Origin of the sequence: Dietzia sp. 179-F 9C3 NHS, from assembly GCF_045369825.1 — a bacterium.
Classification (GTDB): Bacteria; Actinomycetota; Actinomycetes; order Mycobacteriales; family Mycobacteriaceae; genus Dietzia.
Genome location: NZ_JBIQES010000009.1, coordinates 1 through 56,088, shown reverse-complemented (window position 1 = coordinate 56,088; position 56,088 = coordinate 1). Strand labels below are relative to the sequence as shown.

51 protein-coding genes and 4 tRNA genes are annotated in these 56,088 nt (G+C 72.3%); 41 read left to right on the top strand and 14 right to left on the bottom strand.

Annotated elements, in window-relative coordinates:
- The first annotated feature begins 66 nt into the window (after positions 1–66).
- The 11 genes from ACH0BZ_RS12145 (at position 67) to ACH0BZ_RS12095 (ending at position 13,544) form a co-directional block, all read left to right on the top strand.
- On the top strand, positions 67–1,695 hold the full coding sequence (locus ACH0BZ_RS12145) for an AMP-binding protein (RefSeq protein ID WP_406898683.1): 1,629 nt from the start codon (positions 67–69) through the stop codon (positions 1,693–1,695).
- A 71-nt stretch (positions 1,696–1,766) separates the two neighbouring features.
- Positions 1,767–3,236 carry a family 43 glycosylhydrolase gene (locus ACH0BZ_RS12140; RefSeq protein ID WP_406898681.1) on the top strand — a complete coding sequence of 490 codons (1,470 nt, stop codon included), beginning with the start codon at positions 1,767–1,769 and terminating at the stop codon, positions 3,234–3,236.
- Between the two features lie 123 nt (positions 3,237–3,359).
- Positions 3,360–5,069 carry an SLC13 family permease gene (locus ACH0BZ_RS12135; protein WP_406898678.1) on the top strand — a complete coding sequence of 570 codons (1,710 nt, stop codon included), beginning with the start codon at positions 3,360–3,362 and terminating at the stop codon, positions 5,067–5,069.
- Between the two features lie 22 nt (positions 5,070–5,091).
- Positions 5,092–6,279, top strand: a complete 1,188-nt coding sequence (locus tag ACH0BZ_RS12130; protein ID WP_406898676.1) for a pyridoxal phosphate-dependent aminotransferase — start codon at positions 5,092–5,094, stop codon at positions 6,277–6,279.
- A 163-nt stretch (positions 6,280–6,442) separates the two neighbouring features.
- Positions 6,443–6,586 (top strand): hypothetical protein, encoded by a 144-nt coding sequence (locus ACH0BZ_RS12125; protein ID WP_406898674.1) that lies wholly within the window; start codon positions 6,443–6,445, stop codon positions 6,584–6,586.
- Positions 6,587–6,661: 75 nt separating this feature from the next.
- Positions 6,662–7,447, top strand: coding sequence for a hypothetical protein (locus ACH0BZ_RS12120; RefSeq protein WP_406898672.1), 786 nt, complete (start codon positions 6,662–6,664; stop codon positions 7,445–7,447).
- 20 nt (positions 7,448–7,467) lie between these two features.
- On the top strand, positions 7,468–8,898 hold the full coding sequence (gene purB, locus ACH0BZ_RS12115; protein WP_406898670.1) for an adenylosuccinate lyase: 1,431 nt from the start codon (positions 7,468–7,470) through the stop codon (positions 8,896–8,898).
- A 193-nt stretch (positions 8,899–9,091) separates the two neighbouring features.
- Complete coding sequence (locus ACH0BZ_RS12110; protein ID WP_406898668.1) at positions 9,092–9,955, top strand: alpha/beta hydrolase; 864 nt, start codon at positions 9,092–9,094, stop codon at positions 9,953–9,955.
- An 85-nt stretch (positions 9,956–10,040) separates the two neighbouring features.
- On the top strand, positions 10,041–10,952 hold the full coding sequence (locus tag ACH0BZ_RS12105; RefSeq protein WP_406898666.1) for a phosphoribosylaminoimidazolesuccinocarboxamide synthase: 912 nt from the start codon (positions 10,041–10,043) through the stop codon (positions 10,950–10,952).
- Positions 10,949–13,162 carry a S9 family peptidase gene (locus tag ACH0BZ_RS12100; RefSeq protein ID WP_406898664.1) on the top strand — a complete coding sequence of 738 codons (2,214 nt, stop codon included), beginning with the start codon at positions 10,949–10,951 and terminating at the stop codon, positions 13,160–13,162. The genes ACH0BZ_RS12105 and ACH0BZ_RS12100 overlap by 4 nt, the downstream gene beginning before the upstream one ends.
- Positions 13,163–13,211: 49 nt before the next feature.
- Entirely contained in the window at positions 13,212–13,544 is a 333-nt protein-coding gene (locus ACH0BZ_RS12095) for a hypothetical protein (protein WP_406898662.1), read from the top strand.
- A 212-nt stretch (positions 13,545–13,756) separates the two neighbouring features.
- Here ACH0BZ_RS12095 and ACH0BZ_RS12090 read toward each other — a convergent pair whose 3' ends face one another.
- Positions 13,757–14,344 (bottom strand): hypothetical protein, encoded by a 588-nt coding sequence (locus ACH0BZ_RS12090; protein WP_406898660.1) that lies wholly within the window; start codon positions 14,342–14,344, stop codon positions 13,757–13,759.
- Positions 14,341–14,619, bottom strand: a complete 279-nt coding sequence (locus ACH0BZ_RS12085) for a helix-turn-helix transcriptional regulator (RefSeq protein WP_406898658.1) — start codon at positions 14,617–14,619, stop codon at positions 14,341–14,343. Before ACH0BZ_RS12085 ends, ACH0BZ_RS12090 begins: the two co-directional genes overlap by 4 nt.
- 91 nt (positions 14,620–14,710) lie before the next feature.
- On the opposite strand from ACH0BZ_RS12085, the gene ACH0BZ_RS12080 reads away from it, so the two are divergent.
- The 4 genes from ACH0BZ_RS12080 (at position 14,711) to purQ (ending at position 17,049) form a co-directional block, all read left to right on the top strand.
- Positions 14,711–15,202 (top strand): glutathione peroxidase, encoded by a 492-nt coding sequence (locus ACH0BZ_RS12080; RefSeq protein WP_406898656.1) that lies wholly within the window; start codon positions 14,711–14,713, stop codon positions 15,200–15,202.
- A gap of 78 nt (positions 15,203–15,280) precedes the next feature.
- Positions 15,281–15,985, top strand: a complete 705-nt coding sequence (locus ACH0BZ_RS12075) for a DUF2334 domain-containing protein (protein WP_406898654.1) — start codon at positions 15,281–15,283, stop codon at positions 15,983–15,985.
- Positions 15,986–16,120: 135 nt separating this feature from the next.
- Positions 16,121–16,375 carry a phosphoribosylformylglycinamidine synthase subunit PurS gene (gene purS, locus ACH0BZ_RS12070; RefSeq protein WP_406898652.1) on the top strand — a complete coding sequence of 85 codons (255 nt, stop codon included), beginning with the start codon at positions 16,121–16,123 and terminating at the stop codon, positions 16,373–16,375.
- Entirely contained in the window at positions 16,372–17,049 is a 678-nt protein-coding gene (gene purQ / locus ACH0BZ_RS12065) for a phosphoribosylformylglycinamidine synthase subunit PurQ (protein ID WP_406898650.1), read from the top strand. The genes purS and purQ overlap by 4 nt, the downstream gene beginning before the upstream one ends.
- Positions 17,050–17,110: 61 nt before the next feature.
- Here purQ and ACH0BZ_RS12060 read toward each other — a convergent pair whose 3' ends face one another.
- Positions 17,111–17,302, bottom strand: a complete 192-nt coding sequence (locus ACH0BZ_RS12060) for a hypothetical protein (RefSeq protein ID WP_406898648.1) — start codon at positions 17,300–17,302, stop codon at positions 17,111–17,113.
- A 79-nt stretch (positions 17,303–17,381) separates the two neighbouring features.
- Positions 17,382–17,576, bottom strand: coding sequence for a hypothetical protein (locus tag ACH0BZ_RS12055; protein WP_406898646.1), 195 nt, complete (start codon positions 17,574–17,576; stop codon positions 17,382–17,384).
- A gap of 193 nt (positions 17,577–17,769) precedes the next feature.
- On the opposite strand from ACH0BZ_RS12055, the gene ACH0BZ_RS12050 reads away from it, so the two are divergent.
- The 6 genes from ACH0BZ_RS12050 (at position 17,770) to purM (ending at position 25,544) form a co-directional block, all read left to right on the top strand.
- Complete coding sequence (locus ACH0BZ_RS12050; protein WP_406898644.1) at positions 17,770–18,981, top strand: saccharopine dehydrogenase family protein; 1,212 nt, start codon at positions 17,770–17,772, stop codon at positions 18,979–18,981.
- Positions 18,982–19,001: 20 nt separating this feature from the next.
- Positions 19,002–21,302 (top strand): phosphoribosylformylglycinamidine synthase subunit PurL, encoded by a 2,301-nt coding sequence (purL, locus tag ACH0BZ_RS12045; protein ID WP_406898642.1) that lies wholly within the window; start codon positions 19,002–19,004, stop codon positions 21,300–21,302.
- Between the two features lie 11 nt (positions 21,303–21,313).
- Positions 21,314–21,982: a YoaK family protein gene (locus ACH0BZ_RS12040; protein ID WP_406898640.1), complete on the top strand. Its 669-nt coding sequence runs from the start codon at positions 21,314–21,316 to the stop codon at positions 21,980–21,982.
- Between the two features lie 390 nt (positions 21,983–22,372).
- Positions 22,373–22,780: a sterol carrier family protein gene (locus ACH0BZ_RS12035; protein WP_406898638.1), complete on the top strand. Its 408-nt coding sequence runs from the start codon at positions 22,373–22,375 to the stop codon at positions 22,778–22,780.
- A 101-nt stretch (positions 22,781–22,881) separates the two neighbouring features.
- Entirely contained in the window at positions 22,882–24,465 is a 1,584-nt protein-coding gene (purF, locus tag ACH0BZ_RS12030) for an amidophosphoribosyltransferase (RefSeq protein ID WP_406898636.1), read from the top strand.
- A complete protein-coding gene (purM, locus tag ACH0BZ_RS12025; RefSeq protein ID WP_406898634.1) occupies positions 24,462–25,544 on the top strand; it encodes a phosphoribosylformylglycinamidine cyclo-ligase in 1,083 nt (360 codons plus the stop codon). The genes purF and purM overlap by 4 nt, the downstream gene beginning before the upstream one ends.
- A gap of 69 nt (positions 25,545–25,613) precedes the next feature.
- Here purM and ACH0BZ_RS12020 read toward each other — a convergent pair whose 3' ends face one another.
- Together ACH0BZ_RS12020 and ACH0BZ_RS12015 are read right to left on the bottom strand one after the other, a co-directional pair.
- Positions 25,614–25,796: a DUF3073 domain-containing protein gene (locus tag ACH0BZ_RS12020; RefSeq protein WP_406898633.1), complete on the bottom strand. Its 183-nt coding sequence runs from the start codon at positions 25,794–25,796 to the stop codon at positions 25,614–25,616.
- 150 nt (positions 25,797–25,946) lie between these two features.
- Complete coding sequence (locus ACH0BZ_RS12015) at positions 25,947–27,083, bottom strand: YgfZ/GcvT domain-containing protein (protein ID WP_406898802.1); 1,137 nt, start codon at positions 27,081–27,083, stop codon at positions 25,947–25,949.
- Positions 27,084–27,130: 47 nt separating this feature from the next.
- On the opposite strand from ACH0BZ_RS12015, the gene ACH0BZ_RS12010 reads away from it, so the two are divergent.
- The 5 genes from ACH0BZ_RS12010 to cydC all read left to right on the top strand — a co-directional run bounded on the left by ACH0BZ_RS12010 (position 27,131) and on the right by cydC (position 34,310).
- A complete protein-coding gene (locus ACH0BZ_RS12010) occupies positions 27,131–28,012 on the top strand; it encodes an aminodeoxychorismate lyase (RefSeq protein ID WP_406898630.1) in 882 nt (293 codons plus the stop codon).
- A 204-nt stretch (positions 28,013–28,216) separates the two neighbouring features.
- Positions 28,217–29,743 (top strand): cytochrome ubiquinol oxidase subunit I, encoded by a 1,527-nt coding sequence (locus ACH0BZ_RS12005; RefSeq protein WP_406898628.1) that lies wholly within the window; start codon positions 28,217–28,219, stop codon positions 29,741–29,743.
- A 17-nt stretch (positions 29,744–29,760) separates the two neighbouring features.
- Positions 29,761–30,852 carry a cytochrome d ubiquinol oxidase subunit II gene (gene cydB, locus ACH0BZ_RS12000; protein ID WP_406898626.1) on the top strand — a complete coding sequence of 364 codons (1,092 nt, stop codon included), beginning with the start codon at positions 29,761–29,763 and terminating at the stop codon, positions 30,850–30,852.
- A 6-nt stretch (positions 30,853–30,858) separates the two neighbouring features.
- On the top strand, positions 30,859–32,598 hold the full coding sequence (gene cydD, locus ACH0BZ_RS11995; RefSeq protein WP_406898624.1) for a thiol reductant ABC exporter subunit CydD: 1,740 nt from the start codon (positions 30,859–30,861) through the stop codon (positions 32,596–32,598).
- Positions 32,595–34,310, top strand: a complete 1,716-nt coding sequence (gene cydC / locus ACH0BZ_RS11990) for a thiol reductant ABC exporter subunit CydC (RefSeq protein ID WP_406898623.1) — start codon at positions 32,595–32,597, stop codon at positions 34,308–34,310. Before cydD ends, cydC begins: the two co-directional genes overlap by 4 nt.
- Positions 34,311–34,343: 33 nt before the next feature.
- On the opposite strand, the gene ACH0BZ_RS11985 is transcribed toward cydC, so the two are convergent.
- The 4 genes from ACH0BZ_RS11985 to ACH0BZ_RS11970 all read right to left on the bottom strand — a co-directional run bounded on the left by ACH0BZ_RS11985 (position 34,344) and on the right by ACH0BZ_RS11970 (position 37,280).
- A complete protein-coding gene (locus ACH0BZ_RS11985; RefSeq protein WP_406898621.1) occupies positions 34,344–35,033 on the bottom strand; it encodes an FABP family protein in 690 nt (229 codons plus the stop codon).
- A gap of 138 nt (positions 35,034–35,171) precedes the next feature.
- Positions 35,172–35,672, bottom strand: a complete 501-nt coding sequence (locus ACH0BZ_RS11980; RefSeq protein WP_406898620.1) for a hypothetical protein — start codon at positions 35,670–35,672, stop codon at positions 35,172–35,174.
- A gap of 20 nt (positions 35,673–35,692) precedes the next feature.
- Positions 35,693–36,529, bottom strand: a complete 837-nt coding sequence (locus tag ACH0BZ_RS11975; protein ID WP_406898618.1) for a sulfurtransferase — start codon at positions 36,527–36,529, stop codon at positions 35,693–35,695.
- 10 nt (positions 36,530–36,539) lie between these two features.
- On the bottom strand, positions 36,540–37,280 hold the full coding sequence (locus ACH0BZ_RS11970; RefSeq protein ID WP_406898616.1) for a DUF2993 domain-containing protein: 741 nt from the start codon (positions 37,278–37,280) through the stop codon (positions 36,540–36,542).
- A 93-nt stretch (positions 37,281–37,373) separates the two neighbouring features.
- Between ACH0BZ_RS11970 and ACH0BZ_RS11965 the strand changes: the two genes are divergently transcribed.
- The 6 genes from ACH0BZ_RS11965 (at position 37,374) to pstB (ending at position 43,224) form a co-directional block, all read left to right on the top strand.
- Positions 37,374–38,063, top strand: coding sequence for a winged helix-turn-helix domain-containing protein (locus ACH0BZ_RS11965; protein WP_406898615.1), 690 nt, complete (start codon positions 37,374–37,376; stop codon positions 38,061–38,063).
- A complete protein-coding gene (gene mshD / locus ACH0BZ_RS11960; RefSeq protein ID WP_406898613.1) occupies positions 38,060–39,046 on the top strand; it encodes a mycothiol synthase in 987 nt (328 codons plus the stop codon). The genes ACH0BZ_RS11965 and mshD overlap by 4 nt, the downstream gene beginning before the upstream one ends.
- A 241-nt stretch (positions 39,047–39,287) precedes the next feature.
- Positions 39,288–40,397: a phosphate ABC transporter substrate-binding protein PstS gene (gene pstS / locus ACH0BZ_RS11955; protein ID WP_406898612.1), complete on the top strand. Its 1,110-nt coding sequence runs from the start codon at positions 39,288–39,290 to the stop codon at positions 40,395–40,397.
- A gap of 74 nt (positions 40,398–40,471) precedes the next feature.
- Positions 40,472–41,524, top strand: coding sequence for a phosphate ABC transporter permease subunit PstC (gene pstC / locus ACH0BZ_RS11950; RefSeq protein ID WP_406898611.1), 1,053 nt, complete (start codon positions 40,472–40,474; stop codon positions 41,522–41,524).
- Positions 41,524–42,438: a phosphate ABC transporter permease PstA gene (pstA, locus tag ACH0BZ_RS11945; protein WP_406898610.1), complete on the top strand. Its 915-nt coding sequence runs from the start codon at positions 41,524–41,526 to the stop codon at positions 42,436–42,438. The genes pstC and pstA overlap by 1 nt, the downstream gene beginning before the upstream one ends.
- Before the next feature lie 9 nt (positions 42,439–42,447).
- The gene (pstB, locus tag ACH0BZ_RS11940) at positions 42,448–43,224 is read left to right on the top strand and encodes a phosphate ABC transporter ATP-binding protein PstB (protein WP_406898609.1); all 777 of its coding nucleotides are present in this window, start codon (positions 42,448–42,450) and stop codon (positions 43,222–43,224) included.
- A 97-nt stretch (positions 43,225–43,321) separates the two neighbouring features.
- Here the strand turns inward: pstB and phoU are convergent, their stop codons facing one another.
- From phoU to ACH0BZ_RS11925, 3 genes are all read right to left on the bottom strand, one after another.
- Positions 43,322–44,089 carry a phosphate signaling complex protein PhoU gene (gene phoU / locus ACH0BZ_RS11935; protein ID WP_406898608.1) on the bottom strand — a complete coding sequence of 256 codons (768 nt, stop codon included), beginning with the start codon at positions 44,087–44,089 and terminating at the stop codon, positions 43,322–43,324.
- A gap of 102 nt (positions 44,090–44,191) precedes the next feature.
- Positions 44,192–45,379 (bottom strand): tRNA dihydrouridine synthase DusB, encoded by a 1,188-nt coding sequence (gene dusB, locus ACH0BZ_RS11930; RefSeq protein WP_406898607.1) that lies wholly within the window; start codon positions 45,377–45,379, stop codon positions 44,192–44,194.
- 99 nt (positions 45,380–45,478) lie between these two features.
- A tRNA-Lys gene (locus tag ACH0BZ_RS11925) sits at positions 45,479–45,550 on the bottom strand.
- A gap of 64 nt (positions 45,551–45,614) precedes the next feature.
- Between ACH0BZ_RS11925 and ACH0BZ_RS11920 the strand changes: the two genes are divergently transcribed.
- From ACH0BZ_RS11920 to ACH0BZ_RS11885, 8 genes are all read left to right on the top strand, one after another.
- A complete protein-coding gene (locus ACH0BZ_RS11920) occupies positions 45,615–46,712 on the top strand; it encodes a magnesium transporter CorA family protein (RefSeq protein WP_406898605.1) in 1,098 nt (365 codons plus the stop codon).
- 79 nt (positions 46,713–46,791) lie between these two features.
- Positions 46,792–46,864 (top strand) — tRNA-Glu (locus tag ACH0BZ_RS11915).
- Positions 46,865–46,959: 95 nt separating this feature from the next.
- Positions 46,960–47,036: transfer RNA gene (locus ACH0BZ_RS11910), tRNA-Asp, on the top strand.
- A gap of 47 nt (positions 47,037–47,083) precedes the next feature.
- Positions 47,084–47,157: transfer RNA gene (locus ACH0BZ_RS11905), tRNA-Phe, on the top strand.
- An 85-nt stretch (positions 47,158–47,242) separates the two neighbouring features.
- Positions 47,243–50,545 carry an arabinosyltransferase domain-containing protein gene (locus tag ACH0BZ_RS11900; protein WP_406898603.1) on the top strand — a complete coding sequence of 1,101 codons (3,303 nt, stop codon included), beginning with the start codon at positions 47,243–47,245 and terminating at the stop codon, positions 50,543–50,545.
- A gap of 83 nt (positions 50,546–50,628) precedes the next feature.
- Positions 50,629–51,414 (top strand): enoyl-CoA hydratase, encoded by a 786-nt coding sequence (locus ACH0BZ_RS11895; protein WP_406898602.1) that lies wholly within the window; start codon positions 50,629–50,631, stop codon positions 51,412–51,414.
- Positions 51,402–52,532 carry a CobW family GTP-binding protein gene (locus tag ACH0BZ_RS11890; protein ID WP_406898601.1) on the top strand — a complete coding sequence of 377 codons (1,131 nt, stop codon included), beginning with the start codon at positions 51,402–51,404 and terminating at the stop codon, positions 52,530–52,532. Before ACH0BZ_RS11895 ends, ACH0BZ_RS11890 begins: the two co-directional genes overlap by 13 nt.
- A gap of 174 nt (positions 52,533–52,706) precedes the next feature.
- Positions 52,707–53,582 carry a LuxR C-terminal-related transcriptional regulator gene (locus ACH0BZ_RS11885; RefSeq protein WP_406898599.1) on the top strand — a complete coding sequence of 292 codons (876 nt, stop codon included), beginning with the start codon at positions 52,707–52,709 and terminating at the stop codon, positions 53,580–53,582.
- 15 nt (positions 53,583–53,597) lie between these two features.
- Here the strand turns inward: ACH0BZ_RS11885 and ACH0BZ_RS11880 are convergent, their stop codons facing one another.
- Complete coding sequence (locus ACH0BZ_RS11880; RefSeq protein WP_406898598.1) at positions 53,598–54,176, bottom strand: cob(I)yrinic acid a,c-diamide adenosyltransferase; 579 nt, start codon at positions 54,174–54,176, stop codon at positions 53,598–53,600.
- Between the two features lie 71 nt (positions 54,177–54,247).
- Here ACH0BZ_RS11880 and murA point away from each other — a divergent pair, with 71 nt between their 5' ends.
- Positions 54,248–55,531 carry a UDP-N-acetylglucosamine 1-carboxyvinyltransferase gene (gene murA / locus ACH0BZ_RS11875; RefSeq protein ID WP_406898597.1) on the top strand — a complete coding sequence of 428 codons (1,284 nt, stop codon included), beginning with the start codon at positions 54,248–54,250 and terminating at the stop codon, positions 55,529–55,531.
- Positions 55,532–56,088: the final 557 nt, after the last annotated feature.

The window sequence follows — 56,088 nt, the reverse complement described above, 5'->3', positions numbered from 1 at the left end:
GGTGTGACGGCGGGGGTGTCCGTTCGTGGGTAGTGACCGGCGGTGTTGTGGGCCACAATCGGACGCATGACTGACACCCACGCGGCCCCCATGACCCCCGAGCAGCTCCTGGAGATGTACGACATCCCGGAGGCCAGCGCCGCGGAGTTCCTCTGCGATCGTCACGATCCGGAGGCCGTCGCCTTTACCGTGATCGACCCGGACCTGTCGAGCCGCGACATCACCTACGGCGAGCTCCGCACCGAGAGCGAGAAGGTCGCCGCCGCCCTCGCTGAGCTCGGCGTGGGGGAGGGCGACCGCGTGGCCACTCTCATGGGTAAATCCTCCGACCTGGTCTTTACGCTCATGGGCATCTGGCGCCTCGGCGCGGTCCACATGCCGCTGTTCACCGCGTTCGCGTGGCCGGCCATCGAGATGCGGGTCACCGGCGGCGACGCCACGGTGATCGTCTCGGACGCAGACCAGCGCGGGAAGATCGAGTCGTTCGACGGCCCCGTCGTCGTCGCCGGGCTCGCCGACGCCCTCGAGGCCGAGGAGGGCGACCTCGACCTCGCCACCATCGTCGCCGCGCAGGAGCCCGGCCGCGCCGCCGCAGTCACGGGCCCCGACGCCGGCATGGTCATGCTCTTCACCTCCGGCACCACCGGCACCCCCAAGGGCGTCGTGGTGCCCGTCCGGGCCCTCGCCGCGTTCCACCAGTACATCGAGACCGGCCTCGACGTGCGTGCCGACGACGTGTTCTGGAACGGCGCCGACCCGGGCTGGGCGTACGGCCTCTACTACGGCATCCTCGGCCCGCTGGCCGTGGGCCGCCGCAGCCTCCTGCTCCACGCCCGCTACACCCCCGAGCTGGCCTTCGCCGTCCTGCAGTACTACGGCGTCACCAACTTCGCCGCCGCGCCCACCGTGTACCGCACCATGCGTGCCAAGCGCGACATCGCGCCCGCCGGCGTCACGCTGCGCCGCGCTTCGGCCGCCGGCGAGCCGCTCACCCCCGAGGTGATCGAGTGGTCCAAGGAGCAGTTCGGCTGCGAGATCCGCGACCAGTACGGGCAGACCGAGCACGGCATGTTCATCATCAACCCCTGGCACGACTCGCTGCGCCAGGACGTCCGACCCGGCTCCATGGGCGTGCCCCTGCCCGGCTGGTCCTGCACCGTCCTGGCCGCCGACGACGACGTGCCCGCCCCCGCCGGCGAGCTCGGCCGCGTCGCGATCGACGTGCCCGCCAGCCCGCTCATGTGGTTCACCGGCTACCACGAGGCGCCCGAGAAGACCGCCGAGCGCTTCAGTCGCGACGGCCGCTGGTACTACACCGGCGACGCCGCCAAGCTCGACGACGACGGCCACTTCTACTTCTCCAGCCGCGACGACGACGTGATCATCATGTCCGGCTACCGCATCGGGCCCTTCGACGTGGAGTCCGTCCTCTCCAAGCACCCGGACGTCCTCGAGTCCGCGATCATCGGTGTTCCGGACGAGCTCTCCGGCGAGGTGCTGGAGGCCTACGTGGTGCTCCGCGACGGTGTCGAGGGCGACGAGATCAAGGAGAAGGAACTCCAGAACTGGGTCAAGCACGAGTTCGCCGCCCACGCGTTCCCGCGCAAGATCCACTTCGTCCCCGAACTGCCCAAGACCCCGTCCGGCAAGATCCAGCGGTTCCTCCTGCGCAAGGAGAGGGCCGCCAACGCGTAGCAGCGGTGTGCGCGTCGTCTGGTCCCGGCAGGACGACGCGGACACCGGGGCGCGGGGATAAGCTTCTCTTCATGCCCTTCCCCCGCCCCCCGCGCGCCACCGTGAGCGCGCTCCTGCGCGCGGCCGCCGCGGCCGCCCTCGCCGTCGTCCTCCCGCTGGCGGCCGCCGCTCCCGTAGCGGCCCAGACCGCCTCCAACCCCGCCATCTCCTCCGTCGCGCCGGACCCGTCCGCGCTGCGTGGAGCCGACGGCGCGTTCCACGTCTACGCCTCTTCCGATGACTGGTCGGACGGGGCCGGCCACCGCCTGATCCCGCACTTCCGGTCCTTCGACCTGGTGGAGTGGGAGTACATCGGCGACGCCTTCGCGGCGCGCCCCGCGTGGGCCCCGGCGCAGTCGTTCCTGTGGGCGCCCGACGTCCACGCCACGGCGGACGGCGCGGTGATGTACTACTCGACCGGCGGCAGGCTGCCGTGCATCGGCCGTGCCTCCGCGCCGGGCGTCGAGGGCCCGTGGGCACACGACGCTGCACCGATCGTCTGCTACGGCGCCGACGAGCCGTACCAGGACCTCGACCCGATGGACCCCGAGGTGGTGTGGACCGACGACGGCCCGGTGCTGATCATGGGCAACTACGAGGGCATCCACGCCGTCCCCATGAACGCCGGGGGCACGGCGCTCGACGGCGAGCCCGTCCTCCTGGCCGGGGCGGGTGTCGAGGCCCCGGCGGTGGTGGAGCGCGCGGGCCACACCCACCTGTTCACCAGCGCCGGACTGTGTTGTGACGGCGAGGCGTCGCAGTACCGGGTCCTGGGCGGACGCGCGGAGGGCCTCATGGGCCCCTATGTGGACCGGCAGGACCGGCCGCTCGTCGAGCGCGGGGCCGGCGACGTGATCCTGCGCGGGAACGACGACTGGGTGGGCCCCGGCCACGTGGACGTGGTGACCGACGACGCCGGCCAGGACTGGATGATCTACCACGCGGCGCCCCGCGGCTCCGCCGTGCTGCCCAACGGCATCCAGCGCCGCTACATGATGCTCGACCGCCTGGACTGGGTGGACGGCTGGCCGGTCGTGGGGGACGGCACGCCGTCGACCACGCGGCCCGCCGACCCGACCGTGACCCTGCCCGTGCGCCTCGCCGCCGCCGGGGACGCCACGCTGCGGCCGCCGCGCGACGTGCTCGACGCCCCGGTGCGCCTCGACTCGACCGGCGCCGCCTACGCGGGCGAGCTGCGCGCCGTCCTCACCGGCCCCGACAAGCGGCGCGTGCCGCTGCGGTTCGTCGCCGACGGCGCGGACGCCGGGTCGCTGCCGGTCTCGGTGGCCGCGGGCGGGTCGGCGGACCTCCTGCCGGCCCTGCGCGCCCCGGGCCCGCTGGCCCCGGGCCGGTACGAACTCGTGGTGTCCGTGGGCGAGGCCGGCGGCCCCGCCCGGGAGCTCGCGGTGTTCGGCCTCGACGTGGCGGCGGACGGCTCGCTCGAGCAGGGCGGAGGACCCCTCGGCTCGGTGGGGCCGGGCACCGGGTCGCTCGGCAGCTGACCCCGCCCTGGTCGGGGACGCGCCGCCGGGCGGGAAACGGTCGTGGGGCCGGGGCGCCGCCGTTACGGTGGGGCCACAGCACCCCGGCGGGAGGCTCGGGGTCGAGGACCCGAGGGGGCGGCGATGGCGACCGACGGCGACGGCGACAAGGGGGATCCCCGGGACGCCGATCCCCGGCACGCCGGTTCCCCGCGGGTGCTGTCCCCGCACCTGCGTGGGCTCGACGCGGACCCCGACCGGGGCGCCGAGATCGAGCAGCAGTCGCCGGGCGAGCGCGAGGAGGCCGTCCCGCGGAAGGAGTTCCTCCGCAGCGTCATCGGCACCGTCGCCGGGCTCGCGGCGGCACTCCTCGTCTACGCGGTCATGCCGGGGGACCTCGAGCACAACGCCCGCCTCACCGCGGCCGTCGCCGTGCTCCTGGGCGTCTGGTGGATGACCGAGTGCATCCCGATCCCCGCGACCGCCCTCGTGCCGCTCGTCGCCTTCCCGGTGTTCGGCGAGGACATCTCGGTCGACGACGTGGGCGCGCAGTACGGCAACAACATCATCTTCCTGTTCATGGGCGGGTTCCTCATCGCCATCGCGATGCAGCGCTGGAATCTCCACAGGCGTATAGCTCTGCTCACCGTCCGGGCGATGGGCACCAGGTCCACGCAGGTGGTGGCGGGGTTCATGATCGCCACCGGCTTCCTCAGCATGTGGGTGTCCAACACGGCGACCGCGGTGATGATGCTGCCCATCGGCGTCTCCGTGCTCATGTTGGCCTCCGAGCTCAGCGCCAAGGACGACACCGCCGCCGACCCCGACGCCGACGGTGACGGCGAGGGCGCCCTGCCGCAGGTCGACGCCGACGCCGACCCGCAGTCGGACGAGGTCAAGCAGGCCGTCATCCGCTCCAACTTCGGCACCGCGCTCATGCTCGGCATCGCCTACGCGGCGTCGGTCGGCTCCCTCGCGACGATCATCGGGACACCGCCCAACACGCTGCTCGCGGGCTACCTCAGCACGGAGCACGACGTGCAGTTGGGCTTCGGACAGTGGATGCTCGTCGGGCTCCCGCTGTCGCTGGTCATGCTCGTCATCACGTGGTTCCTGCTCACCAAGGTGCTGTTCAAGCCGGAGATCGAGCGGCTGCCGGGCGGGCGGGAGCTGTTCGACGACGAGTTGGCCAAACTCGGCCCGACCTCGTCCGGTGAGAAGCGCGTCCTTGCCGTCTTCGTGGCGGCCGCCGTCGCGTGGGTGTCGGTACCCCTGCTGTTCGAGGACCCGCCGATCTCCGACGCCGGCATCGCGCTCGCCGCGGGCCTGCTGCTGTTCCTGCTGCCCGCGGGGACCCGGCGCGGGGTCCGGCTGCTCACGTGGGACGCGGCGCTCGACCTGCCGTGGGGCGTGCTGCTGCTCTTCGGCGGCGGCCTCGCGTTGTCGTCGCAGTTCTCGGGGTCCGGCCTCACCGACTGGATCGGCGACCAGGCGGGAGCCATCGGCGGCCTGCCGATCGTCCTGCTCGTCGTGATCGCGGCCGCCGGCATCATCTTCCTCACCGAGCTGACCAGCAACACGGCCACGGCGGCGACGTTCCTGCCGGTGGCCGGCGGCGTGGCCCTCGGCCTCGGGGTGGACCCGATGCTGCTGGCCGTCCCGGTGGCGCTGGCCGCGACGTGCGCCTTCATGCTCCCGGTGGCCACGCCGCCCAATGCGATCGCCTACGGCTCGGGCTACGTCACGATCGGCCAGATGATCCGCGGCGGGCTGTGGCTCAACCTCATCGGGATCGTCCTCATCACGCTCGTCACGATGACGCTTCTCGTGTGGGTCTTCGGTCTCACCCTCTGAGGCGGCGGCTAGCGTCTGGGGTATGGCCGTCCCCCGCACCCCGTCCCGCCGCTCGGCCGTGGAGCCGTTCCACGTCATGACCGTCCTGGCCGCGGCCGCGCGCCGGCAGGAGACTCACGGCGACGTGATCATGCTCTGCGCCGGCCAGCCCTCGACGCCCGCGCCGGGCCCGGTCCTGGCGGCGGCGCACCACGCGTTGGACACGGAGATCCTCGGCTACACGGAGGCGCTGGGCATCCGGCCGCTGCGAGAGGCGATCGCCGGGTATCACCGGCGGCGGGACGGGATCGCGGTGACCGGTGACGACGTCGTCGTCACCACCGGGTCCTCCGGCGGCTTCACGGTCCTCTTCCTGGCGGCCTTCGACGCCGGCGACACGGTGGTCATGGCCCGCCCCGGCTATCCCGCCTACCGCAACACGCTCCAGGCGCTGGGGTGCCGCGTGCACGAGATCGACTGCGGCGCGGACACCCGCTACCAGCCCACCGTGGCGCAGCTCGAGGAGGTGACGGCGACGCTCGGGCACGCCCCGGCCGGGCTCATCGTGGCGAGTCCCGCCAACCCCACGGGCACGATCATCGACGGCGACGAGCTCGCGGCCCTGGCCCGCTGGTGCGAGGAGCACGGCACTCTGCTCGTCAGCGACGAGATCTACCACGGGGTCACCTACGGCCGGCAGTGCGTGAGCGCGTGGCAGACGAGCCGCGAGGCCGTGGTCATGGGCTCGGTGTCCAAGTACTTCTCCATGACCGGCTGGCGGATCGGCTGGATGCTGCTGCCGGAGTATCTGCGCGACCCCGTGGACCGGCTGTCCGGCAACCTCACCATCTGCCCACCGGCCGACGCGCAGTTCGCCGCCGTCGCCGCCTTCACCGACGAGTCGGCGGCCGAGCTCGACGCCCACGTGGAGCGCTACGCCCGCAACCGCGAGCTCATGGTGCGCCGGCTCGCCGAGATGGGCGTGGCCGACATCGCCCCGCCGGACGGCGCGTTCTACGTCTACGCCGACGTCGGACGCTGGACCGACGACTCCGTGGCCTGGTGCGCCGAGGTGCTCGACCGGACCGGGGTGGCGCTCACTCCCGGCGTCGACTTCGACACCGTGAACGGCCGACACACTGTTCGGCTGAGCTTCGCGGGGGATACCGCGCAGATCGCCGAGGCGCTCGACCGGCTGGAGACGGTGTTGGCGGACGGGGTGGCCGGCTGACGATGCGGCGCTCCGCGCCGGGTTGCGCACCCGTTCTGCCCCGCGCCAGGGCGGTTGCGCATCCCCCGCGTCCCGAAAAGGGTGCACACCCCGGCAGTCGCGGCGTCTAGTGCGGTGGCCGGGCAGCAGCGGGCCGACGGCGCGGCGGGATAGTCTCACCGGCATGAACTCCTCCGAGATCATCACCGCCGGTGTCCTGTTGTTCCGCCCGTGGCTGATCTTCACGCCGCCGCTGACGACCGAGCAGGTCTACCACCACGCCCGGGAGATCCTCGCCGGGTCGACCGGCGGCTCGATGATCTCCTGACCTGCGCCCGGGCGGACCGGGTGTCGGCCGTACGGGGGACAGACCGGGGCGGCGCGCGCGTCCTAGTGTGAGGCGGTGCACCCCGATCACGAGCCACAGCAGCCGCCCATGAAGGGTGCCGTGTCGCCCACCCGTGAGCTGATCGCCCTGGCGGTCCTCATGGTGATCGAGCTGGGGATCGCGGCCGCCCTCACCGGACTGCGGACGTCCGGTGGGCCGGTCGAGAACGTCGGCATGTACGTCGACGCCGGGATGTTCGCGCTCCTCGCCGTCCTCATGGTGGCGCTCGGAGCCCCGGGACGCCGATGGATCGCGGTTCTGCCCGCCGTGCTCGTCCCGGTCCAGGTCACGCAGGCGGCGGTGAGCAACGACACGGGCGAGGACCTCCTCTTCGGCTGGCTGATACCCACCTCGCTCACGTCCACCGCGGACCTTCTGCCGTACATCGCAGGGACGGCGCTCTTCATGGTCATCACGATGATGGCCTGGGCCTTTGCGTTCGGCCGGAAGGCAGCGGGCGTCGTCGTTGCCGGGGTGCTGGGGATGCTGTTCCTGGTGCTGCGCGGCTGGTACATGGTGGTTAACGTCTTCACCGTGATGGACTCCGGGGTCCAGGAGTTCCTCCTCGTCCACGCCTCGGCGCCCGTGATCTTCCTGGTGGCGATCCTCGCCTCCCTCGTGGCCGGGAACCGGCCTCTCGCGACACCGCGGGGCCGGCCGCCGGTGCCCCCGGCGCCCGCCTTCCACCCGGCGCCCGCCTTCCACACGATGCCTGCCACGTACCCGGCGCCCACACCGTCCCCGGTGGCGCAGCCGCCGTGGCCGGAGCCGACGGTCCGCGCGCCGTGGTCGCCGCGGTGACGGATGCGATACTGGGACGCGTGACCTCCAAGCCGCGCATCTTCAACGTCCTCGCCTCGCGCTACGCCAGCGCCGACCTGGCCACCCTGTGGTCCGCCGAACACAAGATCGTGCTCGAGCGGCAGTTGTGGATCGCGGTCCTGCGTGCGCAGCGTGACCTCGGCATCGTGGTGCCGGACGGCGTGATCGAGGCGTACGAGGCCGTGGTGGACCGCGTGGACCTGGAGTCGATCGCCGAGCGTGAGCGGGTGACGCGGCACGACGTCAAGGCGCGCATCGAGGAGTTCAACGACCTCGCCGGACACGAACACATCCATAAGGGGATGACGAGCCGCGACCTCACAGAGAATGTCGAGCAGCTGCAGATCGTGCAGTCGCTGCGCCTGGTCCGGGACCGGTCCGTGGCCGCCGCCCGCCGGCTCGCCGAGCACGCCGTGGCCCAGCGTGACCAGGTGATGGCCGGCCGCAGCCACAACGTGGCCGCGCAGGCCACGACGCTGGGCAAGCGTTTCGCCTCGGCGGCCGACGAGCTGCTCGTGGCGATCGAGCGCGTCGAATCGCTGCTCGAGCGCTACCCGCTGCGCGGCATCAAGGGCCCCATGGGCACGGCGCAGGACATGCTCGACCTGCTCGGTGGCGACGAGGCCACGCTCGCCGAGCTCGAGCGGCGCATCGCCGAGCACCTGGGCTTCACGCGCACCTTCGACTCGGTGGGCCAGGTGTACCCGCGCTCGCTGGACCACGAGGTGGTCTCCGCGCTCGTGCAGCTGGGCGCCGGGCCGTCGTCGCTCGCCCAAACCATCCGGCTCATGGCGGGCCACGAGCTCGTCACCGAGGGCTTCCAGCCCGGCCAGGTGGGTTCGTCGGCGATGCCACACAAGATGAACACCCGCTCCTGCGAGCGGGTGGGCGGCCTCCAGGTGGTGCTTCGCGGATACGGCTCGATGGCCGCCGAGCTCGCCGGCGCGCAGTGGAACGAGGGCGACGTCTTCTGTTCCGTGGTGCGTCGCGTGGCGCTGCCCGACGCGTTCTTCGCCCTGGACGGCATGTTCGAGACCTTCCTCACCGTGCTCGACGAGTTCGGCGCCTACCCGGCGGTGATCGACAAGGAACTACAGCGCTACCTGCCCTTCCTGGCGACGACGAAGGTGCTGATGGCCGCGGTCCGCGCGGGCGTCGGCCGCGAGGTGGCCCACGAGGCGATCAAGGAGAACGCGGTCGCGGTGGCTCTGGCCATGCGCGAGGAGGGCCGCGAACCCGACCTCATCGACCGGCTGGCCGCCGACGACCGGCTCCCGCTGGACCGGGGCGCCCTCGAGGACGCGTTGGCGGACCGCGCCGCGTTCGTCGGCGCCGCCGCGGACCAGGTCGACGCCGTCGTCACCCGCGTCTCCGAGCTCGTCGCCCGCCACCCGGACGCGGCCGCGTACACCCCCGGCGCGATCCTCTAGGAGCGCGCGTCCCGCGCGCACCTGCGGTATCGCCACTGCCGGCGTCTTCTCCACCATCGGGCACTGAGCCCGGCTCCCCCGGGGCCTGCGCTTCACCATGGTCGCCGGACCCGGGGGTTGTGCACCCGTCGTGTGCCCACGATGATGCACAACCCGCGGACCGGGGGGCCGTGCGGCCACTAGTGTCGGGGCCATGCGCGAGATCACGATCCCGGTCCCCGGCTCCTCCGGCCTCCAGGCGCGGCTGCGCGCCCCGGAGAACCCGCGAGCGCTGCTGCTGCTGGTCCACGGCTTCGGCGAGCACTCCGGCCGCTACGACCGGATGATCGACTTCCTCACCGACCGCGGCATCGCGGTGGTGAGCTACGACCTGCGCGGGCACGGCTCGGCGCCCGGGCCGCGCGCTCGCGTGCGGGTCGAGCGCCACGTCCGCGACAACCTCGCGGTGCGCGACGCGGTGCTCGAGTGGTGCCGCTCGCCGCAGGCCAACGGCTACGAGAGCCTGCCGCGCCTGCTCATGGGCCACTCGATGGGCGGGCTCATCGTGGCCGAGTCCGCGCTGCGCCGGCCGTGGGACCTGGCGGGCCTCGTCATGTCGTCGCCGGGCCTGGTCGTGGGCGAGAACACGCCCGGCCCGGTCAAGGCCCTGGCGGGCGTCCTCTCCCGCGTCCTGCCCTTCCTCCCGGTGTCCAAGCTCGACCCGAACGAGATCTCGCGGGTGCCCGAGTACGTCGCCGACTACGAGGCGGATCCGCTCGTCCACCACAAGCCCGTCCCCGCCGCCGCGGCGGGCACCCTCCTCCTGGACGGCGAGCGCATGCTCGAGCGCTGCCGCTCGCTGCGGACGCCGACGCTGGTCGTCAACGGCTCCGCCGATGCCATCACCTCGCCCGTCGGCGCCCGCCGCTTCGCCGAGGTGGCCGGTACGGACCACGAGCCGCGCGTCGAGGTGACCTACCGCGAGTTCGAGGGCGGCCGCCACGAACTGTTCAACGACCTCTGCGCCGACGAGGCGTACGCGGCGCTGGGGGAGTGGCTCGACGCCCGCCTGGGGTGAGACGCCTGGGGCGAGACGCCTGGGTGAGACGCCGGGGCGAGACGGCCCTCCGGGGCGCCCCGCGTCGGCGACTAGGCTGGCCCGCATGCGACCCCAGCTCTCCGACTACCGCCACCTCGCCGCCGGGAAGGTGCGCGAGCTGTACGAGATCGACCCCGAGACGCTGCTGCTCGTGGCCACCGACCGGATCTCGGCCTACGACCACGTGCTGGAGACCCCGATCCCGGACAAGGGCCGCATCCTCACGGCCATGAGCTGGTACTTCTTCGACGCCCTCGAGGTGCCCAACCACCTCGCCGGGCCGGTCGACGACGAGCGCATCCCCGCCGAGGTACTGGGCCGCGCGATGGTGGTGCGGCGGCTCGACATGGTGCCGGTCGAGTGCGTGGCCCGCGGCTATCTCACCGGCAGCGGCAAGGCCGAGTACGACGCCTCCGGCACGGTGTGCGGCATCCCGCTGCCGGACGGGCTGGTGGAGGCGAGCCGCCTCGGCGAGCCGATCTTCACACCCGCCACCAAGGCCGCGGTGGGCGACCACGACGAGAACATCTCCTTCGAGCGCCTCACCGAGATCGTGGGCGCCGGCCCGGCCGAGAGGCTGCGCGCGGCCACGCTCGACGTGTACTCGCGCGCCGCGGCGATGGCCGCGGACCGGGGGGTGCTGCTGGCGGACACCAAGTTCGAGTTCGGCCTGGTGGGCGCAGGGGAGGGGAGTGACGGCGAGCTGGTCCTCGCCGACGAGGTGCTGACGCCGGACTCCTCCCGGTACTGGCCGGCGGACGGCTACGCGCCGGGCCGCGTCCAGCCGAGCTTCGACAAGCAGTACGTGCGTGACTGGCTCACCGGACCGGGCTCGGGCTGGAACAAGGCGTCGGATACGCCCCCGCCGCCGTTGCCGGAGGAGGTGGTCGAGGCCACCCGGGCCCGGTACGTGGAGGCCTATGAGCGGATTTCCGGCCTGTCCTTCGCCGACTGGCCCGGGGGTGACGCCGCGTGAGCCCGGAGCAGCCGACCCCGACCCCGCCCGCCCGGCCGACCCCGCCGGTGGCCGAGCGCCGCCCGCATCACCGCGAGCACCACGGCCGCGTCTTTGTGGACGACTACGAGTGGCTGCGCGACAAGGACGCCCCCGACACGCGCGCCTACCTCGAGGCGGAGAACGCCTACACCGACGCCATGACGGCCGACCAGAAGGACCTCGCGGACGCGGTCTACGAGGAGATCCGCTCGCGGGTCAAGGAGACCGACATGTCGGTGCCGGTCCGCGCCGGCGACTGGTGGTACTTCTCGCGCACCGAGGAGGGCCGCTCGTATGCGCGGCACTGCCGGGTGCCGGTGCCGCCGGAGTACGCGGCCGACCCCGCCGACCCGGCCGGCTGGACGCCGCCCGAGGTCTCGCCGGGCGTGGAACTTCCCGGCGAGCAGCTCCTGCTCGACGGCAACGCCGAGGCCGAGGGCCACGACTACTTCGCGCTCGGCGCCTTCTCGGTGAGCCACGACGGTCGGATGCTGGCCTGGGCCACGGACGTCGAGGGCGACGAGAGGTATACGCTGCGCTTCCGCTCGCTGGACCCCGAGGTCACGGCGCCGGACGAGGAGATCCCCGGAATCGCCGCGGGGGTCACGTGGGCGCGCGACGGCGAGCACCTGTTCTACGTCACGGTCGACGACGCCTGGCGCCCCGACACCGTGTGGCGGCACCGCCTGGGCACCTCCCGCGACGCCGACGTGCGGGTGTTCCACGAGCCAGACGAGTCGTATTGGATCGGGGTCGGCGAAACGCGCAGCGAGCGCTACCTGCAGATCGCGCTGGGCTCCAAGATCACCACCGAGGTGTGGTGCCTGGACTCGGCCGAGCCGACGGGCGAGTTCTGGTGCGTCCGACCCCGCGAGGAGGGGGTGGAGTACGACGTCGAGCACGCCGTGGTGGGCGGCGAGGACCGCTTCGTCGTCACCCACAACAAACTCGCCCCCAACTTCCTCGTGGCCGAGGGGCCGGCCGCCCCCATCGCGGACCTCGACGCGCTGCGCACGCTCGTGCCGCACCGCGAGGACGTGCGGATCGAGGGCGTGGACGCCTTTGCGCGCGTGCTCGCTCTGGGCTACCGCGAGTCGGCGCTGCCCCGGTTCTCACTCATGCCACTGGACCCGGAGTCACGGTCCGGCACCGACGCCTACAGCGACTTCACGCCCGTAGAGTTCGACGAGGTGCTCTTCACCTCCGGCCCCGGTGCCAACCCGGAGTGGGACCAGCCGGTCCTGCGCTTCGGCTACGGCTCCTTCGTCACCCCCGGCCGCGTGTACCAGCTCGACCTGGCCACCGGGGAGCGCACGCTGTTGCGCGAGCAGGAGGTGCTCGGCGGCTACGACCCGGCCGGGTACGTGCAGCGCCGCGACTGGGCCACAGCCACCGACGGGGCCCGGATCCCGGTCTCCCTGGTGATGTCGGCGGAGACGGCGCGGAGGGTCGACGACGGCGAGGCCGTGCCCACCCTGCTGTACGGCTACGGCTCGTATGAGTCGAGCATCGACCCCGGCTTCTCCGTGGCCCGGCTCTCGCTGCTCGACCGCGGCATGGCCTACGCGGTCGCGCACGTGCGCGGCGGCGGCGAGATGGGCCGGCTCTGGTACGAGCAGGGCAAGATGCTGGCCAAGCGCAACACCTTCACCGACTTCGTGGCCTGCGCCGACCACCTGGTGATGACGGGCCTGACCGCCCCGGACCGGCTCGTCGCCGAGGGCGGCAGCGCCGGCGGCCTGCTCATGGGCGCGGTGGCCAACCTCGCGCCCGAGATGTTCGCCGGCATCCAGGCCGTGGTGCCGTTCGTGGACCCGCTCACCTCGATCCTCATGCCGGAGCTGCCGCTCACGGTGATCGAGTGGGACGAGTGGGGCGACCCGCTGCACGATCCGGAGGTCTACGACTACATGGCCTCGTACGCGCCGTACGAGAACGTGGAGGCCAGGGAGTACCCGGCGATCCTCGCCGTGACCTCGCTCAACGACACGCGCGTGCTGTACGTCGAGCCGGCCAAGTGGGTGGCCAGGCTGCGGGCGATCTCGACCTCGGCCAACTCCGCCGAGAGGCCGGTGCTGCTGCGCTGCGAGATGAGCGCCGGGCACGGCGGCGTCTCGGGGCGCTACGAGCGCTGGCGGCAGACCGCGTTCGAGTACGCGTGGACACTGCGCACCGCCGGGGCGGGCTGAGTCGGCAGTCCGCGCCGGGTGAGTGAGCGAGAAGAGGACGGCCGAGCGCATGCCCAAGATCCAGGCCCCCACGGTGGCCGAGCACCGGGCGGCGCAGCGGGCGGCCCTGCTCGAGGCAGCCCGGGAGATCCTGGGACCGCTACTGCTGATGCGAATCGCCGCCGCACTTCTCACTAGCCTCATCGTCGGCCTCGTCGCCTACGCGCTGATCGCGCTTGTCAGCCCCAACCAGGAACCCTCAGAGACAATTAGAGTCGCGCTATGCGCGGGTGTCGTGATCGCCGACTTCGTGGTGGGAGCTGGGGGCCGAGTCCGAACCGGCTCGTGGTCCGGTGGACTATTCGGAGCCCCAGAGAATCAGCGTGAGAGTGACAGCGAGTAAGCATCGGTTCGACCTACCGCTTTGAGGCGCGGGCGGCCCGAAAGTAACCCGGACTGCCCGCGCCTCGATGTATCACCTTCCCGGAGTCGAACCTCCGCCAGTTGTCGAGTTCTCACAATGAGTTGCAGCCTTGTGTACTGCGGGTCGCGCATGACCGAGGACGGGATGGGGGAGCGGAAGGCGCGCGCGATGGTGCGCGAGCTGCTCGGGCCCTACCTGTCCTGAGCGTCAGGCCGCGTCCCGGCCCCGGTCCGCAGGTGGTCTACCTCGTCTTCGTCATCCATGGTCCGGGCCATCGCCGCGGCCGGGATGACACCGCCCACGAAGACGCCGAGGATCCCGAGACCACCCATCGCGTAGGCGAGCCGGTGGCCGTCGCCCACCTCGAAAGAGGCGCCGAAGACCAGGGCGAGGGCGATGACGGCGAGGAGGCCGGTGAGCACCGAGAGCGCGGTCGAGCGGGCGCGCAGCAGGGTCTCGGCCTCGAACTCGTCGAGGTAGCGCAGCGGCGCGGTGTCCCTGGCGTCGATCGTGACGCGCAGCATCGTCCACGCCGTCATGATCGCGACGGTCATGGGCAGCCACGCCAGCACGATCGGGAACCAGAAGAACCCGATCACGGCGATCGCGGCCATGACCGCGATGCACGCCCAGTTGAGGCGGACGAGCAGACCCCGGCGGGCCGGGGTGCGCCACGAGCGGAGCATGCCCCCGGTGCGCGCGAGGTTCTTCTCGTAGCGGCGCTCGGCGCCGGTGAGGGTGCGGGCGGGGTCGGTCTGACGGGTCTGGCCGGTGGTCATCGGGCGTCCTCTCTCGTACGGCGGTACATCTCGGCGGACATGGGCCGGAACTCCTCGCGGGAGAACACGGCCTCCACGGGCAGGTCGAACACCTCGCAGATGCGGAAGGCCAGGTCGAGGCTGGGGTAGTGGTCGCCCCGCTCGAGCGCCCCCACGGTCTGGGGGTTGACCTCGATCCGCTCCGCGAGCGCGGCCCGGCTGAGCCGGTGCTCGGCCCGCAGGACCGCGATCCGGTTGTGGATGGGGCGTTTCTCCCCTCGTCTGACTGGGCTCATGCAACTGAGTGTTGTAAAAACCCAACAGTTTGTCAACAGTGGATGCGCGTGGCCGGTCGCGGTCGTGCGCGGGCGGAGTAGGCTCCCGGCCATGACCAACGTCCACGACATCGGATTCACCACCATCGACGGCGCGCAGGCCAGCCTCGCCGACTATGCCGGGCACGCCGTGCTCGTGGTCAACGTGGCCAGCGAGTGCGGACTCACCCCGCAGTACGAGGGCCTACAGGAGCTGGCCGAGGACTACCGCGACCGCGGACTGTTCGTCCTGGGCTTCCCGTGCAACCAGTTCATGGGCCAGGAGCCCGGCGACGAGGCCGCGATCAAGGAGTTCACGAGTTCCAAGTACGGGGTCACCTTCCCGCTCTCGGCCAAGATCGACGTCAACGGGCCCGACCGGCACCCCCTCTACGCCGCGCTCACCCGGGTCCCGGACGCCGACGGCGAGGCCGGCGACATCCAGTGGAACTTCGAGAAGTTCCTCGTCTCGCCCTCCGGCGAGGTCGTGGCGCGGTTCCGGCCCAAGGTCGAGCCCGGGGCCCCCGAGGTGATCGAGGCGCTCGAGGACGTCTTGCCGCTCTGACCCCGCGCAGGGGTGGTGTCACGCGACGTTCACCTCGTCGTCGCGATCCCCTCATCACCGACTGTCACGATCCGGGGCATGACCGCACGCCTCATCGTCTCCGTCTCGGGCATCCGCGACACCACCCTCGACGCCGCCGTGGACCTCGTCGGCGAGCTCGAGCGCCGCGACGTGCCCGTCTCCCTGCTCGTCGCGCCGCGTCGGGGCCACGAGTACCGGCTCACCGACGACGAGGACACGCAGGACTGGCTGCGCCACCGCCGGCGGATGGGCGACGCGATCGTCCTGGGCGGCTACGACGAGGCCGCCACCCGCCGCCGGCGGCCCGAGTTCGCCTCGATCGGACCCGCCGAGGCCGCCGTGCGCCTCGCCGCCGCAGACCGGCTCATGGCCGACATGGGCCTGCGGACCCGCCTGTTCGCCGCACCGCGCTGGAACGCCTCGCCCGGCTGCCTCGCCGCGCTGCCCGAGGCGGGCTTCCGCATGTGCGCCGACGTCACCGGCATCCACGACGTCGTCCGCGGGCACCTCGACCGTGGGCGCGTGCTGTCCATGGGCGAGGGGTTCGTCGCCGATGCCTGGTGGTGCCGCCAGCTCGTCGCCGCGGCCGGCCGCACCGCCGAGGCCGGCGGGCTCGTCCGCCTCAACGTCTCCGCCCGGCACCTGTCCCGCCGCGCACCGCGGGCCGCCCTGCTCGACGCGGTGGACCTCGTGGCCGACCGGCACGGCGCCCGGGCCGGCCGCTACGAGTGGCTGCCGGTCGCCCTCGTCCGCGCGGCCTGAGGTCCGGTCCGCGCCGGCCCGGGCGGACCGCACGAGCGGGCGTGGGGGAGCGCGGCCGCGGCGGGTAGGATCGCCAGCGTGCCCCGGCCGGTCCGGGACCGCGCCGCCCCGCCAGTCGAACAGGGAGTTCCCACCGTGGCCCGAGTCGTCGTCGAAGTCATGCCCAAGGCCGAGATCCTCGATCCGCAGGGTCAGGCCATCCACCGCGCCCTCGGGCGGCTGGGCCACCCCGGCGTCAGCGACGTCCGGCAGGGCAAGCGGTTCGAGCTCGAGGTGGCCGACGACGTGTCGGACGCCGAGCTGGAGGAGATCGCCTCGTCCCTGCTCGCCAACACGGTGATCGAGGACTGGAAGGTTGTGCGCGTCGAGACCGCCGGAGCCGAGGCGTGAGCGCGAAGATCGGCGTCATCACCTTTCCCGGGACGCTCGACGACGTCGACGCCGCCCGCGCCGTGACCCGCTCCGGCGCGGAGGCCGTTTCCCTCTGGCACGCCGACGCCGACCTCAAGGGCGTCGACGCCGTGGTGGTGCCCGGCGGCTTCTCCTACGGCGACTACCTGCGCTGCGGCGCGATCGCCGCGATGGCCCCCGTGATGACCGAGGTCGTGACGGCGGCGAAGGGCGGTATGCCGGTGCTCGGCATCTGCAACGGCTTCCAGATTCTCTGCGAGGCCGGGCTCCTGCCGGGTGCGCTCGGCCGTAACCGCGACATGCACTTCCTCTGCCGCGACGAGTGGCTGCGCGTGGAGAACACCGACACCGCCTGGACCTCGCGGTTCGAGTCCGGTGCGGAGATCCTCATCCCGCTCAAGTCCGGCGAGGGCCGCTACATGGCCACAGCCGACACCATCGGCGAGCTCGAGGGCGAGGGCCGCGTGGTGTTCCGCTACTCCGGCGGCGCCCCCAACGGCTCGACCAACGACATCGCCGGCATCTGCTCCGAGAACGGCCGTGTGGTGGGCCTCATGCCGCACCCCGAGCACGCGATCGACCCGCTCACCGGCCCGTCCGACGACGGACTGGGGCTGTTCCTCAGCGCACTCGACGCCGTGGTCCGCGCGTAGCCGGTGTGCGAGAACCCGCCGGGAACGGTCCCGGCGGGTTCTGTCGTTCCCGAGGCGTGGCTCAGTAGAAGGTGCTGCCGATGTCGCCGCCCAGGCCGGCGAGGAGGTCCAGGGTGAGCTCGACGACACGTGCGGGGAGTACGAGGATGCCGTCGAGAACCGACGAACCGACGCCGCCCGCCTGCGTGTAGCTGCCGTAGGCGGTGTCGAGAACGGGAAGGAGTACGTCGGCGATCGAGCCGGTGAGATCCATGGTGGGGTCCTTTCGGGAGTCCGTTGCGCCGGGTGCACAGCGGGGGTGGAATGCGGCGCGGCCGTAGTGGCCGCGGGGATCAGATGGGATTTGTGCTGCCGAGGTCCGCGCCCGTGATCCCGAGCCACCGGATCGCGAAGCGGGCGAGCCACTTCGGGAGCTCGATCAGGGTGTTGAGGGCCATCGAGCCGACGCCGCCCCCGTCCATGTAGCTGCCGTACACGGAGTCGAGGGCGGGGTAGAGAGCCTTGGCGAGCGAACCGCTGAGGTCCATGGTGATCTCCTGGGATCGGGCGCCCGCCCCACTGGCGGCGCGATGCCGGCAGTATCGCACAGTAGTGAGAAAAAATTTCGTCTATCGGGGGTTGTTTTCCGCGGGCGCCGGTGAGCCGGGTCCTCGTGGAAGGGCGGGTTCCCCTCCGCCGCTTCCCGGTGGCCTCGGCGTCCGCATGCGGTAGAAACGTGGGGTGAGCGATACCACTTCTGCGCCCGTGTCCGCCGCCGAGAAGGCCGCGCGCCCGTTCGACCTCATCGTCTACGGTGCCACCGGGTTCACCGGCGGCCTTGTCGCCGACTACCTCATGCGGACCATGCCCGAGGGCGGCTCGTGGGCGCTCGCCGGCCGGTCGCGGGAGAAGCTCGACGCCGTCGCCGCACGGCTCGCCGAGGCGCGCCCCGACGCGCCGGCGCCGGGAATCGTCCTGGCGGACACGGAGGATCCCGCCTCGCTCGGGGCGATGGCCCGCCAGACGCGGGTCGTGCTCACCACCGTCGGCCCCTACCTGGAGTACGGTGAGCCGCTCGTCGCCGCGTGCGTGGCGGCGGGCACGGACTACGTGGACCTCACCGGGGAGCCGGAGTTCGTGGACCGCATGTATCTCGAGTACCACGAGGCGGCGGTGGCGTCGGGTGCCCGTCTCGTCCACGCGTGCGGGTTCGACTCCATCCCGCACGACCTCGGCGTCTACTACACGATGAAGCAGGTCCCGGAGGGCGTGCCGGTGGCCGTCTACGGCGCCGTGCACTCCAACGCCCAGTTCTCCGGCGGCACCTTCCACTCGGCCATCGGGCAGTTCGCGCGCCTGCGCGAGGCCGGCGCCACGGCCAGGGAGCGCCGGCAGCGGGAGGGTCGGCCGGAGGGTCGTCGTGTCAAGGCGGCGCCCACCAAGCCGCACCACGACTCCACGCTGAACCGCTGGCTCGTCCCGCTGCCCACCATCGATCCGCAGATCGTCCTGCGCTCGGCGGCTGCGCTCGAGTCGTACGGCCCGGACTTCTCCTACGCGCACTACGCGTCGGTCGGCTCGCCCGTCACCGCCACCGTGGGGATGGTGGGGGTCGGCGCGATCGCCGCGGGTTCCCAGGTGCCGCTCCTGCGCTCGCAGATGCTCAAGCGGATCGACCGCGGGCAGGGGCCCAGCGAGTCCCGGCGGGCGCGGTCGTCGTTCACGGTGACGTTCGTCGCGATCGCCGGCGGCCGCAAGATCATCACCCGCGTCTCGGGTGGGGACCCCGGCTACACGGAGACGTCCATGATGATCGCCGAGTCCGCGATGTGCCTGGCCTTTGACGACCTGCCGCCCCTCGCGGGCCAGCTCACCACCGCCCGGGCGATGGGCGACGCGCTGCTCGAGCGGGTGGAGCGGGGCGGCCTGACCTTCGAGGTGCTCTCCGCCTGAGGACGGATAGACTCGGCGGCGTGACCGCTGAAGTCGATACCACCGCGAACGCCGCCGCCACCCCCGACCTCGAGCAGCCCTGGGAGGAGCTCGGGCTCAAGGAGGACGAGTACGACCGGATCCGCGAGATCCTGGGCCGCCGTCCCACCGACGCGGAGCTCGCCGTGTACTCGGTGATGTGGTCCGAGCACTGCTCCTACAAGTCGTCCAAGGTGCACCTGCGCTACTTCGGTGAGACCACCACGGACGAGATGCGTGCGGGCATGCTCGCCGGCATCGGGGAAAACGCGGGAGTGGTGGACATCGGCGACGGCTGGGCGGTGACCTTCAAGGTCGAGTCGCACAACTCGCCGTCGTACATCGAGCCCTACCAGGGCGCCGCGACCGGCGTGGGCGGCATCGTCCGTGACATCATGGCGATGGGCGCGCGCCCCGTGGCCGTCATGGACCAGCTCCGCTTCGGCCCCGCGGACGCCGACGACACGCACCGGGTCCTGCCCGGCGTGGTGGCCGGCATCGGCGGCTACGGCAACTGCCTGGGTCTGCCCAACCTCGGCGGCGAGACCGTGTTCGACGCCTCCTACGCCGCCAATCCGCTGGTCAACGCCCTGTGCGCCGGCGTCCTGCGGGTCGAGGACCTGCACCTGGCCAACGCGTCGGGCACCGGCAACCGCATCATCCTCTTCGGCGCCCGCACGGGGCTCGACGGGATCGGCGGCGTCTCCGTGTTGGCCTCGGCCACGTTCGAGGAGGGCCAGGACGGCAAGGCCGCCAAGCCCCGCAAGCTGCCCGCCGTCCAGGTGGGGGACCCGTTCGCCGAGAAGGTGCTCATCGAGTGCTGCCTCGAGCTGTACCGGGAGGGCCTGGTCGAGGGCATCCAGGACCTGGGCGGCGCCGGTCTGGCCTGCGCCACGAGCGAGCTCGCCGCGGCCGGCGACGGCGGCATGCACATCGACCTGGACCGTGTGCCGCTGCGCACCGAGGGCATGACTCCGGCAGAGGTCCTGACGAGCGAGTCGCAGGAGCGCATGTGCGCGGTGGTGACGCCCGAGAACCTCGACGCCTTTATGGCCGTCTGCACGCGCTGGGACGTGCTGGCCACCGACATCGGGTACGTCACCGACGGCGACCGGCTCACCATCGACTGGCACGGCGAGACGGTGCTCGACGCCCCGCCGCGCACCATCGCCGACGACGGCCCCGTGTACGAGCGCCCCGTGGAGAAGCCCGCCGGCCAGGACGCGCTCCGGGACGACACCACGGCCCCGCTCGTCCGGCCGGCCACCGGCGACGAGCTGCGCCAGACCCTGCTGGACATGCTCGCCAGCCCTGCGCTGTGCTCCCGGAAGTTCATCACCGAGCAGTACGACCGCTACGTGCGCGGCAACACGATCCTCGCCGAGAACGCCGACGGCGGCGTCCTGCGCATCGACGAGGAGACCGGCCGCGGCATCGCCCTGTCCACCGACGCCTCGGGCCGCTACACGTTCCTCGACCCGTATGTCGGCGCGCAACTGGCGCTCGCGGAGGCGTACCGCAACGTCGCCGTCACCGGCGCCCGCCCCGTCGCGGTGACCAACTGCCTCAACTTCGGCTCCCCCGAGGACCCGGGCGTCATGTGGCAGTTCCGCGAGGCGGTGCACGGCCTGGCCGACGGCTGCGCCGAGCTCGGCATCCCGGTGACCGGCGGCAACGTGTCGTTCTACAACCAGACCGGCTCCACCCCGATCCTGCCCACGCCCGTCGTGGGCGTCCTCGGTGTGCTCGACGACGTGGCGCGCCGTACACCCACCGCGTTCGGGGACACCCCGGGCGAGAGCATCTACCTGCTCGGCGAGACCCGCGACGAGCTCGACGGTTCCATCTGGGCGCAGGTCGCACACGACCACCTCGGCGGCACCCCACCGTCCGTGGACCTGGCGTGGGAGGCCACCCTCGCGCGGATCCTGGCGACCTGCTCCAGAGACGGGCTCGTCACCGGCGCCCACGACCTGTCGGAGGGCGGCCTGGCCCAGGCGCTCGTCGAGGCGGTGCTCGCCGGCGAGTGCGGCGCGCGGATCGTCCTGCCCGAGGACGCCGACCCGTTCGTGTGGCTGTTCTCCGAGTCCAGCGGCCGCGTCGTCGTGTCCGTGCCGCGCGGCGAGGAGATCCGCTTCCAGCAGATGCTCACCGCGCAGCAGATCCCGCACGCTCGCATCGGCGTCACCGACCCGGACTCGGGGACGTTCGAGGTGCAGGGCCAGTTCACCCTCACCACCGACGAGCTTCGTGAGGCCCACGAGGGCACGCTGCCCGCGCTGTTCGGGGTCGACCCGGTCTGAGGACCGCGTAGGTGATCGACCTCCGGCGCCGCGAGCGTCTGCTCGCGGTGGTCCTCACCGGGACCGCCGGCTTCGTGGACGCCGTGGGCTTCCTCGAGGTGGGCGGCTACTTCGTGTCGTTCATGAGCGGCAACTCCACGCGCATGGTCGTGGATCTGGCGGGCGGGCGGCTGGGCTCGGCGGGCGTCGCGGCCGCCGTGCTCGTGTCGTTCTTCGTGGGCGCCGCCGCGGGCGCGGTCGTCACCCGCCGGCAGAGCCTCTACGACCGCCCCACCGTCCTGTCGCTCGTGGCGGCGCTGCTGCTCCTCGCGCTGGGCCTGCAGTGGCTCACCGACGCCACCGTCGCCGGGCTGCCGGTCGCGATGTCGGTGGCCGCCGCCGCGATGGGCGCCATGAACTCGGTGTTCCACTCGGGGGGAGTGGTCTCGCTCGGCGTCACCTACATGACGGGCGCGGTGGTCAAGGCCGCGCACAGCCTGGTCGACGCACTGGCCGGCGGCTCGTGGGCGCCCTACCGGCACCAGGTCGCACTGTGGGGGTCGCTCGCCTCGGGCGGCGTCGCCGGCGCCGCGCTGCACGTGTACTGGGGGTCGTGGGCACTCGGGGTGGCCGCGCTCGTGGTGCTCGGCGCGCTCGGGGTGACGGTGTGGCTACGACGACGAGCCCTGCGGACGTCCTGAGCGCGAGCCGGCCGAGGGCCGGGCCGACGGGCGGCCCGCCGGGGCGCCGGGCGCGTCCGCCGGGGCGCCGGGCGCGTCGGCCGGGTCGCGGTACGTCGGTGCGTAGCGCTGCAGCCGCCACCCTTCGCGTACAGCCGCGCCCTGTGTGCGCATCCGCCACCGTTCGCGCGCACCTGCCCCGGTTGTCGCCGAGGCGGCTGTACGCGAAGGGGGGCGGCGACCCGAGGACGCGGCAGTTGCTCCAGCATCTGCCCGGGGGACTATCGTCCGTTCCATGAACTCGCGTGCGGAAGTCGTGTCGGGCGAGCGTCGCCGCGGTGTCCCCGTGGCGGGGGTGGGTGCGGTGGGGGTGGGTGCGGCGGCCGTCCTGGCGACGACGAGGGCGGCCTCGTGAGCCGGGGACCCGATGCCGCGGAGGTCCGCGTCGCCGTCGCGGGCGTGGCGCCGTGGCTCGACCAGCCCGAGGACGCCGACCCTGCCGTCGCCCGGTCGCGGCGCCCGGGCCGGTCGGCGCTCGCCGGGGCCGTCCGCGCCACCGTCGGCGCGTTGGCCGCCGAGCTGCCGGGCCACGCCGTCGAGGTCCGCGTCCCTCCGTACGCGGCCGCCCAGTGCGTCGAGGGGCCGCGGCACACGCGGGGGACGCCGCCCAACGTCGTGGAGACCGACCCACGCACGTGGCTCGAGCTGGCCACCGGGCGGCTCACCTGGGACGCGGCCGTGGCCGGCGGTCGGGTGCGGGCGTCCGGGACCCGCGCCGCCGAGATCGCGCGCGGGCTGCCGGTGGTGCGGACCGCGTGACGCCGCCCCCGCCCGGTCACACGACTGTGGAGACCGCGGCGCGGGACCGTACACTCGGGGGCGCACCGCCGGGGTCCGTCCGGGCGGCACGCGCCGAATCCATGAGGGAGCACCAGCAGGTGGACAGCACGTCGTCACGCCCGGCCGGCACCAATCTCGGCCTCCCGGATCCCGCCACCCCCGGCCCCGCCGGGCTCGGCGTGGACGCCGAGCGCATCGGCCCCGTCGAGGAGTGCGGCGTTTTTGGCGCCTGGGCCCCCGGCGAGGACGTCGCCAAGCTCACCTACTACGGCCTCTATGCCCTGCAGCACCGCGGCCAGGAGGCCGCCGGTATCGCGGTGGGCGACGGCGACCAGGTGCTCGTCTACAAGGACCTCGGCCTGGTGAGCCAGGTGTTCGACGAGAAGACTCTCGAGTCCATGCACGGGCACGTGTCCGTGGGCCACTGCCGCTACTCCACGACCGGCTCCACGTCGTGGGACAACGCGCAGCCCATGTTCCGCGCCACCATCAACGGGGTCTCGGTGGTGCTGGGCCACAACGGCAACCTCGTCAACACCCACGAGCTCAAGCGGCACGCCACCGAGATCGGGATCCCGGGCTACGCCGAGGACAGCTCGCACTCCGACTCGGACATCATGGCCACGCTCCTGGCCCACGAGGCCGCGGACGGTGGGCTCGAGGAGGCCGCCGCGCGCCTGCTGCCGATGTTCCGGGGTGCCTACTGCCTCACCTTCTCCGACGAGAACACGCTGTACGCGGCGCGCGACCCGCACGGGGTGCGGCCGCTCGCACTGGGTCGCCTCGAGCGGGGCTGGGTGGTCTCCTCCGAGACCTGCGCCCTCGACATCGTGGGCGCCTCCTACGTCCGCGACATCGAGCCGGGGGAGCTCATCGCGATCGACGCCGACGGCGTGCGCTCCCGCAAGCTCGCCGAGCCCGCGCCTAAGGGGTGTGTCTTCGAGTACGTCTACCTGGCGCGTCCGGACTCGGTGATCAACCGTCGGCTCGTCAACTCGGCCCGGGTGGAGATCGGCCGACGCCTCGCGCAGGAGCACCCGGTTGACGGCGACCTGGTGATCCCCGTGCCGGAGTCCGGCACCCCGGCCGCGGTCGGCTACGCGCAGGGCTCGGGCATCCCGTTCGCCCAGGGGCTGACCAAGAACGCCTACGTGGGCCGGACGTTCATCCAGCCCAGCCAGACGATCCGTCAGCTCGGCATCCGGCTCAAGCTCAACCCGCTGCGCGAGGTGATCCGCGGCAAGAAGCTCGTGGTGGTGGACGACTCGATCGTCCGCGGCAACACGCAGCGCGCGCTCATCCGCATGCTGCGGGAGGCGGGCGCGCTCGAGGTACACGTGCGGATCGCCTCCCCGCCGGTGCGCTGGCCCTGCTTCTACGGCATCGACTTCGCCAGCCCGGCCGAGCTCATCGCCAACGGCGTGGACGCCTCCGACGGGATGCTCGAGGGCGTGAGGGAGGCCATCGGGGCGGACAGCCTGGGCTACATTTCCGTGGACGGCATGATCACCGCCACCGAACAGCCGCGGGAGAGCCTGTGCGCCGCCTGCTTCGACGGCCACTATCCCATCGCGCTGCCGGACGACTCGCCGATGAGCGCGGCGGTTCGTGCCCTGTCCGCCGTGGTCGACGGCGAGAACCACTACGAGGAGATCACCACATGACCGAGAACGCCCCCCGCACGACCGGCGCGTCCTACGCCGCCGCGGGCGTCGACATCGACGCGGGCGAGCGCGCCGTCGAGCTGTTCGCCCCCCACGCCAAGCGCGCCACACGGCCCGAGGTCATGGGCGGCATCGGCGGCTTCGCCGGGCTCTTCTCGCTCAAGAACACCTACCGGCAGCCACTGCTCGCCTCGTCCACCGACGGCGTGGGCACCAAGATCGCAGTGGCCCAGGCCATGGACGTCCATAACACGGTCGGCATCGACCTCGTGGCGATGGTCGTCGACGACCTCGTGGTGTGCGGCGCGGAGCCGCTGTTCCTCCAGGACTACATCGCGATCGGCAAGGTGGTCCCCGAGCACGTCGCGAGCATCGTCGAGGGCATCGCCGAGGGCTGCGTCCGTGCCGGCTGCGCGCTGCTGGGCGGCGAGACCGCCGAACACCCCGGTCTCATGCGGCCGGACGAGTACGACATCTCCGCGACCGGCTTCGGCATCGTCGAGGCCGACGAGGTGCTGCAGGCCGACAATGTGCGCCCCGGCGACGTGATCGTGGGCATGGCCTCCTCGGGACTGCACTCCAACGGCTACTCGCTGGCTCGCCACGTGCTACTCGAGCTGGCCCGGCTGCCCCTCGAGGGCCACGTCGAGGAGTTCGGCCGCACCCTCGGTGAGGAGCTGCTCGAACCCACCCGTATCTACGCCCTGGACTGCCTGAGCCTCGTCGCCGAGACCGACGTGCGCGTGTTCAGCCACGTCACCGGCGGCGGGCTCGCGGAGAACCTCGCCCGCGTCATGCCGCGCGGCCTGGTGGCGCGCCTGGACCGCGGCCGGTGGCCGGTGCCGCCGGTGTTCGGCACCATCGCCCACCACGGCCGCGTCGAGCAGTCCGAGATGGAGCGCACCTTCAACATGGGCGTCGGCATGGTCGCCGTCCTCCCGGAGGCCGATGTCGACCGCGCCCAGGCGGTGCTCACGGCCCGCCACGTGGACAACTGGGTGATCGGCCACGTGGAGAAGGCCGGCGACGACGCCGACGCCCCGCGAGTCGTCCTCGAGGGCTCGCACTCGCGGTTCTAGGCCGTCACCACCACGTGGGCCGGGCACCCTCTCGGGATGCCCGGCCCACGTGATGTCTGCGGTGCGTCGTCAGTAGCGGGAGTCGTCGGACCACGAACCGTACGGGTCGTCGTCCTCGTCGTAACCCCCGCGGGCGGAGGAGGATCCTCCGGACAGCTCCCTCTGGAGACGGTCGAAATCCGTCTGCGGAGTGTTGTACTTGAGCTCGCGAGCGACCTTGGTCTGCTTCGCCTTCGCGCGGCCTCGGCCCATCAGCCTGACCCCCTCGGAAACGGTGCTGGGCCACCTCGGGGGTGCCCATCGCAAGTGTATGAGTATCTGCCTGACGACAGGATAGCGTGCCCGGCGCGGAATGTCCGCCCGGGTCGACTCCGGTCCGCGTTCCCGGGGCTCGCGGGCGGGTCAGGTACCGCGCAGCCGGCGCACCGCCTCGCGCCCGGCCTGTGGGCCGGACTCGCCCGGGACGGTGTCGGGGTCCACGGCCGCGGCCACGCCCTCGGCCTCGAGCTCGGCGTCGGGCCCGACACCGCGCTTGAGCAGCGCCAGCGCTACCGGGCCGTCCTCGTGGTGCTGGACCACGGTGCCCACGCGGCCCACCGGGCGGCCGCCGGTGCGGACCTCGGCGCCGGGGGCGGGGAGTTCGGCGCCCGAGCCGTCCAGCTGCAGCCGGACGAGCACCCGCGGCGAGCGGCCCAGGTTGTGCACCCGGGCGACGGTCTCCTGACCCCGGTAGCACCCCTTGTCCAGGTGCACGGCCCCGCGCTCGGCCACCGCGCCGATCCACGTCGGCACCTCGTGCGGGATGGTCCGCTCGTCGGTGTCCACCCCGAGCCGGGCGCGCAGCGGGGTGGTGTCGGCCACCCGCAACGCCTCGAACGCCCACGAGCCGGCCGGTCGCGCGCCGGCCGCGACCGCCGCGTCGAACCAGGCCGCCAGGTCGGCGCGGGGGACCACCAGGTCGATCGCGCCGGCCCCGGGCCACGGCATCCGGCGGGCCACGCCGCCGCCGGGCAGGGCGACGCCCGCGTAGTCCCCGGTCGGCAGCGCGACGGCGGTCCCGTCGGGGCCGGTGACGGTGTCGGGGAGCCCGGTGCCGGCGAGGGTCAGTACGGCCAGGTCGGCCTCCGCGGGCGCCGCGTCGGCCCAGAACACCATGCGGGTGAGAAAGGCCAGCAGGTCGGCTCCCCGGCCGGGTTCGGTGTCGACGACGAGGTGGCCGGCCGAATCGGAGAGCACCGCGTGGTGTTCCACCCGGCCGTTCGCGTCGAGGATCAGCGTCTCCGCGCCGGCGCCGTCGGCGAGCCCGGCCACGTGCTGGGAGACGAAGCCCTCGAGCCAGGTGAGCCGCTCGCCGCCGCCGATCGTCAGCACGTCGCGGTGCGAGCGGTCCACCACCACGGGGCCGGCGGCGGCCGCGCGCTGCTCGCCGAGCGGGTCGCCGTAGTGCAGCGGCACGCCTACGTCGGGGGAGTCGCCCGGCGCGTCCACCGCGCCGGGCCGGGACAGGATCGGGGACCGGTAGGTGCTCACGTCCGCGATCCTACGGAGACCGGGGCGGGCGGGCCGGGCGCAGTAGGGTGACGCCTATGAGCGAAGCGGATCGTCGGGTGGTCGTCCTCGTCTCCGGTGGGCCGGACGGCCCGCGCCCGCGCGTGCACCCCGCCGACGCGCCGCTGCTGCTCGCCGACGACCTCGCCGCCGTCCGCGGCGACGGCTGCTTCGAGACCTTGCTCGTGGTGGGCGGGGTCCCCGCCAAGCCGGAGCGCCACCTGGCGCGCCTCGCCCGCTCGTCCGCGGCCCTCGGGCTCACCGGGCCGTCGGACGAGCAGTGGCGCGCCGGGATCGCGCTCGCCGCCCGCGAGTGGGGGCCGGACTCCGAGGCGATGCTGCGTCTGGTGCTCTCGCGCGGGCCCGAGCGCGGCGGCGCCGAGACCGCCTACATCACCGTCGCCCCTGTGGGAGCCCACGCCCGCCGCGCCCGCGCCGAGGGGATCGCGGTCACGACCCTGAGCCGCGGCTTCCCGGCCGACCTGGCGGAGGCGTCGCCGTGGATGCTGCTCGGCTCCAAGACCCTCTCGTACGCGGCCAACATGGCGGCCCTGCGCCACGCCGCCGCCGGGGGTTTCGACGACGTCGTCTACCTCTCCGCCGAGGGCGAGGTCCTCGAGGGGCCGCGCTCGACCGTCGTGGTGGCCCGCGGCGGCGAGCTCGTGAGCCCGCCGGCCGAGGTCGGGATCCTCGAGGGCACCACCCTGGCCGCGCTCGCCGAGATCGCCGGCGCCGAGGGGGTGCCGGTGCGGCGCGAGCGGCTGCTCGTCACCGACCTCCTCGCCGCCGACGCCGTGTGGCTGCTCTCGTCGGTCACGCTCGCCGCGCGGGTCCGCCGGATCGACGACGTCACCCTCCCCCCGGCCGAGCCCCCGGTCGACGTGGCCGGGATGGTCGACCGCGCCGTCGGCCGGGCCTGACCTCCCGCCGCCGCGGGGGTGGCCTCGGGGGGAAGCAGGAAGTACCGAACCTGCTTCATATTCCGCAGGCTGGGGCATTTCCCCTGGTAGTGGTGGCCAGGGCCACACCGGGCGCCCATTGAGTCCGCATACCCGCAGGCGTATGGTCCGGATCAAGTCCGTCTGATCGGGCGGGCGCGGCGTCGTCGAGCAGGAGCGCGGACCATGGATGTCCTCGACATCTCCCGGTGGCAGTTCGGGATCACCACCGTCTACCACTTCATCTTTGTCCCCCTCACCATCGGCCTGGCGCCGATGGTCGCGATCATGCAGACGGTGTGGCACGTCACCGGCAAGCAGGGGTGGTACCGGGCGACGAGGTTCTTCGGCAAGCTCTTCCTCATCAACTTCATCCTGGGCGTCGTCACAGGCATCGTCCAGGAGTTCCAGTTCGGCATGAACTGGTCGGAGTACTCGCGCTTCGTGGGCGACGTGTTCGGCGCCCCCCTCGCACTCGAGGGCCTGGCCGCGTTCTTCCTCGAGTCCACGTTCCTCGGCCTGTGGATCTTCGGCTGGGGTCGCCTGCCCCGGGTCGTGCACCTGGCCTCCATCTGGATGGCCGCGATCGGCGTCAACCTGTCGGCGTACTTCATCATCGCCGCCAACTCGTTCATGCAGCACCCGGTGGGGGCGGTGTACAACCCGGAGACCGGCCGCGCCGAGCTCACCAGCATCTGGGCGCTGCTCACCAACCCCACCGCCCTCGCGGCGGTGCCGCACACCATCGCCGGTGCGTTCCTCACGGCGGGCACCTTCGTCGCCGGCATCGGCCTGTGGTGGATGGTCCGCGCCATGCGCCAGCAGAGGGAGCTGCTCGCCGTGACCCCGGGCGGCGAGGTCACCGAGGCTGCCACCGCCGAGGCCGCCGAGAAGGAGACCCAGGCCCGCGACCTGTTCCGGCCCGTCACGCGCATGGCGCTGTGGGTCATGATCATCTCCGGCGCCGCGCTCATCGTCACCGGCGACATCCAGGGCAAGCTCATGTTCCAGCAGCAGCCCATGAAGATGGCCTCGGCCGAGTCGCTCTGCCATACCGAGACCGACCCCGAGTTCTCCGTCCTCACGGTGGGCACGCACAACAACTGCGACTCGGTGGTCCACCTCATCGAGGTCCCGTACGTCCTGCCGTACCTCGCCGAGGGCAGCCTCAGCGGCGTCGAGCTGCAGGGCGTCCAGGACCTGCAGGCCCAGTACGAGGAGCAGTTCGGCCCCGGAAACTACACGCCCAACCTCTTCGTCACCTACTGGAGCTTCCGCGCCATGATCGGCCTCGGGGTGGGGTCGGCCGCCCTCGCGGTCGTGGGGCTGTGGGTGACCCGCCGCAGGGCGCCGATCCCCGACAAGCCCTGGCTGGGGCGGCTGGGGATCGCCGCGATCCCGTTCCCGTTCCTCGCCAACTCGGCCGGCTGGATCTTCACCGAGATGGGCCGCCAGCCGTGGGTGGTGCACCCGCACCCCACCGGCGACCCGATGATCAGCCTCCTCGTGAGCCAGGGCGTCTCCGACCACCCCGCCTGGCTGGTCACGCTCTCGCTCACCGGGTTCACGCTCGTCTACGGCTTTCTCGCGGTGGTGTGGTTCGTCCTCATCCGCCGCTACACCATCGAGGGCCCGCTCGAGCACGACGCCGAACCGCACCTCGAGGCGCCGGATGACGACGACGCCGACCGTCCGCTGTCCTTCGCGTACTGACACGGGAGCACATCATCATGGGTCTTCAGGAACTCTGGTTTGTCCTCATCGCCGTGCTCTTCCTCGGCTACTTCCTCCTCGAGGGCTTCGACTTCGGCGTCGGCATCCTCATGCGCGTCCTCGGCCGCGGCCCCGACACCCCGGAGCGCGACCGCCGCCGGCGCGCGGTGCTCAACACCATCGGCCCGGTGTGGGACGGCAACGAGGTCTGGCTGCTCGTCGCCGGCGGCGCGATGTTCGCCGCCTTCCCCGAGTGGTACGCCACCCTGTTCTCCGGCTTCTATCTGCCCCTGTTCCTCATCCTGCTCGCCCTGATCTTCCGGGCCGTGGCGATCGAGTTCCGCGGGAAGGTGGACGATGCCGTCTGGCGCCGCCGCTGGGACCACGCCATCTTCTGGGGCTCGGTCGTGCCCGCGCTGCTGTGGGGCGTGGCCTTTGCGAACATCGTCCGCGGCGTGGCGATCGACGCCGACAAGCAGGTCACCGGCACGCTGTTCGACCTGCTCAATCCCTACGGTCTGCTCGGCGGGCTCGTCACCCTGGGCGTGTTCACCCTCCACGGCGCCGTCTTCCTCGGCCTCAAGACCGCCGGCGACCTGCGCGCCGAGGCGGTCCAGAGCGCGCGGTTCCTCGCGCCCGTGGTGCTCGTGCTCGGCGGGATCTTCGCCGTCTGGACCCAGCTCGCCCACGGCCACGCCTGGACCTGGGCCGCGGTCGCGGTGGCCGCCGCCGCGCTCGTCGTGGTCGTGGCCGCCGTCGCCGCTGACCGCGAGGGCTGGGCGTTTGCCGGCACGAGCCTGGCGATCACCGCCGTCGTGGTGCTGCTGTTCGGTTCGCTCTTCCCCGACGTCATGCCCACCACGCTCGCCGACGGCGTGAGCCTGACCGTCGAGAACGCCTCGAGCTCGCACTACACGCTCGTCGTGATGACGTGGGCCGCCGCGTTCCTCACCCCGGTCGTGCTGGTCTACCAGGGCTGGACGTACTGGGTGTTCCGCGCGCGCATCTCCGAGGACCAGATCCCGCCGTCCATCGGGCTGCGCCCGGCCCGCGCCGCCCGCACCGCCGGCTCCGCCCGCGGCGGCGAGGCCGACGCCACCGAGGACTGACCCGAGGTGGCGCCGCCCCTCGACCCGCGGCTGGTCCGCGCGTCCCGGCCCGCGCGCCGCCACCTCGTCGTGTCCGTGGCCCTCGCCGCCGTCGTGGCGGCCTGCACGGTGGCGTTCGCGCTGCTGCTCGCGCGGGTGCTCGCCGGCGTCGTCACCGACCCGGCCCTGCGCACCCCGGATGTCTGGGGCCCCGAGGCCGCGGGGCTCGTCGCGGCCGCCGCCGGGCGCGTGACGGGGACGTGGGCCCAGCAGCGCCTCGCCCGCACCGCCGCGGGGGGCGTGGTGGACGACCTGCGTGTGCGCCTGGCCCGCACCGTCGCCGCGTGGGACCCGGCGGAGCGACGACGACGCTCCGCCGAACTCCATACCGTGCTCACCACCGGGCTCGCCGGCCTGGTCCCGTACCTCGCCGGCTACGTGCCCGCCCTGGCGACCGCCGTCGTGGTGACGCCCGCGCTGCTGGTCGTGGTGGCGCTCGTCGACCCGCTCTCCGCGGTGGTGATCGCGGTGACGCTGCCACTCATCCCGCTGTTCATGGTGCTCGTGGGCACCCTCACCCGCGCCCGGACCGAGCGGCAGCTCGCCGCCACGTCCCGGCTGTCCGCCCGGGTGCTCGACCTGCTCGCCGGGCTGCCCACGCTCGTCGCATTGGGCCGTGAGCGCGGCCCCGAGCGCCAGGTGGCCGAGGCCGCCGAGGCCCACCGGCGCGCCACCATGGGTTCGCTGCGGATCGCCTTCCTCTCCTCGATGGTCCTCGAGCTGCTCGCCACACTGTGCGTCGCGCTCGTGGCAGTGGGCATCGGCCTGCGGCTCGTGGTGGGGGAGATGGAGCTCGCCGCCGGCATCGCCGCACTCGTCCTGGCGCCCGAGCTGTACCAGCCCCTGCGCACCGTGGGCGCACGCTTCCACGAATCCGCCGACGGCGCACTGGCCGCCGAGCGCGTCTTCGAGGTCCTCGACCCGGCGGAGGAGGCGGGCACGGCGGCGGCCACGGCAGCAGCGGCCGCGACCCCGGCGGGCGCCGCGGGTTCCGCCGGGCGACCGCTCCCCGCCGGCCCGCTGCGCCTCGACGTACGGGGCCTGTCGGTCTCGGGTCGCGACGGCCTACGGCCCGAGGCGCTCGACCTCGTCGTCGAACCCGGCCGGATCACCGCGCTCACCGGCCCCAACGGCTCCGGCAAGACCACGGCGGTGCTCGCCGCGCTCGGGCTGATCGACCACGCGCGGCGCGTGGCCGGGAGCATCCGCGTGGGCGGCACCCGGGGCGACGGAGCGGCGGGCACCGACCTCGACGGGCTGGACCTCGCCGCGTGGTGGGCGCGGGTGGCGTGGCAACCCCAGCGGCCCACCCTCGTCGCCGGAACGCTGCGCGAGAACGCCGAGCTCTTCGGCGCCGACCCCCGCCGGCTCGACGCGGCCGCCCGGGAGTCGGGCTTCGACGCCGTTCTGGCCGCCCGTCCCCGCGGCTGGGAAAGCTCCCTCGGCCACGCCGGGGTCGGGCTCTCGCGGGGTGAGGCGCACCGGCTCGCGCTCACCCGGGCGCTGGCCTCCGACGCCGACGTGCTGATCCTGGACGAGCCCACCGCCCACCTCGACGCCGACACCGCGGCCCGCGTGATCGGCGCGGTCCGCGAGCGCGCGCGGGCCGGGGCGGCGGTCCTCGTCGTCACCCACTCCGGCCCGGTCCTCGCGGCCGCCGACCACGTGGTGACCCTCGCCGGCGCCACCACGGGGGTGGCGCCGTGAGCGACCTGCGACACGTCCTGGGCCTGCTCGAGCTCGACCGGTGGCGGGTGGTCCGCGCGGTTCTCGTCGCGAGCCTCACCCTGGCGAGCGCGGCCGGGCTCGCCGCCGTCTCCGCGTGGCTCATCATGCGCGCGTGGGAGCGGCCGCCCGTACTCGACCTCACCGTGGCCGTGGTGACCGTCCGCGCGCTCGGCATCAGCCGCGGCGTCTCCCGCTACCTCGACCGGCTCGCCTCGCACGACGTCGCCCTGCGCGGCGCCGCCCACGCCCGGGGCGAGCTGTACGTGCGGCTCTCCCGTGGTGCCTCCACCCCGGCCCTGCGCACCGGCGACGTCCTCCTGCGCTCCGGCCGCGACCTGGACCTGGTGGCCGACACGGTGGTGCGCGTCCTCGTCCCCGCCGCGGTGGCCGCGGTGCTCACCGTGGTATCGGTGACGGCCCTGGCCCTGCTCGCGCCGGCCGCCGCGGTCACGATGGCCGCGTTCGCGCTGCTCGCCGGGGTGGCCGCCCCGCTGGTCGCCACCCGCGCGGCCCTCGGCGCCGAACGGGCCGTGGCCGACGCGACCGCCGAGCAGGCCGCCGCCGCGGTGCTCGTCGTGGACCACGCCGAGGAACTCGCCGTGGGCGGGCGTCTCGACGCCGTGATCGGGTCGATCGCCGAGACCGGCACGGCCCGCCGCGCCGCCGAACGCCGGGCCGACGCCGCCGCGGCCCGCGCCGTCGCCGCCGTCCCCGCCGGGATGCTCGCCACCACGCTCGTCGCGCTGCTCGTCGGCGTGCTCGCCTACGACGGCACCGCGCACAGTCCCATGTGGCTCGGCATGCTCGTCCTCCTGCCCCTGGCCGCGTTCGAGGCCCTGGCCGCCCTGCCCGCGGCCGGCGAACACCTCGCCCGCGCCGTGCCCGCCGCCGAGCGGATCCGCGCGATGCTCGACGCGGCGGGGGAGCGGGGGGCCGGTTCGGATCCGGGCGCGGACGGGGCCGGTGCCGAGGCGGTGCCGGCCGACGCCGCCCTGCTGTCCGCTACCGGACTGACCTGGGGGTTCGGGGCCCGGTCGCTCGCCGCGGCGCCGCTCGACCTGGAACTGCGCGCCGGCGACCGCGTGGTGGTGCGCGGGCCCTCGGGCGTCGGCAAGACCGTGCTCGCGCGCACCCTCGCCGGCCTCGACGCGCCCGTGACGGGAACGATCCGCGCGGGCGGCGCGGACCTCGCGACGCTCGCCCGCCCGGAGCGCCGTGACCGGGTGGTGTACCTGGCCGAGGACGCCCACCTGTTCTCCACGACGGTCCGCGACGACCTCCTGGTGGCCCGCGGGGACGCCCACGACGACGAACTGCGCGCCGCCCTCGGCGCCGTCGGCCTCGGGGCCTGGCTCGACGGGTTGCCCCAGGGGCTGGACACCGTGCTCGAGGGCGGGGCGTCCGCGGTGTCGGGCGGCCAGCGCCGCCGATTGCTGCTGGCGCGCGCCCTGCTCGTCACGGCCCCCGTCGTGGTGCTGGACGAGCCCACCGAGCACCTGGCCGCCGACGACGCCGGCGACCTCCTGCGCCGCATCTGCGCGGCGGGGGCGCAGGGGAGGGTCGGCCCCGAGCAGGCGTCCGCAGACGGGCTCTTCGGACCCGACCGTGCCGTCGTGGTGGTGACGCACGACCGCACGACCGCCATCGAGGCCTCCCGCGAGATCGAGCTCGCGGCGCGGCAGCCCGCCTGAGGGCGGGTCGTCAGTCGGGTGGGCCGGCGCGCGTCAGCCGGCGAGGCGGCGCAGGCGCGCCGACATGTGCGGGACCAGGCCCCGCTCGGGGTGGACCCGCTCCTCGACCCAGCCCAGGTCGCCGCCCTCGACGATCCCGTACATGCGCTTGGCGCCGCCGCGGGAGGGGCCCGTGGGGGAGGCCAGCACGACGTCGGTCGCCATCTCCCACGCGGACTGCGTGAGGGGCGAGCCGTAGTACATCTCGATGACGCCGGAGGCGTGGGCCACGAGGAACTCCAGCTGGTCGTCCTCGGAGATCCGCCAGAAGCCGGTCTCCCGGTAGGCGGCGGCGTCCACGGCGCCGCCCGAGTCGAAGGTCCACGCGCGGGAGGACCAGCTCAGGTAGTTCTCGCCGTCGTGCGAGACCACCACCTGTTGACCGAAGCGGTGCTGACCACGGTCGGGGGTGTCGGCCTCGCCCTCGCCCTCCCAGACGCCGACGAGCGGGAGCAGCGCGAGCAGACCCGGGTGCAGGTCGGGGCCGAAGCGGAGGTTGGCGGTGTCCTCGGCGATGGGCAGTTCCGAGAACGCGGAGATGTTGCGGTCGGCCGTGGCCTCGGCGCGCCGGGCGGCCGCATCGACGGCGGCGTTGCCGGAGCCGGGCACGACCGCGGGGCCGTCTCCCCCCTCGGGGGTGGACGGCGTGGGGTCCTCGGCGGGGTTCGCGCCGGTGTCCGTCACGACTCGTCGGTGACCGTGCGGTACACGATGTAGACGGTGGCCCACAAGATGGCCAGCGAACACAGGACGAGGAGGATCTCAAAGAAGAGCACCATGTGCTCATCCTAACCCCGCGCCGCCGGCCGCGAGGACAGGTGGTCAGCCCAGCGTGATGCGGGCGTCGATCGAGTGGATGAGGCAGTCGTCGGCGGGGACCACGAAGTCCTCGCTGACGCGGGCCCTGACCCCGAGCACGGTGACGAGCGAGAAGTCGGCGTGCACCACGCCCTCGCGTCCCGGGGGGTCCACGGTGATCTCGATCTCGCGCACCTCGCGGATGGTGGCGTACTGCAGGTGCAGGTGCAGATCCCACTTGAGGTGCTCGCCGGAGAATCCGGTCTTGAGGCCGTTCTCGTGGCGCACGCAGTCGGGCGCGAAGGGCACCCGGAACGCGGCGGCCGGCTGGGTGATCGCGGTGAGGTAGGTGCGCACCGCGGCCTCGCGCTCCTCGGGGGAGTACGGGCCGGGGTGGTCCGGGACCGCGGGCCGCGCGCCGCGGCGCTGGTCGAGGCCGACGAGGACAGAGGAGGCGACGGAGGCGCCGAGGGCCACGACGGAGGCCCGCCCCACGGTGCCGAGCGCACGGGTGACTAGCGACATGGCACAGACACTAGCGCGGCTCAGCGCTCGACGGGGACCCCGATGAGCGAGCCGTACTCCACCCAGCTGCCGTCGTAGTTCACCACGCCGGGCCGGTCGAGGAGCTCGTGGACGACGAACCACGTGTGGCTCGAGCGCTCGCCGATGCGGCAGTAGGTCACGACGCGCCGGTCGGGGTCGGCGAGGACGTCGGCGTAGAGGGCGCGCAGCTCGTCGTCGGTGCGGAACGTGCCGTCGCGGGTCACGGCCCGGTTCCACGGGATGTTGACGGCCCCGGGGATGTGCCCGCGCTGGCGGCCGCCCTCCTGAGGCAGCCCGGCGGGCGCGGAGAGGCGGCCGGTGTACTCGTCGACCGAGCGGACGTCGATGAGCGCGTCGTTGCCGAGACCCGCCAGTACGTCGTCGCGGAACGCCCGGATGGACAGGTCCTGCTCGTCGGCGACGTACTCGGTTCGTGGCCGGTCCGGGGTCTCTGTCTCCAGGGGCAGTCCCTCGCGCTCCCACTTGGTCCGGCCGCCGTCGAGCAGGCGGACGTCGGCGTGCCCGTAGAGGCGCAGGTACCAGTAGGCGTAGGCGGCGAACCAGTTGTGGTTACCGCCGTAGAGGACCACCGTGTGGTCGCGGCGGATGCCCCGTTCGGACATGAGCTCGCCGAAGCGCTCGCGGTCCACGAGGTCGCGCACGAACTCCTGCTGCAGGTCGGTGCGCCAGTCGAGCGCGACGGCACCGGGGATGTGGCCCTCGAGCGAGTAGGCGGAGACGTCCTCGTCCACCTCGAGGAAGACGACCGACTCGTCGCCGGCCATCAGGCGCTCTTCGGCCCAGCGGATGCTGACCAGGACGGCGTCGCGACTCATGGGGCCGAGTCTAGTGGTCCGAGCGGGCGAGGCCGTCGAGCGGCGCGGTCCCGGGTCCGCCGGTACCGGTCGCGGCGATCGTCCCGCCGCGCACGGTGAGCGTCTCCACGGCCAGGCCGAGCGGTAGGACGTCGGGAGGGAGGGTCAGCGCGGTGCGCGCGAGGGCGAGGTCGGGGTCCTGGTGGGGCAGGCCCCCGGGTCCGGTCGCGGGGGCCACGGGGACGAGGCGGGCGCCGTCGGCGTCGACGACGAGGTCGACGAACGCCGAGATCCGGGCGCCGGTGCCCTCGGGCGTGCCGGTGACCCGAGCCCGGTGTTCGGTCCCCCCGGCCAGGGTCGGGTCGTCGGCGGCCGCCACGAGCGGGTCCCGCAGCCCCAGTGCGCGGCCCACGACGTCGCCGGTGAGCAGGACGGTGACGGTGGTCTCTCGCGCGGTGAGGGGCCCGCCGCGGCCGCCGCGCACGTCGACGTCGGCGCCGGTGGCCTCCACGGTGACGGGGCCCAGCCCCGGGCGGTCCACGCCCTCGACCCGGACGGAGACGGAGGCGAGCCGGTCCTCGCCGGACCACCGGCCGGTGGGCCCGCCGCCCACGGTCACCTGCGGGGCGGGCAGGCCGGGCGTGGCGGGCCGGATGGCGGCGGACAGGTCCGCCTCGACGCGGGACGCCGACACCGTGTCCGCGACGAGCGCCCCCGCGCCGACGACGGCAACCGCGGCGAGCGCGACGGCGGCGGTGCGTCGGATCCTCATGTGCATCAGGTCTACTCCAGTCGGTGGCGGCGCGCGTCCCGGAGCCTCCCGGCCGTTAGTATCTTTCCCGCGACACGAGCGAGAGGGGACGACATGGACGTTGTGATGTTCACGTCCGAGGCGGACCCGGAGGCCGTGGTCCCGTCGTTCGCGCTCCTGCCCCACGCGGTCCGCGCCGTCGCCCCGGTGGCCTCGTCGATGGCCGAGCTCTCCGGCGCCGACGTCGCGATGGTCGACGCCCGCACCGACCTCGCCGCCGCTCGTGCGCTGTGCCGTCTACTGTCCGGCTCCGGGGAGGTGTTCGTGGTCGCGGTGGTCACCGAGGGGGGCCTCGTCGCGGTCAACGGCGACTGGGGTGTGGACGAGATCCTGCTGCCCACCGCCGGGCCGGCCGAGGTGGACGCCCGGATGCGCCTGCTGGTGGCGCGGCACCCGGCGAGCGACGAGACCGACGGCGGGATTCTCACCGTGGGCGAGCTCGTGATCGACGAGGAGACCTACGTCGCCCGCGTCCGGGGCCGCCCGCTGGACCTGACCTACAAGGAGTTCGAGCTCCTCAAGTACCTGTGTCAGCACCCGGGCCGGGTCTTCTCCCGCGCGCAGCTGCTCCAGGAGGTGTGGGGCTACGACTTCTTCGGCGGGACCCGCACCGTCGACGTCCACGTACGGCGCCTGCGCGCCAAGCTCGGTCCCGACCACGAGTCGCTCATCGGCACCGTCCGTAACGTCGGCTACAAGGCGGTCCGGCCGGCCGCCCGCCGCGAGGAGGGAGACGACGGATGACGACGACGGTGCGCGAACTCGGGACGGGGGCGGTCCCGGCCGGGATCGCCGACGCGGTCGAGGCGATCGCGGAGGCGGCCCACGCCGCCGACGGGGTCGAGCCCCTGGGCGAGCAGCCCCTGCGGGCGCTCCGCGCGGCCGGGGGCCCCGGCGTCCGGCACCTCGTGGCCGAGGACCCCGACGCGGGGATCGTCGGATACGCCCAACTCACGGGCGCCGGCGCAGAGGCGAGCGCCGAGCTCGTCGTCGTCCCCGAGCACCGGCGCCGGGGCACCGGCGCGGCCCTCGTGCGGGCGGTGGCCGAGCGCGAACCGGCCGCGGCGATCTGGGCGCACGGCGACCTCGCCGCGGCGCGCGGGCTCGCCGCGACGCTGGGCCTGGAGCGGACCCGCGAACTTCTCAAGATGCGCCGGCGGCGTGTCGACGGGCCGGAGCTGCCGCCCGCGGGTCGACGTGACGGGATCGAGACCGGCACCCTCGCCGAGGCGGCCTCCGAGGGCGGGGCCCGCTGGCCGGGCCTGGACGCCCGCGCCGAGTTCCTCCGCGTCAACAACGCGGCGTTCTCGTGGCACCCCGAGCAGGGCGGCTGGTCCCGCGCGCAGCTGGACGACCGGCTCGCCGTCGACTGGGTCGATCCCGCGGGGATCTTCCTCGCCGTCGACACCACGGGACCGGGTCCGCGACTCGCGGGCTTCCACTGGACCAAGGTCGCGCCCACGCCCCCCGGGGACCTCGCCGAGGGAGAGGTCTACGTGGTGGCCGTCGACCCCGCCGACCAGGGCCGGGGGCTCGGCGGGCTGCTCACCGTCCTGGGCGTGGCGCACCTCGAGCGCGCGGTCGGTGCCACGTCGGTCGTGCTCTACGTGGAGGGCGACAACGTGCCGGCTCGGCGGACGTACGAGCGACTGGGCTTCGCCGTCGACCTGACGGACGTCACCTATACCCCCGCCCGGGGCCCCTCCCAGGGCTTGAAGCGTCATTGATCTTGGTCACATCAACGGACAGTGTTTTCCCAGGTGAGGCGCCGCCTCCGGGCTGTTCGACCGTCCTGTTCGACGGGCCCCTCCTGCGAGTTCACCCTCCGTTCATCTATGGACGCGAGGCCGTTCATATCGGAGCCTTAGGTTCAGCGCTCGACGGGTCGCACGGCGGCTCGCGCCCCTGCGACCGTGGGGGGTTGGACCGCTCGGTGGACGACTCCGCCGCAACACTCAAGGAGAATCCGTGGACCTCAAGCGCACCGGTGCTCTGCTCGGCCTCGCTGCCCTCACGACGGTCGGCCTCGCCGCCTGCTCGGATAACAATGCCGGTTCCGGCGATCAGGCCGCTCAGCAGGTCGCCGACGCGGAGTGCGGCGGCAAGGCCGCACTCAAGGCCTCCGGCGCCTCGTCGCAGAACAACGCGATGACCGTCTTCGCCAACTCCTACGCCATGAGCTGCGAGGGCCAGACCCTCGACTACAACTCGAACGGCTCCGGCGCCGGCGTCAAGGAGTTCATCGGCGGCCAGACCGACTTCGGCGGCTCGGACTCCCCTCTCAAGGACGAGGAGTACACGCAGGCCGAGCAGCGCTGTGAGGGCGAGGCCTGGAACCTCCCGGCCGTCTTCGGCCCGATCGCGGTCGCCTACAACCTCGAGGGTGCCGAGGTCGCCATGTCCGGTGAGACCCTCGCCAAGATCTTCAACGGCGAGATCACCAAGTGGAACGACGAGGCCATCGCCGCGGAGAACGAGGGCGTCGAGCTGCCCGACCAGGACATCACGGTGATCTTCCGCTCGGACGAGTCCGGAACCACGGACAACTTCCAGAAGTACCTCGAGGCCGCCTCGAACGGCGCGTGGACCCAGGAGGCCGGCAAGACCTTCAACGGAGGCATCGGCGAGGGCGCCAAGGGCAACGAGGGCGTCTCCGCCGCCGTCGCGCAGACCCCGGGCACCATCACCTACACCGAGTGGTCCTACGCCAAGAGCCAGGACCTCGGCATGGTCAAGGTCATCACCCCGGCCGACGCCGAGGGCGTGGCCCTCGACGCCGAGACCGCCGGCAAGACCATCGACTCGGCCAAGCTCAAGAACGAGGGCAGCAACGACCTGGTCATCGACACCTCGTCGTTCTACGTCCCCGAGGCCGGGGGCGCCTACCCGATCCTCATGCCGACGTACGAGATCGTCTGCTCGCAGTACTCGGACCCGGAGACGGCCGAGGCCGTCAAGTCCTTCCTCAAGATCGCCGTCTCGGAGGACGTCCAGGGCCAGCTCGAGGGCGAGGGCTACATCCCCGTCCCCGATGCCTTCCGTGACAAGCTGACCGGCGCCATCGACGCCATCCAGTGATCCCTCACCCGCCGGCCCGCACCTCGCGGGCGGGCCGGCGGGCACCCCACCACCCCCGAGTGACTGAAGGTCCCATGACTGTGCACGAATCCGTCGGCAGCGACGCCGAGACGAAGACCGGGAGCTCCGACGGCTCCAGCGGCGCCACAGGACTGGTGCCGGACAAGTCCACGGGCAGCGCCCGCGACCTTCGTGAGGCCAAGTCGTCCCAGAAGGTCGACGTGCTGTTCAAGTCGGCGACTGTTGCCGCCGGCGCCTCGATCGTCGCTCTCATCGGCCTCATCGCGGTCGTGCTGGTCCTCCAGGCGATCCCCTCCATCATGGAGGACCAGGTCAACTTCTTCACCAGTTCCGAGTGGAACACCACCGACCCGCAGAACATGCGGTTCGGCATCCTCGACCTGCTCAAGGTGACGGTGCTCAGCTCGATCTTCGCGCTGCTGCTCGCGGTGCCGGTCTCCATCGGGATCGCGACCTTCCTCGTGCAGTACGCGCCGCCGCGGCTCTCCCGCACGCTGTCCGCGGTCATCGACCTGCTCGCGGCCGTGCCGTCGATCATCTACGGCATGTGGGGACTCATCGTCCTCGGCCCGTGGATCACCCCGCTGGCCATCTGGCTCAACGAGAACCTCAGCTGGATCTTCTTCTTCGGCGACGGCAACGTCTCCATCAGCGGTGGCGGCACGATCTTCACCGCCGGCATCGTCCTGGCCATCATGATCCTCCCGATCATCACCTCGATGGCCCGCGAGACCATCCGGCAGACCCCCTCGCTCCACCAGGAGGCGGCGCTCGCGCTCGGCGCCACCAAGTGGGAGAAGATCCGGATGACCTGCTTCCCCTACGCCAAGTCGGGGATGGTCGCCGGTGCCATGCTCGCGCTCGGCCGCGCCCTCGGTGAGACGGTGGCCGTGCTCATCATCCTCCGCGCGGCGAGCACGCCGTCCACGCTCTCGCTCTTCGACGGCGGCTTCACCTTTGCCTCGAAGATCGCCTCCGGGTCGGCGGAGTTCAACCACCCGCTGCCGACCGGCGCGTACATCGCCGCCGGCCTCGTGCTCTTCATCCTCACCTTCATCGTCAACTTCATCGCTCGTACGGTGTCCGGTGGAAAGGTCAACGGCTGATGTCCCAAGCAACCCCCGACCTCGCCAAGCCCGCGAAGCCGAGCGAGACGTTCCTGCCCATCGCGGGCTCGCGCAAGGCCAAGAACACGGTCGCCACCGTGATCTTCTCCCTGTGCTTCGTCCTCGCCGTCATCCCGCTCGCGGCCCTGCTCTACAAGGTGATCGTCGACGGCATTCCGGCCGTCCTCAACCCGGCCTGGTGGACCAACTCGCTGTTCCTCGTCGCGCCGTCCTCCATGGCCGGCGGCGTCGGTCACGCGATCTACGGCAGCTTCGTCCAAGCGCTCATCGCCGCGGTCATCTCGATCCCGCTCGGTGTGGCGGCGGGCATCATGCTCGTCGAGTACTCCGACTCCAAGGTGGCCAAGCCGACCACGTTCATGGTGGACGTCCTCGCCGGTGTCCCATCGGTCGTGGCCGCCATCTTCGTGTTCGGCGTGTGGGTGACCACCTTCAAGTTTCAGCTGAGCGCATTCGCCGTGGGCCTGGCCCTGGTGCTCCTGATGATCCCGCTCATCGTGCGGTCCACCGAGGAGATGCTCAAGCTGGTGCCGGACGAGTTGCGCGAGGCCTCCTACGCGCTCGGTGTGCCCAAGTGGAAGACGATCGTCAGCATCGTCATCCCCACGGCCCTGTCGGGCATGATCTCCGGCATCTTCCTCGCGATCGCCCGCGTCATGGGTGAGACCGCGCCGGTGCTGATCCTCGTGGGGTACACGGCCTCGTTCAACTACAACATCTTCGAGGGCAACATGGCGTCGCTGCCGTTGCTCATCTACAACCAGCTCTCCAACCCCAACGAGGCCGGCCAGTACCGGATCTGGGGTGCGGCGCTGACTCTCGTCGTCATCATCGCGTTGGCGAACGTCCTCGCCGCCTTCGCCGCCAAGGCCCTCGCGCCGAAGACCAAGTAAGGACTGATCATGGCCAAGCGACTCGATCTCGAGAACGTCAACATCTACTACGGTGACTTCCACGCGGTGAAGGAGGTCAACCTCCACGTCCCGCCGCGATCGGTGACCGCCTTCATCGGCCCCTCCGGCTGTGGCAAGTCCACCGTGCTGCGATCGATCAACCGAATGCACGAGGAGATCCCGGGCGCCTACGTCACGGGCCAGATCAAGCTCGACGGCGTGGACATCTACGACAAGAAGGTCGACCCGGTCGCCGTGCGCCGGACCATCGGCATGGTGTTCCAGCGGCCCAACCCGTTCCCCACGATGTCCATCCGGGAGAACGTCGTGGCCGGTCTGCGGCTCCAGGGTGAGGGTCGGAAGAAGGTCCTCGACGAGGTCTGCGAGAAGTCCCTCCGCGGCGCCAACCTGTGGGAGGAGGTCAAGGACCGGCTCGACAAGCCGGGCGGCGGCCTCTCCGGCGGTCAGCAGCAGCGTCTGTGCATCGCCCGCGCGATCGCGATCGAGCCGCAGGTTCTCCTCATGGACGAGCCGTGCTCGGCGCTCGACCCGATCTCAACGCTCGCGGTGGAGGACCTCATCGCCGACCTCAAGAACGAGTTCACCATCGTCATCGTCACGCACAACATGCAGCAGGCGGCCCGCGTGTCCGATCAGACGGCGTTCTTCTCGCTCGAGGCCACCGGCATGCCCGGCCAGCTCGTGGAGGTCAACTCCACCGAGAAGATCTTCTCCAACCCGGACAACAAGCAGACCGAGGACTACGTCTCGGGTCGCTTCGGCTGATCCGACCCGCCGGTAGCCGACCTACCCGGTGTGAGCGAAGCGCCCCGCCTCTCGACGAGAGGCGGGGCGCTTCGCCGCGTGCAGTCCGCGGGGCCGCTCAGGCGATCTGGCCGGAGTCGTCCGGGCTTTCGATGCGCCCCCGCAGGTCCCGGTCGGCCTGGTTGAACTGGCGGACCAGCTCCTCGTTCGAGGACTCGGGGAGCCGCGGGTCTTCATCGGGGGACGGGGCGTACTCCCCGGTGGCCAGGAAGATGACGCGTTGTGCCACCTCGACGGCGTGGTCGGCGAACCGCTCGTAGTAGCGGCCCAGCAGCGTCACGTCCACGGCGGCGGCGACGCCCCACTTCCACTCGCGCACGGTGAGCAGGGTGAACAGGTGGCGGCGCAGGTCGTCCACGGCGTCGTCCTGCTCCGCCAGGGTGGCGGCCTGCTCGGGGTCCCGGTTGAGCAGGACCTCGGTGGCGGCGCGACCGAGGGAGACGGCGACGCGGCCCATCTCGGCGAAGTAGCCGTTGACGGGCTCGGGCAACACGCTCTCCGGGTGGCGGCGCCGGACGATCTTGGCCACGTGGCCGGCCAGCGCTCCCATGCGGGACAGATCCTGGACCAGCTGGATGGACGTGACCACCTGGCGGAGGTCACGCGCGACGGGGGCCTGGAGCGCGAGGAGGGCGAAGCCCCGCTCCTCGTTCTCCACAGCCAGACGGTCCATCTCCGACGCGGACTCGAGTACCCGCTCGGCGGACACGAGGTCCACCTGGAGGAGGGCATGGGTGGCCAGCTCCATGTCGTCCGTGGCCAGGGAGCACATCCGCGCCATGGAGGTGGCGAGGTCCGCCAGTTCTTCGGAGTAGACAACACGCATGTGAGCAAGGGTACTCGCACATCAACGCGGCGGGGTCGGCGCCGACGGTGAATGGTCGGTGAACTCGCGGCGCCCGGGCCGGCTCCGCGGGGTCTACCTGGTTCAGCCGCCGGAGTTCTCGGCGTCGGCGCCCGCGAGCGCCACGGCGTCGTCCTCCGGGTCGTCGAGCCAGCCCTCCGGCAGGAGGACCTTCGACGGCGAGCCCTGCCGGCCGCGCGGGCCGTAGCCGTCGGCGGGGAAGGGCTCGTCCGCCGGCAGGTCGGCGAGCAGCGCCGCGAGGTCGGCGAGGGTCCTGACACCCGAGAGCGCCACCCGCTTCTCCGAGCCGGCGGGGAAGCCGCGCAGGTACCACGCGACGTGCTTGCGGATGTCCCGCATGCCCTTGTCCTCGCCGTGGTGCTCGGCCAGCAACTCGCCGTGGCGGTACATGATCCGGCAGACCTCGCCGAGCGTCGGGGGAGTGTGGGCCTCGCGACCGGCGAGCCGGGCGGCGAGTTCGGAGAACAGCCACGGTCGCCCCAGGCAGCCGCGGCCGATCACCACGCCCGCGCAGCCGGTCTCGTCCCGCATCCGCACCGCGTCCTCGGCGGAGAAGATGTCGCCGTTGCCCAGGACCGGTACGTCCGAGACGGCGCCGACATGCTCGACGAGCCGGGAGATCTGCGACCAGTCGGCCTCGCCCGAGTAGCGCTGCGCGGCGGTCCGGGCGTGCAGCGCCACGGCCTGCGCGCCGGAGTCCACGGCGATGCGGCCGGCGTCGAGGTGGGTGTGGTGCTCGTCGTCGATCCCCACCCGCATCTTCACGGTGACCGGGATGCTCGTGCCCTCCGTGGCCCGGACGGCCGCCTCGACGATCGAGCGGAACAGGCGCCGCTTGTAGGGGATCGCGGAGCCTCCGCCCCGGCGGGTGACCTTGGGGACGGGGCAGCCGAAGTTGATGTCGATGTGGTCGGCCATGTCCTCGTCGACGATCATCTTGGCGGCCGCGTAGGTGTATTCCGGATCGACCGTGTAGAGCTGCAGGCTGCGCGGTGTCTCGTCCGGCGCGAAGGTGGCCATGTGGAGGGTCACCGGCTGCCGCTCGACCAGGGCGCGGGCCGTGACCATCTCGCACACGTACAGGCCCGACACACTGCCCTGCTGCTCCCGCTCGAGCTCGCGGCACAGCGTGCGGAACGCCACGTTGGTCACGCCCGCCATCGGCGCCAGGACCACGGGTGAGGCGAGCTCGAGCGGCCCGATGCGCAGGGCGGGCTCGGTCGGCGCGGCGGTGGCGGTGGGTGCGGACATGCGCTCCAGTGTCCCAGCGAGACGGAGTAGGGACAAAAGCCACGACCCGTCACCGGCCGTGATCGCCCCGCCGGGAACGGACCGGACGGGGGCGGCGAGTGCCCCCAGTCGGGATCGAACCGACGACCTGCGGATTAAAAGTCCGTAGCTCTACCGCTGAGCTATAGGGGCGTCGATCACGATACAGCCCGTGTCCCGGCTCGCAGTGGGCGCGGTCGGACATAGGCTGACGTGCGTGGACCAGTCGGGTGTGGCGGGAGCGGCGGAGGCCGTGGCCGGGCGGACGATCCGGGTGTTGCGATCGGACGGGCGCGCCGACGCGGTCGATGCGATCGCGGAGGCGATGGCGCGTCGGACACCGGGGGACGTGGTGTGGGTGGACCTGGTCGACCCGACGAAGGCATCGCTCGACGAGGTCGCCGCGACGCTGGGGTCCGACGTGCACCTTCACCCGCTGGTTCTCGAGGACGTGTTCGCGACCCGGCGACGGCCCAAGGTCGACCGGTTCGACGACCACGTATTCCTCGACCTCGTCGAGGTGACGACCCGCCCGCATGACGAGGTCGATCCGGGGGGTGACCGGAGGAGACGGGCGTCGCTGCCGCTCTCGGGCGGGGAGTGGCTCACCGCCGGCGCGGTCTCGGCGATCATCCACCGCGACCGCTTCATCACCATCCGCGGCGCGGGCACCCTGCCGGGGATCACGAGGATCGTCGACGAATGGAGGGTGGCCGAGTCGGAGAGGAGGGACGGCCCCGGGCTGGTGGTCTACACACTGCTCGACCTCGTAGTGGATTCGGTGGTGATGGCGAGCGACGTGCTCGAGGAGGACGTCGACGAGTTGGAGCAGAAGGTCATCGAGGCCGGCGTGCCCCGGACGGAGATCCAGGCGGAGGCGTTCGCGGTCCGCAAGGCGACCTCCCTGGTGCGCAGGGTGGCCGCCCCGACCAGGGAGGCTGTGGGGCAGGTGCTGCGACGAGACGGGCGCGGTTTCCTGACCGTGGGCATCGCGGACGACAACGTGCCCTACCTGCACGATGTGCACGACCACGTGGTCCGGGTGACCGAATCCCTGGACGCGCTCCGGGACGAACTCACCTCGGTGTTGGAGTTCAACATGGCGCTGCAGGACAACGAGCTCAACGAGGTGATGAAGAAGCTCTCGGCGTGGGCGGCGATCATCGCGGTGCCCACGGCGGTTACCGGGTACTTCGGCCAGAACGTCCCGTATCCGGGCTTCTCGGAACCGGCGGGGTTCGCCATGTCCGTGGCGATGATCGTGGGGGGTGCACTGGGACTGTGGCTCTGGTTCCGGCGGCTGGGGTGGTTGTGACACCGGACCGGCTGTGACGACGGCCCCCCGGTGCCCTAAGCTGGACCCGCTGCGGACCGGCGCTCCCGGACGTGGCGAAGCCCCCTTCGTCTAGCGGCCTAGGACACCGGCCTTTCACGCCGGCAGCGCGGGTTCGAATCCCGTAGGGGGTGCGCGCGGTTCACGGACCGCCGGAAAGGCTTTCTGACCTCACGATTTGTGGATCGGGGAAGCCGCCCGGTAAAGTTCTGTCTCGTGCGAAACGCACGGCCCTGTGGCGCAGTTGGTTAGCGCGCCGCCCTGTCACGGCGGAGGTCGCGGGTTCAAGTCCCGTCAGGGTCGCCAGAGACTGCCGGCGCATTCGGTGAACACCGGATGCGCCGGAGTCTTAGGGCCAGGTAGCTCAGTTGGTACGAGCGTCCGCCTGAAAAGCGGAAGGTCGCCGGTTCGATCCCGGCCCTGGCCACACTCGACACGACGCGTCGGAGCCCTGTCTCCGGCGCGTCAGGTCATTTCGGGGTTCGTCAGAGCGGCGTTATAGCGTGGACCCCATGCCAGCGCCTGCCTCCCCCGATCTGCCCGACGCCGCCGAGACGTCCGGCCCGGCCCGCGGCGGCGCCTCCGGGCGGGGCGGTGCGCGGGGCCGGGCCGACCGCTGGGGGATCGTCGCCGCGGTGAGCGGCCTGATCGGCGTCATCCTCGCGATCGTCGTCCCGATGCTGCCGGTCACGCAGACCACCACCACGATCAGCTGGCCCGAGGCCGGGACGCTGGGCCCGGTCACGGCGCCGCTCGTCGCCTACTACCCGCTCGACCTCACGGTGGACGTGCCCTGCTCGGCGGTCGCGGAGCTGCGGGACGCCGGCCGCGAGGACGCGGTGCTCGTCTCCACCGCGCCGCGGGAGGCCGGCGAGGACGCGGGCGCCCGCGCGCTCATGGTCACGGTCGCGGGCCCGAACGTCGAGGTGCGCAGCCGCAACGTGCTCGTCGCGTCGGCCCCCACCGAGGAGGTCGCGCGCCCCGGCGCCTGCTCGACCATCCACGTGGCCGCCGACTCCGGCTCGATCTCCGCCGAGTTCCGCGGGCTGACCGTCGACGGTTCGGGGGTGGGCGGCCACATCGAGGAGGACCAGCGGCCGCAGGTCGTGGGCGTCTTCACCGACCTCACCGGGCCCGCGCCGGCGGACATGGCCGTCGACATCACGGTGGACTCCCGCTACACCACCGACGGCACGCTGCTCAAGCAGGTGGCGATCGCGGTGGGGATCCTCGCGATCATCCTCTCCCTCGTCGCGCTGCACCGGCTCGACCTGCGGGACGGGCGCTCCGCGCGCCGGATCCTGCCCAGGGGTTGGTGGAAGCCGCGGCCGCTCGACCTGGTGGTGGTGGCGACGCTCGGCGTGTGGCACATCATCGGCGCCAACACGGCCGACGACGGCTACATCCTCACCGAGGCCCGCGCCGCGGTGTCCAGCGGTTACATGCCCGAGGTGTTCCGCTACTACGGGGCTCCGTACGCGCCCTTCGGCATGCCCTACTACCTCTACACGGCGATGGCGGAGGTCTCGCTCGGCAGCGTGTGGCTACGCCTGCCGGCGCTGCTGCTGGGCATCGGCTCGTGGATCCTGCTCACCCGCGAGGTGATCCCGCGCCTGGGCATCGCGGCCCGGCACGCGGCGGCGGTGCGGTGGAGCACCGCGGCGGTGTTCCTCGCGTTCTGGCTCACCTACAACAACGGCCTGCGCCCCGAGCCGATCATCGCCTTCGGCGTCCTGGCCACGTGGGTCTCCCTCGAGCGGGCACTGGCCACGGGCCGGCTCCTGCCGGCGGCGGCCGCGTTCGTCATCGGCGGCCTCACGCTCTCGGCGGCCCCCACCGGCACGTTCTGCATCGCCGCGATCATCGCCGCCTCCCGGCCGCTCCTGCTGCTGCTCGTCCGCCGGGCGCGCCGCGACGGGTGGATCCCCACCGTGGCCCCGCTCCTCGCCGCCGGGCTCTCCGTCCTGCACCTGATCTTCCTCGACCAGCCGCTGGTCACCACGCTGCAGTCGTCGGCCCTCCTCGGCGAGGTGGGCCCCGCCGGGGCCTGGTACGAGGAGGTGTGGCGCTACGGGTGGCTCATGAACCCGACCCCGGACGGCTCGCTCGCCCGCCGGTTCGCGGTGGTCGTCATGCTGCTCTCGCTGGTCACCTGCGCCGCGATCCTCTTCCGCAAGGGCCGGATCCCCGGCGTCGCGGTGGGCCCGTCCCGGCGGATCGTGGGCCTGGCCGCCATGAGCATCGCCTTGATGGCGCTCAACCCCACCAAGTGGACCCACCACTTCGGCGCCTTCGCCACGATCGGCGCCGCGCTCGCCGCACTCGTCACCCTGGCGGTCCTGCCCGCGGCCACGCGCTCGCTGCGCAACCGCGTGCTGTTCCTCGCCGCCGTGCTCTTCGTCCTCTCCCTGAGCTTCACCTCCACCAACGGCTGGTGGTACATCTCCATCTACGGCATCCCGTGGGGCGGGACCCAGCCGTCGATCGCCGGGGTGAACCTCTCCTCGGTGTTCCTCGCGGGCTGCCTGTTCGCGCTGGTGGTGGCGCTGTTCCTGCACTACCGGGAGCCGTTCGTTCCGGCGCGCCCGGAGCCGGACACCGGCGGCGAGCGGCCCGGCCCACTGCTCCGCGTGGTCCGCGAGGCCCCGCACGCACCCCTCGGGCTGGCCGCCTGCCTCGTCGTCGTCGTGATCGTGGCCTCCATGGCTGCGGCCGTCCGCAACCAGTACCCTGCCTACTCGGTGGGCCTGCAGAACCTTCGCGCGCTGGCCGGCGAACCCTGCGGCATCGCCGACGCGGTGCTCGCCGAGCCCGACGCCAATGCCGGCCTGCTCGAGCCGATGGGCGAGGCCCGCGACCAGCTCGAGGCGGGCGGCGACGCCGTCAAGTTCGCGCCCGACGGCATCCCCACCGACCTCACCGCCACCCAGGACGTCGACACCGACACGATGGGCACCGGCGAGGAGTCGGACAACACCTCCACCACCGCGGGCACCGGGGGCGGCGTCCGCGCCGGGGAGGGCATCAACGGCAGCCACGCCGAGCTGCCCTTCGGTCTGGACCCAGCCCGCGTTCCGGTGCTCGGCAGCCACCAGACGGGGGCCCAGTTCAACGCCGAGGCCACCACGGACTGGTACCTCCTGCCCGAGCGCTCCGGGGACACGCCGCTGCTCACCGTCGCCGTGGCCGGCCGGTTCGCGTCCGACGCGCTCCTCGTGGAGTACGTGACCGGCGGGTCGGAGCCCACCGCGGACACCGAGGCGGTCGGCTCCGTGCAGCCGATCGACATCGGCCCGGCACCGTCGTGGCGCAACCTGCGCGTCCCGATCGACCGCCTCCCGGAGGACGCGACCGCGGTCCGGCTCGTCGTCCGCGACTCCGATCCGGACCCGTCCCGCTGGATCGCCTTCACCCCGCCCCGGCTCGCGCAGGTCGTCACCTTGCAGGAGCTGGTGGGGGACACGCGGCCGGTCCTGCCTGACTGGGCGGTGGCGTTCCACGTGCCGTGCCTGCGGCCGTTCGACGAGTACGCCGGGATCCACGAACTCCCCGAGTACCGCGTGCTGCCGGACCGCGGCCTCGCGGTGAGCTCCACCAACACGTGGCAGTCCTGGGACGGTGGCGGCCCACTCGGGTTCATCGAACTCCTCCTCGAGGGCGAGACCGTGCCCACGTACCTCGAGCACGACTGGTCGCGGGACTGGGGCTCGCTCGTGCGCTACTCGCCGAACGTGCCCGAGGCGCGTCCGGCGACCGTGGAGCACGGCGAGGCCGTACGGTCGGGACTGTGGAACGGGGGACCGCTGGCGCGGTGACGCGCTAGCATCGGCCACGACCCCATTTACAAGGAAGTCCAAGTAATCCCCTCGTCGGGGACCCCCGAGAACAGGAGTACGCCATGTCCGTGACCGAGAAGCAGTTCGAGAACATCCTCGTGGAGCAGACCGGCCGCGTCGCCGTCATCACCCTCAACCGGCCCAAGGCGCTCAACGCGTTGAGCAGCGCCATGGAGAAGGACGTCGTCGAGGCCGTCGAGGGACTGGACTCGGACCCCGGCGTGGGCTGCATCGTCATCACCGGCTCGGAGAAGGCCTTCGCGGCCGGCGCCGACATCAAGGAGATGAAGGACAAGACCTACCCCGGCATCTACCTCGAGCGCTTCTTCCACGACTGGAAGCGCCTCACCGCCGCCCGCACCCCGATCGTCGCGGCCGTCAACGGGTTCGCCCTCGGCGGTGGCTGCGAGCTCGCCATGATGTGCGACATGATCATCGCCGGTGACTCGGCCACGTTCGGCCAGCCCGAGATCAAGCTCGGCGTGATCCCCGGTATGGGTGGCTCCCAGCGCCTCACCCGCGCCGTGGGCAAGGCCAAGGCCATGGACCTGTGCCTCACGGGCCGAAACATGGACGCCGACGAGGCCGAGCGTGCCGGCCTCGTGGCCCGCGTCGTCCCGTCGGCCGACCTGCTCGCCGAGACCATGAAGATCGCCGAGACCATCGCATCCATGGGCAAGACCGCCGCCGTCGTGGCCAAGCAGGCCGTCAACCGCGCCTTCGAGACCACCCTCGAGGAGGGCCTGCTCGCCGAGCAGAACGCTTTCTATGCGCTGTTCGCCACCGAGGACCAGACGGAGGGCATGACGGCGTTCGCCGAGAAGCGCGCCCCGGAGTGGAAGCGCTGACCGGCCACCGCGCCCCCGGCGCCCCGCTGCCGGTCCTCGTCCTCACCGGCTACCTCGGTGCGGGCAAGACCACCTTGCTCAACCACCTGCTGAACAGGGCGCCCGGCCTGCGGATCGCCGCGATCGTCAACGACTTCGGCGAGATCGACGTGGACGCCGCCTCGGTGGCGGGCCGCGTCGACTCGCTGGTGTCGCTGGCCAACGGCTGCGTGTGTTGCGAGGTGGACGTAAGTGAACTCGGCGAGGCGCTCGACCGGCTCGCCGACCCCGGGCTCGGCCTGGACCTCGCCGTGATCGAGGCCAGCGGCCTGGCCGAGCCCGCCACCCTGTCCCGGATGGTCCACGACGTCCCGCGCGAGGTGGCGCGGCACGCCGGGCTGATCCAGGTCGTGGACGCCGAGGGCCTCGAGGAGACCATGGCGCGGCACCCGCGACTGGCCGCGCACCTCGCGGAGGCCGACCTCGTCGTCGTCAACAAATGCGACCTCGTCTCCCGTGACCGCTTCGCGGCCCTCCGGGATCGGGTCCGGGACCACGCGCCGCATGTCGCCGTGCTGCCCGCGGTCCGGGCCGCCGTGCCCGCCGAGCTGCTCCTCGGTGTCGAACCGCACAGGCCGGCCGGCGGCGACAAGCCGCACGACCACGCGCACGACCACCTGCACGACGGCTACCGGGCCGTCACCGTGACGCCGGCCGGGCCCCTGCACCCTCGCCGGTTCCTCGCCGCCGTCTCGCCGCCGCCGACCGGCGCGTACCGGGTCAAGGGGACCGTCACGCTCGGCACGGCCGACGGCCCCCGCCGCTACGAGGTGGCGATGGTCGGCCGGCGGCTCGAGATCCGCGCCGGCGGGGAAGGGGCGGAGGGCCTCGTGGTGATCGGGGTGGACCTCGACGACGAGGTGGCGCACTTCCTCGACGCGGCCGTCCTCGGTGGGGCCGAAACCGTCGACGACGAGGCACTGCTGGGCCTGTACCCGTACCTCGTGGGCGACCCCGACTCCAGCGACGTGGAGGAGTGGATCTACGACGAGCAGCGGTCGATGCCGGTGACGGGCGCCGCGGCGATGCTCTCGGACCCGGAGGACCCAGAGGCCTTCGATCCAGCTTTCACGCCCTAGCCCGGCCGCGGGCGGGTGTGCACAGCTGTACCCCCGTCGCGCACCTCCGGAATGCGGGCGATTCCCCGGGCGACACCGGCGTCGACGTGCGTATACTGGCCGCCGATCGAGCTGAGATGCGGCGCAGTCGGGGGTGCGGCTGCGGGGGTGCCGGCGGACGAGTGAGGAGACCTCGTGGACGAGGAGAAGACCGGGGGCGCCGACAGCGATGCGCAGCGCCGACGGCGGGACCTGGCCTCGGTGCGCAGCGCGATCGCGGCGCTCCGCGAGGCCACCGGGATCCCGGTGACGATCGGCGGCGTCGTGGGGGAGGGGCACACGCTCGTGCTCTCGGAGTCGCTGGGCATGCGGACCTCCGCCATGAAGGACCTCAAGGTGCACTACGGCGCCGGGGTCGGCGGTCGCGTCATGGCCACAGGCAAGCCGCTCGGCGTGGCCGACTACCAGCGCGCCGGCGTGATTACCCACGAGTACGACCTCCCCGTCCTGTCCGAGGGGCTGCGCTCCATGGCCGCGATCCCGGTGGTCGTGGGCAAGGACATCCGCGCCGTCCTCTACGCCGGCGTCCACTCCTCGGTGCGCTTCGGCGAGAAGGTCCTCTCGCAGATGGCGGCCACCGCCCGGGGGCTCGAGCAGGAGATCGCGGTCAACGACGCGCTCGCCGCGCGGGGCGCCGCCCCCGTCGGGCCCGGCAGCGGTGAGGGGCGGTGGGACGACGTCCTGGCCAACGAGCGGATGCGTGAGACGCACGCGCGGCTGCGGATGCTCGCCTCGCGGACCGACGACGAGGACGTGCGGGCCGAACTCGAGCGCATCTGCGCCGAGATGGTCGCCGCCCCGCCCGAGACGCCCACCGCGCGGCTCTCCCGTCGCGAACTCGACGTACTGGCGTGCGTCGCCCAGGGCAAGACCAACATCGAGGCCGCGGCCGACATGGGCATCGGCGCCGAGACCGTCAAGTCCTACCTGCGGTCGGTGATGCGTAAGCTCGACGCCCACACCCGGTTCGAGGCGGTCAACGCCGCCCGCCGCATGGGCGTTTTGCCGTAGCCGCCCGCGGCGCCGTCAGTTTCCGCGCTCGCCGCCCGGCACCCATGTGACGTCCCCGCCCGGGTTGGCCACGCGGCACAGCACGAAGAGCAGGTCGCTGAGCCGGTTGAGGTACCGGGCCGGCAGCACCGAGGTGGTCTCCGGGTTCGCACCGACCGCGGCCCAGGCCGCGCGCTCGGCCCGGCGGGCCACCGTCCGCGCCACGTGCAGGTACGCGGCGGCCGGGGTGCCGCCGGGGAGGATGAACGAGTCGAGCGCGGCGAGGTCGGCGTTGAACTCGTCGATCCAGCCCTCGAGCCGGTCGATGTAGGCCTGCTCGATGCGCAGGGGCGGGTACTTCGGGTTCTCCTCGATCGGGGTCGCCAGGTCGGCGCCGGCATCGAAGAGGTCGTTCTGCACGGTCCGCAGCACCTCCGCGACCCGCTCGTCGATCCCGTCGCCGGCCAGGACCACGCCGAGCGCCGCATTGGCCTCGTCGCAGTCCGCGTAGGCCACGAGCCGGGCGTCGTTCTTGTCGACGCGGGAGAAGTCGGACAGCCCGGTGGTCCCGTCGTCCCCGGTCCGGGTGTAGATGCGCGTGAGGTGAACAGCCATGACGCCAACCTACGTGGTCCGACTGCCGGCGATGCCGGGCTCGGCCGCGGATCTGCCCTAGTCTGGACAGCGTGAGCTCACAACCCGACTCCGCCAAGGAGAGCTTCCTCGTCACCGGCGGCGTCCGGCTGACCGGCGAGATCCCGGTTTCCGGCGCCAAGAACAGCGTCCTCAAGCTCATGGCCGTTGCGCTGATGGCGGAGGGGCGGACCACGCTGACCAACTGCCCCGACATCTCCGACGTCCCCGCCATGGCCGACGTCCTCCGCCACCTCGGCTGCACCGTCGAGATCACCGGAGACGTCGTGGTGATCGACACCCCGGCGCAGGTCGGGCACGTCGCCGACGACAAGGCGGCCCAGCGCCTCCGGGCCTCGGTCTGCATCCTGGGCCCGCTGGTCGCGCGCCACCGCCGCGCCGTCCTGGCGATGCCCGGCGGCGACGCCATCGGGAGCAGACCCCTCGACTGGCACCAGAACGGGCTCTCGCTCCTGGGCGCTACGACGCGGATGGACCACGGCCGACTCGTGGCGGAGGCCGACGAGCTACGCGGCGCGCACTACAAACTCAAGTTCCCGTCGGTGGGCGCCACCGAGACCTTTGTGACCGCCGCCGTGCTCGCCAAGGGCACGTCGGTCCTGGAGAACGCCGCCCGCGAGCCGGAGATCGTGGACATCTGCGAGCTGCTCTCCGAGATGGGGGCACAGATCTCCGGCGCCGGCACCAGCACGATCACAGTCGAGGGCGTCGACAAACTCCGCCCGGTGAGTCACCGGGTGATCGGCGACCGGATCGTCGCCGCCACCTGGGCCTACGGCGCCGCCATGACGCGCGGCGACGTGACGGTGCGGGGGATCGACCCGATGTTCCTACACGTGGTCCTCGAATACCTGCACTCCGTGGGCGCCGACGTGGAGACCGGGCCGGACCACATCCGGGTCCGGCAGGACCGACGGCCCACCGCGCGCAACGTGCGCACCCTGCCGTTCCCCGGTTTCCCCACGGACCTGCAGCCGATGGCGATCGCCCTGGCCGCCGTCTCCGACGGGTTGTCCGTGGTCACCGAGAACCTCTTCGAGTCCCGGTTCCGCTTCGTCGAGGAGATGGTCCGCATGGGCGTGGACGCCGAGACCGACGGCCACCACGCCAAGATCCGGGGCCGCGACCGACTCGACTCCGCCACGGTGTGGGCGAGCGACATCCGCGCCGGCGCCGGCCTCGTCCTTGCGGGGATGTGCGCCGACGACGTCACCGAGGTCTGCGAGATCTTTCACGTCGACCGCGGCTACCCCGACTTCGTGCAGAACGTGCGCTCCCTGGGCGGCGTGATCGAGCGCGTCCCCACGTACCGCTAGCGCACGGCCGCGGACGCGTCTCCCGTACATGTTCCTGCAATCCCGGATCGAGCGCTGACCAGGCGATTTGGTGTTCGGTTGGACCGCGTGTAACTTTATCGGGGCCGCCAGGGAGCGGGGCCGAGTCGAGAGGCGAGGAACCCGGGCCGGGCGGCGGCTCCACGAAAAGGGGCCCGGAACCCCCGGTTTGACCGGAGTGCGAAGGGCCGCTAGTCTGGAGAAGTTGCCTTCGGAGAGGGCGGCGGTGCCGGATTGCGGCCACGGACACGGTTTTGAGAACTGGGAACGGGCTTGCTAACCTGGCGAGGTTGCCTCTCGCAGAGGGGCGGCGAGATCACCCCGGGTGGTCCGCGGCGAGTCTGCCACGGGTCACCGGTGTGTGGGTGTTGTTTGAGAACTCAACAGTGTGTTTTGTTTGTGATAGTGCCAAATTTTTTTGGTTGCGGCCTCACTTTCCCTGTCTGTGGGGTCGCGTTTTTGTAACAGCCAGTTTTTGGTTTGTTTGTTTGCTTGGATTGTGCTTTTCGTAGTGCTGAGAAGCTTTTATGGAGAGTTTG

Bases quoted from the DNA above. Each gene is read 5' to 3' on its own strand.
- ACH0BZ_RS12145 (WP_406898683.1), top strand. From the start codon at position 67: ATGACTGACACCCACGCGGCCCCCATGACCCCCGAGCAGCTCCTGGAG.
- ACH0BZ_RS12140 (WP_406898681.1), top strand. From the start codon at position 1,767: ATGCCCTTCCCCCGCCCCCCGCGCGCCACCGTGAGCGCGCTCCTGCGC.
- ACH0BZ_RS12135 (WP_406898678.1), top strand. From the start codon at position 3,360: ATGGCGACCGACGGCGACGGCGACAAGGGGGATCCCCGGGACGCCGAT.
- ACH0BZ_RS12130 (WP_406898676.1), top strand. From the start codon at position 5,092: ATGGCCGTCCCCCGCACCCCGTCCCGCCGCTCGGCCGTGGAGCCGTTC.
- ACH0BZ_RS12125 (WP_406898674.1), top strand. From the start codon at position 6,443: ATGAACTCCTCCGAGATCATCACCGCCGGTGTCCTGTTGTTCCGCCCG.
- ACH0BZ_RS12110 (WP_406898668.1), top strand. From the start codon at position 9,092: ATGCGCGAGATCACGATCCCGGTCCCCGGCTCCTCCGGCCTCCAGGCG.
- ACH0BZ_RS12105 (WP_406898666.1), top strand. From the start codon at position 10,041: ATGCGACCCCAGCTCTCCGACTACCGCCACCTCGCCGCCGGGAAGGTG.
- ACH0BZ_RS12095 (WP_406898662.1), top strand. From the start codon at position 13,212: ATGCCCAAGATCCAGGCCCCCACGGTGGCCGAGCACCGGGCGGCGCAG.
- ACH0BZ_RS12090 (WP_406898660.1), bottom strand. From the start codon at position 14,344: ATGACCACCGGCCAGACCCGTCAGACCGACCCCGCCCGCACCCTCACC.
- ACH0BZ_RS12085 (WP_406898658.1), bottom strand. From the start codon at position 14,619: ATGAGCCCAGTCAGACGAGGGGAGAAACGCCCCATCCACAACCGGATC.
- ACH0BZ_RS12080 (WP_406898656.1), top strand. From the start codon at position 14,711: ATGACCAACGTCCACGACATCGGATTCACCACCATCGACGGCGCGCAG.
- ACH0BZ_RS12075 (WP_406898654.1), top strand. From the start codon at position 15,281: ATGACCGCACGCCTCATCGTCTCCGTCTCGGGCATCCGCGACACCACC.
- ACH0BZ_RS12060 (WP_406898648.1), bottom strand. From the start codon at position 17,302: ATGGATCTCACCGGCTCGATCGCCGACGTACTCCTTCCCGTTCTCGAC.
- ACH0BZ_RS12055 (WP_406898646.1), bottom strand. From the start codon at position 17,576: ATGGACCTCAGCGGTTCGCTCGCCAAGGCTCTCTACCCCGCCCTCGAC.
- purF (WP_406898636.1), top strand. From the start codon at position 22,882: ATGAGGGAGCACCAGCAGGTGGACAGCACGTCGTCACGCCCGGCCGGC.
- purM (WP_406898634.1), top strand. From the start codon at position 24,462: ATGACCGAGAACGCCCCCCGCACGACCGGCGCGTCCTACGCCGCCGCG.
- ACH0BZ_RS12020 (WP_406898633.1), bottom strand. From the start codon at position 25,796: ATGGGCCGAGGCCGCGCGAAGGCGAAGCAGACCAAGGTCGCTCGCGAG.
- ACH0BZ_RS12010 (WP_406898630.1), top strand. From the start codon at position 27,131: ATGAGCGAAGCGGATCGTCGGGTGGTCGTCCTCGTCTCCGGTGGGCCG.
- ACH0BZ_RS12005 (WP_406898628.1), top strand. From the start codon at position 28,217: ATGGATGTCCTCGACATCTCCCGGTGGCAGTTCGGGATCACCACCGTC.
- cydB (WP_406898626.1), top strand. From the start codon at position 29,761: ATGGGTCTTCAGGAACTCTGGTTTGTCCTCATCGCCGTGCTCTTCCTC.
- ACH0BZ_RS11980 (WP_406898620.1), bottom strand. From the start codon at position 35,672: ATGTCGCTAGTCACCCGTGCGCTCGGCACCGTGGGGCGGGCCTCCGTC.
- ACH0BZ_RS11975 (WP_406898618.1), bottom strand. From the start codon at position 36,529: ATGAGTCGCGACGCCGTCCTGGTCAGCATCCGCTGGGCCGAAGAGCGC.
- ACH0BZ_RS11970 (WP_406898616.1), bottom strand. From the start codon at position 37,280: ATGAGGATCCGACGCACCGCCGCCGTCGCGCTCGCCGCGGTTGCCGTC.
- ACH0BZ_RS11965 (WP_406898615.1), top strand. From the start codon at position 37,374: ATGGACGTTGTGATGTTCACGTCCGAGGCGGACCCGGAGGCCGTGGTC.
- mshD (WP_406898613.1), top strand. From the start codon at position 38,060: ATGACGACGACGGTGCGCGAACTCGGGACGGGGGCGGTCCCGGCCGGG.
- pstC (WP_406898611.1), top strand. From the start codon at position 40,472: ATGACTGTGCACGAATCCGTCGGCAGCGACGCCGAGACGAAGACCGGG.
- pstA (WP_406898610.1), top strand. From the start codon at position 41,524: ATGTCCCAAGCAACCCCCGACCTCGCCAAGCCCGCGAAGCCGAGCGAG.
- pstB (WP_406898609.1), top strand. From the start codon at position 42,448: ATGGCCAAGCGACTCGATCTCGAGAACGTCAACATCTACTACGGTGAC.
- phoU (WP_406898608.1), bottom strand. From the start codon at position 44,089: ATGCGTGTTGTCTACTCCGAAGAACTGGCGGACCTCGCCACCTCCATG.
- dusB (WP_406898607.1), bottom strand. From the start codon at position 45,379: ATGTCCGCACCCACCGCCACCGCCGCGCCGACCGAGCCCGCCCTGCGC.
- ACH0BZ_RS11900 (WP_406898603.1), top strand. From the start codon at position 47,243: ATGCCAGCGCCTGCCTCCCCCGATCTGCCCGACGCCGCCGAGACGTCC.
- ACH0BZ_RS11895 (WP_406898602.1), top strand. From the start codon at position 50,629: ATGTCCGTGACCGAGAAGCAGTTCGAGAACATCCTCGTGGAGCAGACC.
- ACH0BZ_RS11880 (WP_406898598.1), bottom strand. From the start codon at position 54,176: ATGGCTGTTCACCTCACGCGCATCTACACCCGGACCGGGGACGACGGG.